Here is a 42,087-nt window from a genome sequence, read left to right as displayed (position 1 = left end):
CGCTCCCACAGGGAACGCATTCCAATGTGGGAGCGAGCTTGCTCGCGAAGAGGCCGGCACAGTCAGCGACAATCTCAATGTCGTTTGATAAATCCGGTCAACGCCACCATTGCTTCTGGCGAACGAAGGCGCTGGGTGAACAATGCGCCCTCCTCCTCAATCACCTTACGAATCAACTCGCGATCCGGCGCTCGCATCAATTGCTTGCTGATACGCACCGCTTCGGCCGGCAGTTCATCGAAACGCAGCGCCATTTCCCGCGCCTTGCTTAGCGCCGCAGCGCCGCTACCCAATGCTTCGGTCGCAATCCCCCACTGCGCCGCCTGTTCACCGCTGAAGCCTTCGCCCAGTAACAACAACTCTGCCGCTTTGGCCTGCCCAAGCAGACGTGGAAGGATCAGGCTGGAGCCGAACTCCGGGCACAAACCCAGGTTGACGAATGGCATACGCAACCGCGCATCGCGGGCCACATAAACCAGATCGCAGTGCAGCAACAATGTGGTGCCAATGCCCACCGCCGCGCCGGCCACCGCGGCGATCACCGGTTTGCGGCACTCAAGCAGGTTGAGCATGAAGTGAAACACCGGGCTGTCGAGGTCACTCGGTGGTTGCTGGATGAAGTCAGCAATGTCGTTGCCGGCCGTGAAGCACTCGGCGCTGCCGGTAATCAGCACGGCGCTGATCGCCGGGTCGCCATCGGCCTGTTTCAGCGCCTCGGCGAGGCGGCTGTACATGGCGCGGGTCAGGGCGTTTTTCTTGTCCGGGCGGTTCAAGCGCAGGGTCAGCAAACCGCGTTCGCGTTCCAGCAGGATGGCTTCGGTCATGATGTGTCTCGCGTCTGAAATATCAGCGCTCAACCACGGGACAGGAACACGTCAGCCAGTAGTTGATTGCGCGGCAATCCGGCCAGGTACAGACGCCGCGCGAAGGCGTCGACGCTGGCCGTCGAGCCGCAGACTAAGGCCAGGGTTTGCCGGGAGACAAGGCGCAGTTGCGCCAAAGCGGCGGCTGACTCGGCCGCCGTCCACAGCTCGACACTGAGGTTTTCCCGCTGCGCAGCCAGTGCCGCCAGGGGTTTGGCCAGATAGTGCTCGCGATCGTCATGAGCCACGTGAATGACACGGATCAGGCCCTGGTGATCCTGGCGCAAGGCTTCGCGCAGCACGCCGAACAAAGGGCCCAGACCGGTGCCAGCGGCCAGCAGCCACACGGGGCGACTGTGCCAGTCGGGATCGTAATGCAAAGCACCGCCGCGCAGTTCACCGAGACGGATCGGATCGCCGATCTGCAATTTTCGTGCGGCATCGCTGAATTCACCAGGCTGGCGGCAATCGAGATGGAATTCGAGAAAGCGGTCTTCTTCCGGCAGACTCGCCAGCGAATACGGCCGCGCAATGTGCCCGATCCACAACACCAGATGTTGCCCGGCGCTGTAGCGCAACGGCCGTTGCGGGGTCAGACGCAAGCGCAGGACGCTGTCGCTGAGCCAGTCCAGCGCTTCGACCACTGCCGGGCGACCATCGGTGATCGGGTCGAAGGTGTGCACCTGCAAGTCTTCGACGACCTGACACTGACACGCCAGGCGCCAGCCTTGCTGACGCTGTTCGGCGCTCAAGGCGTCCGGCCGATTGTCGGCAGGCAGGCCTTGCACGCATTGCACCAGACAGGCATGGCAACTGCCGGCGCGGCAGCTGTAAGGCACCGCGACGCCATTCTGATTGAGGGCATCGAGCAGATTGCAGCCCGCGGCCACTGACCATTGTCGTTCACCGACGCGAAGTTCAGGCATCGACGTTCTCCCACGCGGCCGCACAACGATTGCGCCCGTCACGCTTGGCCCGATACAAGGCCTGATCGGCGCGCTGCAAGGCGTCATCCAGATCATCGCCCAACGCCAACAGCGTCATGCCGGCCGACAGGCTGAGGTTGCGCACATTCAGGCCGACCAGTTCAACGTCAGTAAAGGCAATACGCAGACGTTCACAGCAAGCAGTCAGCCGTTCGGCGTCGCAATCGGGCAACAACACAACGAATTCCTCACCACCATAACGCGCCAGCACATCGCCGTCGCGCAGACACGCCTGGGCAACGCCGGCGAAGGCCTGCAAAACCTGATCGCCAGCGGCATGGCCGTGCAGGTCGTTGATGCGTTTGAAGTGGTCGAGGTCGATCAGCGCCAGACCGTGCACGACATCGTCGTCCATTTCATTCAGCTCTCGCGTGGCCAGACGCAGGAAATGCCGACGATTGAACAAGCCGGTCAATTCATCGGTGGCGACCAGATCTTCCAGTTGGCGCATCATCCCACGCAGAGTGTCCTGATGCGCCTGCAAGGCAAACCGGCGCTGGCGCTGGCGTTGCCGCGAAACCTGGACGAAGCGCGCGTAAAGCACCAGCCACGCCAGCACCATTGCCAGAATGCACACCTGCAAAGCGGCAAGCGCCGGCTCGCGCAAGCGGAAGTGGTAACCGTCCCACAGCGTGATGGCACAGAAACTGAAGAACACCAGCAATGCGCAGCGGATGAACGCCCGTCGACTGAGATGGAACAGGCCGAACAGCAGGATCAGCACGTAGAACACCAGAAAGGCGCCGCGGGCTTCATCCAGATGGGCGATCAGCCAGGTCTGCCAGCCGAGACCGATCAACACCTGCGCTTCGGTCAGGCTGGGATCGGCAAAGCGCAGGTTGCGCCCACTCCAGAACAGTGCGAACAGCACCGACTGGCTGATCACCACCAGCGCACTGCCGACGGTCACAGAAGTCAGGGATTGCTCGTAATGCCCCGTGAAAAACGCCAGCCACAGCAGCAGCAAAGCCAATCCATAGGTGGCCGCAGCGAGGGCAAAGCGTTTGAGCAAAAGACGTTGAATGGCGTTATGGGTCAATCGTTGACTCACCGTGCGATAAGAGGCTGACCGAGTGTCCTACTCTACAGACCGGCTGCCACTTTAGAGGCGTAGTCGATAAATGACCACCGATTTTCGGGCTCGAAATTTGACGTCAAAAGTGTGGCCTGCGTATACCGCCAAAAGCCCCTCACCCTAGCCCTCTCCCAGAGGGAGAGGGGACTGACCGAGTCGATTGTTGGCAATACGCCGACCTGAAATACCGAGCCGGACTCAGATTTGAACAGCATTAACATCGCCCCCCCTTTCCCGAGTCGAACTCAGGTTTGAACAGCATGAAGTTCGGCTCCCTTTCTTGAGTCGAGCACAGGTTTGAACAGCATGAAGATCGGCTCCCTTTCCCCCTCGCCCCCCTGGGGTGAGGGGGGGGAATCTTGAAGTGCAAACCCGCTGTCCGATATTCGCCCACCCATGCGACCAACGAATGACTGCCGGCGCGTGTACGCCCCACCGAGGCGCGTTATACTGCCGCGCCTTTTTAGCGTCGCGCCAGCAGCCCCGGCGTGCCTTGAAAGGTGCCTGCGACCGACCGATGCACCCAAGCCGCAGGCACCTTATTGAATGTTCCCGTCTTTTAGAGGAGCGCGACTCATGACCGTGATCAAGCAAGACGACCTGATTCAGAGCGTTGCCGACGCCCTGCAGTTCATTTCCTATTACCACCCCGTGGATTTCATCCAGGCGATGCACGAAGCCTACCTGCGCGAAGAATCGCCAGCGGCCCGTGACTCGATGGCGCAGATCCTGATCAACTCGCGCATGTGCGCCACCGGCCATCGCCCGATCTGCCAGGACACCGGTATCGTCACCGTGTTCGTGCGCGTCGGCATGGACGTGCGTTGGGATGGCGCCACCATGGGCCTGGACGACATGATCAACGAAGGCGTACGTCGCGCCTACAACCTGCCGGAAAACGTCCTGCGTGCTTCGATCCTCGCCGACCCGGCGGGCGCTCGGAAAAACACCAAGGACAACACCCCGGCCGTGATTCACTACTCCATCGTCCCGGGCAACACCGTGGAAGTGGACGTGGCGGCCAAGGGCGGCGGTTCCGAGAACAAGTCGAAAATGGCCATGCTCAACCCGTCCGACTCGATCGTTGACTGGGTATTGAAGACCGTTCCGACCATGGGCGCCGGCTGGTGCCCACCGGGCATGCTCGGCATCGGCATCGGCGGCACCGCCGAGAAAGCTGCGGTCATGGCCAAGGAAGTGTTGATGGAATCCATCGACATCCACGAACTGAAGGCCCGTGGCCCACAGAACCGCATTGAAGAAATGCGCCTGGAGCTGTTCGAGAAGGTCAACCAACTGGGCATCGGCGCCCAGGGCCTCGGTGGCCTGACCACCGTGCTCGACGTGAAGATCATGGACTACCCGACCCACGCAGCCTCGCTGCCGGTGTGCATGATCCCCAACTGCGCCGCCACCCGTCACGCGCACTTCGTGCTCGACGGCTCCGGCCCGGCATCGCTGGAAGCGCCACCGCTGGACGCCTACCCGGAAATCGTCTGGGAAGCCGGCCCGTCGGCTCGCCGTGTCAACCTCGACACCCTGACCCCGGAAGACGTGCAGAGCTGGAAGCCGGGCGAAACCGTGCTGCTCAACGGCAAAATGCTCACCGGTCGCGACGCCGCGCACAAGCGCATGGTCGAGATGCTCAACAAGGGTGAAACCCTGCCGGTCGATCTGAAAGGTCGCTTCATCTACTACGTCGGCCCGGTTGATCCGGTCGGTGACGAAGTGGTTGGTCCGGCTGGTCCGACCACCGCCACGCGGATGGACAAGTTCACTCGGCAGATCCTTGAGCAAACCGGCCTGTTGGGCATGATCGGTAAATCCGAGCGCGGCCCGACCGCCATTGAAGCGATCAAGGACAACAAAGCCGTGTACCTGATGGCCGTTGGCGGCGCTGCTTATCTGGTGGCTCAGGCGATCAAGAAGTCGAAAGTGCTGGCGTTTGCCGAACTGGGCATGGAAGCGATCTACGAGTTCGAGGTCAAGGACATGCCGGTCACCGTTGCGGTGGACAGCAAAGGTGAGTCGGTGCACATCACCGGCCCTGCGATCTGGCAACAGAAGATCAGCGAAAGCCTGGCGGTAGAAGTGCAGTAAGCGCTTCGCCTCGATGAAAACGGCCGGTTCATCCCATGGATGATCCGGCCGTTTTTTGTTTGTGCAAACCGAACGTGATAAAAACTCCGTCAATGCACACAAAATGATCTTGCGCACCTGTCAGATCTGACAGGTTCATTTCAATGCCTTTCTTGTTAGCGTCAGCCCATTCACGCCCTCCCCGTGCGCAATGGATTCGACCATGCCTGATCAGCAAGAATTGAGCATCACCACCCCCTCCATCGCCAAAAGCGCATCGATCGCCACCATCGGCAAAAGTTGGGGCGCTGTGGGCCCGACCGGAGCCGCCTCGTTCGAGTTGCCGATTCCGACGTCTGCCGGGCGGGGCTGGGATCCTCGGTTCTCGCTGAGTTACAGCAGTCAGAGTGGCAATGGTCCATTCGGCCTTTCCTGGCACCTGGCCGGCGTGGGTCAGATCAATCGCAGAACCAACAAAGGCGTGCCACGTTATACCGATCACGACGAGATCGTCGGTGCCGATGGCGAAGTGTGGATGCCGGAGCTGGATGAAAACGGTGAAATCAAATTCCGTGAAGAAAACACCTACAACGGCGTCGACATCGGCCCGCACAGAGTGGTGCGTTACTGGCCGCATATCGAAAGCGACTTTGCCTTGCGCGAGTGCTGGCAGCGGCAGACCCGGGAAGCCGATCCAGCGGTGTTCTGGCTGATCCATGGCGCCGACGGTTCGCTGCACCTTTACGGCAAGACCGAAGCGACACGCGTCGCCGATCCCGAGGCTCCCGGACACATCGCCACCTGGCTGCTGTGCGAAAGCATGAACGCGCGCGGCGAACACATCTGTTTCGAATATAAGGCCGATGATCAGGATCCCGACCCGCTGCATGACTACCGCTCCCAGCGCTATCTGCGCCGCGTGTGCTACGGCAACTTCACGGCCAGCAGCAATCTGTACAGCTGGACCACGGACAATCCGACCGAACTGGACTGGCACTTTCATCTGCTGTTCGATTACGGCGAACGCAGCACGTCACTGACCGATATTCCGGCATATGACGGTGCCCCCCTCAAACCCTGGATCGTTCGCCCAGACAGCTTTTCAACCCACGGTCAGGGTTTTGAACTGGGCACTCGCAGACTCTGCCAGCAGGCATTGCTGTTTCATCATTTTCCCGAGCAATCGACCGACCAACCGAAACTGGTACGCCGCCTGCTGTTGGAATATCACCAACCGCAAAATATCGCGCAGTGGGCCTACAGCCAGATCAGCGCGGCGCACTATCAGGCATTCGATGCGAGCGGCATTGTCGAAAACACGCCGCCGGTCGAGTTCGACTATGCCCCCTTCGACATCAATAAAACCCCGGCGCGCTTCTTCGAACCCGATGTCCAGCCGAGTATCGAGGACGGTGGTTTTTACCAGTGTGTGGATCTTTATGGCGAAGGTGTGCCGGGTTTCCTCTGCCGTTATGACCAGGCCTGGTACTACCGCGAACCATTGCGTGCGACCAAGGGCACCGATGAAATCGGCTATGGGCCATGGACCGCACTGGAAAAGATTCCGCTCGCCGATCGCAACCGTCCGGTACAGCAACTGCTGACCGATCTGACCGGTGACGGTCGGCTCGACTGGGTCACCGCGCAACCGGGTATCAGTGGTTTTCGCACCCTGACAGAACAACGCGAGTTTGCCGACTTCGTCCCCTTCAGCAAATTTCCGCCGGAGTTTTTCAAAACCCTCTCGACACTCGGCGATTTTAGCGGCGATGGTTTGAGAAGCCTGGCATTGATCGGGCCAAACTCGGTGCGGCTCTATGCCAACGAGCGCGAACAGGGCTTTGCCGCGCCTGAAGAGGTGCTTCACCAACCCGACGACGACCGCTTGCCACTGTTCAGCAATTCGCGCACAGAACTGGTGCTGTTGGGCAACCTGCTGGGTAGCGACATGCCCGAGCTGTGCCGGATACGCCATGACGAAATCCGCTGCTGGCCGAACCTGGGCCACGGCCGGTTTGGCACAGGCCGCAAGATCAGCGCGCTGCCTTTCAGCTACGAGCAATTCGATTCATCCCGCGTACGTCTGGCCGATCTCGACGGCTCCGGTGCCGCATCGCTGATTTATCTGATGTCAGAATCCTTCGAGATCTACCTGAATCGCGGCGGCAATGGTCTGGAGCAAATACCGATCAGCGTGCCGTGGCCCGATGGCGTGCGCTACGATCGCCTCTGTCAGGTGAGTTTCGCCGATCTGCAAGGCCTGGGCTGCGCCAGTCTGATCCTGACGGTGACGCACATGCAGCCGCAGCATTGGCGCTACGATTTCGTTTCGGCCAAGCCGTATCTGTTGACCAGCAGTAACAACAACATGGGTTGCAGTGCCAATGTGGTCTACCGCAGCTCGGCGCAGGAATGGCTGGATGAAAAACGCCGCCTGCCCAGCCTTAGACGTTTTCCGGCTTGCCATCTGCCGTTCCCGGTGGCGGTGGTCAAAAAACAGCAGCAACTGGATGAAATCACCGGCAACTGCCTGACGCAGCGCTTCACCTGGTGCGAGGGTTTTTACGACCGCGTTGAGCGCGAGTTCCGCGGTTTCGGCTTGCTGCAGCAAACCGACAGTGAGAGCGCCAGCAACGATGAGGGAGAAGGCTTCAGCGAGCCGATGCGGGTCTTCACCTGGTTTCATACCGGGCAATCGATGAACCGGTCGCGTGACGACTATTTCAATCACGACGCATATTCGGTGCCACTGGGCGATACGCTGTTCAGCCGATATCACGAGGCGGACGACTGCGAGGAACAGCTGGATTCTTCTGACGCCGACACTCGCTACCAGATCTGCCGAGCGCTGGTCGGCTCGGTCACGCGCATCGAGACCTATGCCGATACTGGTGAGGATGTTCCGCGGATCACCACGCCTTATACGGTCGAAGAAATGCGTTATCGGGTGCGTCTAGTGCGCGAGCAAGGCGCCTATGCCGCCGCAGTCTTGCTGCCGCTGGTGGTGGAAAGGATCAGCTACCAGTACGACGGTTTCGTCGATGACCCCATGTGTCGCAACGATGTGGTCCTGCGCTACAACACTTACGGCCAACCGACGCATTCAATCTCAGTGAGCTACGCCCGGCGGCTCACCGAAACCGATACGCCACCGTTCGACGATCTTGATCAACGGCAGTGGTGGTGCGACGCCCATGACCCGGCACAACGGTCGTTCTACCTCAATGAAAGCCGTTCTGTGTTCATCGATCTGGACAAGGATCCGCAGCATTGGCGTCTTGGTTTGCCCTATCAACAGCGTGGCAATGCACTGGTCTTGCCCAAAGGCACCCTGCCCACCGGGCTTGAAGCCGCGCAAGTGTCCTATGAGTGCCTGAAGGCACATGAGGATTCGGCGCACTGGAACGCTGAACGGGTGCTGACCACGCAGTCTGTACAGCGCTACTTGAGTACCGATGGCCAACGGCTGGACGACGGCGTTGCCGGATTCGAGGCCCTGGTCGGTCCACTGGAAGTGGCACAACTGGACAAGACGGCGCTGGACGCTTACAGCGTGCTGCCTGCGCCTTTCAACGTGCGCGACGAACTGAAGAAGATCGGCTATCTGCCCATGCCGTTTCTGTTCTGGATAAATCCCTTGGGCAGCACGGAGCATGACCTGTGGTCGGCGAATTTCGGCTACGCCGAATACGCCGGCCTCGACGGTTTCTACAAGGTGCGCCGCTATCGCGAGACCCTCAGCCATGGCTTCACTCACGCCGTATACGACGCGTATGCGCTGGCTGTCACCCTCGTGGAACTGCCGGATGGCTGTACCACCTGCATCGAGTACGACTACCACGCGCTGCAACCGCTGAAAATCATCGATGCCAACCTGAACACTCATCAGGCGTTGTATGAACCCTCCAATCAGCCCTTGGCCACCAGTTTTTTTGGCTCAGAGAACAACAGGGAAGCGGGTTTCAGGCCACTGAGCGAATACAGACTTCCGGAGGACCGGAGCCCGGCTACGGCAATTGCCAACCCGACCGATGCCGTGCAAAAAGCCGCGAGTACCCTGCGCAAGGATCTGTTCAGCTGGATGGGGCAGATGGCCAACGACACCCGCGCCGCCCTGGCATGGATCGCTCAGGGTTATCTGCTGCCCAGCGGCCACGTCAGGGCCAGTACACGCCGCCAACTGACCCGGCGCAGCGGCGCCTTGACGCCTGATGAACAGGCACTGCAAGACGCCATCGCAACAGTGCGTCGCGAACCGGTGCACAGTGTGATCCTCAGTGCCGACCGCTACCCTGATGACGAGGTGGATGCGCAGATCCAGATCACCAAAGCCTGCGTCGACGGTTTTGGCCGGGCTCTGCAAACCCAGCAATTGGTCGACCCGGGCAAGGCGTATGCCGTGGACGCCGACGGCTCGCTGATCGTCGAGGATGGCCAGATCAAAGTGGTCGATGCCAACCCGCGCTGGCGCATCAGCGAGCGGGTCGAATACAACAACAAAGGCTTGCCCGTTCGTCAGTACCGCGCGTTTTTCGCCAACACCTATACCTACGTCAACGATCAGTCCCTGCGCACACAGAGTCATCACGATCAGCTTCGCTATGACGTCAAGAGCCGGCAGGTCGGAATGGTCAATGCCAAGGGCGACTTTTCCCGAGAGACGTACCACCCTTGGTATCACACCAGCGAAGACTTCAACGACACCGCCGAGCCGTCATCGCCAACCAAGGCATCGCAGCCATGATTGCCAACGTGCATCGCCGTACACCTGCGCTGGCGGTAAGCGATGCGCGTGGCTTGCCAGTGCGGCAGGTCGGGTACTTGCGCAGTGTGACGGCCGACAGCCCCGTAGCGCTGGTAACCCGTCAGCAGCATGACTACGCCGGCCGTCTGAACGAGCAATGGGATTCGCGCTTGTCGGCACCCTGCCTGACCACGGTTTACAGGCTGGACGGCACGGTATTGAAATCCGACAGCGTCGACGCCGGCTGGCGCCTGACTCTGCCGGGTCTGGCCGGCGAGCCATTGCAACGCTGGGATCAGCGCGACAACCATTGGCGCACGAGCTTCGATGAGCAACTGCGGGTGGTCGCGGTCGAGGAAAATGGCCAACCCGATGTCGATGTTTTCATTTACGCCGATGCCTCGGCCGAAGCCGGGTACAACCGTCGCGGCCAGTTGCAGGAACAGAAAGACCGTTCCGGTTCGTTGCTCACGGACAGCTTTTCCCTGACCGGCCAGCCGCTGCGGGAAACCCGCACGTTCCACGACGGTGAGCCGTTCACCACTCATCATGCGTTCAGCCCGCTCGGCGCGCTGCTCGAGCAGACCGACGCCGGCGGCCATCGGCGACGCTCGCGCTACGGCCTGGCCGGGCACCTTCGGCAGGTACAACTGTTGATCAGCGGCCAGAGCCAATGGCAGCCCGTGTTGCTTGATGCGCAGTACAACGCCGCCGACCAGATCATCGAGCAGCAGGCCGGTAATCTTGTCCTCTGTCGCTGGACGTACGACCCTGCAGACAGTCGTCTGCACACTCAGTCCAGTCGCAAAGACACCGGCACAGTGCTGCAAGACCTCGAATATTTCTACGACCCCGTCGGCAATATCACCCGCATCGAAGACCACGCCTTTCAACCACGTTACTTCGCCAATCAGTTGATCGATGGCCACCGCGACTTTACCTACGACTCGCTCTATCGGTTGACCAGCGCCACCGGCTACGACGACGCCCCGCCGCCGGACATTCCCGGCCTGCCGCAACCGGGCGACCCGAACAATCGCCTCAACTACACCCAAACCTACCAGTACGACAAGGGTGGCAACCTGATCGAACTGTGTCACGTACGCGCCGGCAACAACTCGACCCGGCAAATGTTCATCGATCTGAAGAGCAATCGCGGAGTACGCTGGAAAACCGGCGACGAGCCGCCGGATTTCGAAACTTTGTTCGATCGCCATGGCAATCAACTGACCGTGCAACCGGGCCAACCGCTGCTCTGGAATGCCCGCGATGAGCTGGAAAGCGTGATCCTGGTCCAGCGCGATGGCGGTTCCAATGATGCCGAGTACTACCGTTACAGCCAGGGTATGCGCGTGTTCAAACGTCACGAAACCTTCGCTGCCAACGCCGAACATTTCCACCAGGTGCGCTATCTGCCCGGGCTTGAAATCCGCACCCGCGACAACGGTGAAGAACTGCACGTCATCACGCTCGGCAACGCCCGCTGCCTGCATTGGGCAGCGAAAAAAATCAATGAAATCGCCAATGACCAAATGCGTTACAACCTCGAAGATCATCTCGGTTCCAGCGTGATGGAACTGGATCAAGACGCCGTCATGATCAGCCAGGAAGGCTATTACTCCTTTGGCGAAACCGCGTGGATGGCACCGAACTCGGAAACCACGTACCGCTTCATCCGCTATTCGGGCAAGGAAATGGACGTCAGTGGCTTGTATTACTACGGCGCGCGGTATTACGCGCCGTGGCTGCAACGCTGGATCAGCACCGACGCAGAACAGGCGGATGGTTTGAATTTATATGCATTCGTGGGGAATAACCCGATCGGTTTTATCGATCCGGACGGTAACACGCGGGCAGAAAGCGTGATCATGCTGGATTCGGCGTTTGCTTCTGCCGTAGAGGGGCACTCCGAGGAATTACTATGGCAACTACACAACATCATTAATCAAAATGTCGCACTAAACATGGCGGTGAATCTGGTGGGAGAAACCGTCAGAGGTATTATCGGTTATGAAGGTGGATCTTTGGGCGGCAGCCAATTTGACACCATGTTTCCAGCACTTGAAGTGAAACCGAACGTGTTGAAACCTTCATCGTTGGTCGGTGGCAACATCGGGGGTGATGTCGCCGGGGCCATTCTTGAGCCAGTGGCAAACCATGTCAGACTGCAAGTCGGGCCTTTGATCCCGCAGACCTCGCAAATGTCCGTCAGCGCGATTGATCAAAGCCTGGGGATCGAGGCCCCCGTCAAGGAAATCAATTCATGGAAAGACTTCAAGAGCGAAGTGCTGCATCCGGCACTCAATTCGTTAGTCAACCCATTATTTATAATGAACAGAGTATTCGGGTCAGTGGTGGGGATTATTCCCGGCGCGCTTAATATGGGAAGTCGGGCGCAGGAAGCACAAGACATCAAGAACCGGCTTGACCCGGTGAAAATTGAAAAGATCGAAAAAATGCTCAGCGACTGGAAAGCGGCCATCGAACAACGGTCTGCATGGGCGGAAAACGCTTTTGACGCATTGGGCGTTAACAGTGTTTCGCCTGCCAATGTGCTCCCGAATGTCAATGGCAATACTTCCAGCGAAACGCTGGCCGTCATTACGCGTTCTGGCTTGCAACAGAAAAACCGAGCCGTACTCGCCAACATCGCACAGGCTCAGGCCGGACTTGCACGATACAAAGAGATGGGGACCACTGACAATCTGTACCTAGCAAGACAACGGCATCTTGCATCAAAAAAGCCGGGAAACACCTTGCTCACCAAGTTTAAAAACGGTCACTGAAACCATGCATTCACGCACGCCCTCCCTGACAGTGATTGACGGACGAGGCCTGCCAGTCCGCAAGGTCGCCTACCTGCGAAGCGTGGCAGGCAACACGTCAAGCACCCTGGTGATCTGCCAGGAACACGATTTAGCCGGGCGTCTGATCACGCAACGCGACCCACGCTTGTCCATGGCGAACACGGCAATTGTTTATTCGTTGAATGGCAATGCGGTGCTTATCGACAGCGTGGATAGCGGCTGGCGTGTGGTGCTGCCAGGGCTGGTCGGTGAACCTTTGCGCAGGTGGGATCAGCGCGGCAGCCATTGGCGCACGTGCTTCGATGAACAACTGCGGCTCGTGGCCGTCGAGGAAAATGGCGAGGTCGATGTCGATGTGTTCACCTATTCCGACGCCTCGGCCGAAGCCGGATACAACCGTCGCGGCCAATTGCAGGAACAGAAAGACCGTTCCGGTTCGCTGCTCACGGACAGTTTTTCCCTGACCGGCCAGCCGCTGAGCGAAACCCGCACGTTCCACGACGGCGAGCCGTTCACCACTCACCATGCGTTCAGCCCGCTCGGCGCGCTGCTCGAGCAGACCGACGCCGGCGGCCATCGGCGACGCTCGCGCTACGGCCTGGCCGGGCACCTTCGGCAGGTACAACTGTTGATCAGCGGCCAGAGCCAATGGCTGCCCGTGTTGCTTGATGCGCAGTACAACGCCGCCGACCAGATCATCGAGCAGCAGGCCGGTAATCTTGTCCTCAGTCGCTGGACGTACGACCCTGCAGACAGTCGTCTGCACACTCAGTCCAGTCGCAAAGACACCGGCGCAGTGCTGCAAGACCTCGAATATTTCTACGACCCCGTCGGCAACATTACCCGCATCGAGGACCACGCCTTCCAGCCGGTCTATTTCGCCAACCAACTGGTCGACGGTCACCGTGATTTCAGCTACGACTCGTTGTACCGACTGGTCAGCGCCAGCGGTTACGACGACGGCCCGCTCTCGGACATTCCCGGCCTGCCAACGCCCACCGACCCTAACAACCGCCTCAACTACACCCAGACCTACACTTACGACACCGGCGGCAATCTGGTGAAACTGGTGCATGTACGGGCCGGCGCCAACCGCACCGTGCAGATGCGCATTGATTCAGTCAGCAATCGCGGCGTGCGCTGGAAACCGGATGATCCGGAGCCTGACTTCGAGACACTGTTCGACCGCCACGGCAACCAGCAGAACCTGCAACCGGGACAGGCCATGCAATGGAATGCACGGGATGAACTGCAACGCGTGACGCTGATTGCCCGAGACGGCACTGATGACGACGCCGAACACTACCGTTACAGCCAGGGCGTGCGGGTGTTCAAACGCCATGAAACGTACACCGACAGGACTGTGCACTTTCATCAGGTGCGCTACCTGCCGGGCCTGGAAATCCGCAACAAGGACAACTGCGAAGAACTGCACATTATCTCGGTAGGCAGTGCGCGTTGCCTGCATTGGGCGAAAAAACCACCCGATGAAATCGCCAATGACCAAGTGCGTTACAACCTCGAAGATCATCTCGGCTCCTGCGTGATGGAGCTTGATCAACAGGGCGACCTGATCAGCCAGGAGGGTTACTACCCGTTCGGTGCCACAGCGTGGATGGCCGCACGCCACGCCGTCGAAGTGGGCTATAAATTCACCCGTTACTCAGGAAAGGAAATGGATGTCAGTGGCTTGTACTACTACGGCGAGCGCTACTACTCGCCGTGGTTACAGCGCTGGATAAGCGCCGACCCGAATGGCGATGTCGATGGCCTGAACCTGTACGCCATGGTTGGCAACAATCCACTCCTGTACGTCGACAGGACCGGCGGTAAAAAAGCCGTATTCGAATTGCTTGGCGACTTTCTCGGGATGCTGGACAAGGCTCAGACAGCGGCGAACCAGATACATAATCTGGCGACTGAATTCGACGGGCTTGTTCCGGAAAACGCCGACATCAACGAACTGCGTGCAAGCATGACTTTCGGCACCTTCCTCAAGTCAAAACACGGCATAAAATCGGTCCTCAAGGGGATAGCTGCGGGAGGTACGGTAGTCGGGCTCCTGGGCAGCGTCGTACCGGGTGCCGGGAATGCCATCGGCCTGGCAGTCGGTGCGGTTGTCGGAGCCGTGGCGATGCCTTTGTTACGCTACCACTTCTTCAAGAAAGGTCTGAAGTTGGCGCAAACGCTACACACTCAAGAACTCAAGGATGGCCTGAATACACTCGGCGAGACTGTTTCAAACGGGGTCGAAACAGTAAAGGATCTGGTCAATGGCGGCGCCGCCCTGATCGACGGCATCAAAACCTTCACCAATAATCTCAATGCCTACTCTGAGGATATTCAGCAAAGGTTCTACAAACAGCTGGACTCACTGGATGACGAAAAACAACGTCAAGTCATGAAGCTGGCGAGGACCGGAGTCGACCCGTTCGATGCCATCGACAGGATAAAGGAAACAGCTCAGACAGTACTCGACGCGCGTAGCGAAGCCGAAGAGGTTACCGAACGTCTGCAGCAACTGGAACAATCAATCGCTGAAGAACCGAGACCCAGACCCGTTCCCAAACCGAGGTTGAATCTCCAGCTTCGACGCCAGGCGCGGGAAACCGCTGTCTGAGCAACGTGGTTCGCGCGAACATCGCGCCTCGCCACGTGGGCGCATGCTATCGTGCCCGCCCGTCCTGCCGACCCTTCGCCCAGCATGCTGCCGACTTCCCGTACCTTGCGTCTGTCGTTGTATACCCTGCTGATCATTGCCGGCGCAGCGCTTGCCGCCACGCTTGCGATCCGCCACGCCGAACGCCAGGCGCTGGAGGAAGACGCCGCCCGCGCCAACCAGCAACTGGCGTTGTACGCCAATTCCCTGCACACCCTGATCGACCGCTACCGCGCCCTGCCCGCCGTGCTGGCGCTCGATCCGCAATTGCGTTCGGCGCTGGCCGGGCCGGTCGATGCCGACGAGCAGGCGGCGCTGAATCTCAAGCTGGAAAAGATCAACGGCGCGGCGCAATCCTCGACCCTTGAGTTACTCGACCACACGGGCCTCGCCGTAGCGGCGAGCAACTGGCGCTTGCCGAGCAGTTACGTCGGCCACAATTACGGTTTCCGCCCCTACTTCAGCCAGACCCGCACCCAAGGCACCGGGCGTTTTTACGCGGTGGGCGTGACCAGCGGAATTCCCGGCTATTTCCTCTCGAGCGCGGTGCTCGGCGACAACGACGAGTTCCTTGGCGCGATGGTGGTCAAGCTGGAATTCCCCGAACTGGAACGCGAGTGGAGTCAGGGCAATGACACCCTGCTGGTCAGCGACGCGCGCGGGATCATCTTCATCGCCAACCAGCCCGGCTGGCGCTATCGCGCGCTGCGGCCATTGAGCGCCCGCGATATGGATGAAATCAAAGCCACCCGGCAGTACGACAAGCAATCGCTGCAACCCTTGACTCATTTATCGCTGCGCCGCTTCGATGACAACAGCGACCTGCGCCGCGTCGAAGGCCCGCAAGGCACGGCCGATTATCTGTGGGAATCACTGCCCCTCAGCGCCGAAGGCTGGACCCTGCACCTGCTGCGCCATCCGCAAGTGGCGTTCGAAGACCTGCGCAACGCCGGGCTGGCCGCCGCCGGGGTGTGGCTGGCACTGGTGTTTCTGTTGCTGTTTCTCAACCAGCGCTGGCGCCTGTCGAAAATCCGCCAGCGCAACCGTGAGGAACTGGAACAGTTAGTGGAAGAGCGCACCCGCGATTTGCACACCGCGCAGGACGGTCTGGTGCAATCGGCCAAACTCGCCGCGCTCGGGCAGATGTCCGCCGCGCTGGCCCATGAAATCAATCAGCCGCTGACCGCTCAGCGCATGCAACTGGCGACGCTGCGCCTGCTGCTCGAGCATGGCCGGGTCGACGATGCTTATAAAGCCTTGAAACCGGTAGACGAGATGCTCACGCGGATGGCTGCCCTCACCGGCCACCTCAAGACCTTCGCACGCAAAAGCCCCAGCGGCTTGCGTGAGCGGCTGGATCTGGCGACGGTGGTCGATCAGTCATTGCAGTTACTCGATGCACGGTTGCGTGACGAACAGGTCAGTCTGGTGTTGCACCTGACGCGTCCGGCATGGGTACGCGGCGATGCGATTCGTCTCGAACAGGTGCTGATCAACCTGCTGCGCAACGCCCTCGATGCGATGCAGGGCAAACCGTGCAAGCGTCTGGAGATCCGTCTGGAAGCCGATGAACAACTCTGGCGCCTGAGCGTCAGCGACAATGGCGGCGGGATTGCCGAAGACCATTTGGGCCAGGTGTTCGACCCGTTCTTCACCACCAAACCGGTGGGCGACGGTCTGGGTCTCGGCCTGGCGGTATCCTTCGCCATAGTGCATGAATCCGGCGGGCGCCTGAGCGCCGAAAATGGCGACAGCGGCGCGGTGTTCAGCCTGACTTTGCCGATCGATCTGGAGGCACACATCTGATGCTCAACTCGGTGATGGTGGTTGATGACGAAAGCAGCATTCGCAGTGCTGTCGAGCAGTGGCTGAGCCTGTCGGGGTTCGCGGTGCAGTTGTTCAGCCGCGCCGAAGAATGCCTCGCCGCCCTGCCCGCGCACTTTGCCGGGGTGATCCTCAGCGACGTGCGCATGCCTGGCATGGGCGGTCTGGCGTTATTGGCCGAAGTGCAGAAACGCGACGCTGACCTGCCGGTCATTCTGCTCACCGGTCATGGCGATGTACCGATGGCCGTCGAGGCGATGCGCGACGGTGCTTACGACTTTCTGGAAAAACCGTTCAGCCCGGAAACCCTGCTCGGCAGCTTGCGCCGGGCGCTGGACAAACGCCGGCTGATTCTGGAAAACCGTGCCCTGCACGAACAGGCTGATAACCGCGCCAAGCTCGACGCAACGCTGCTCGGCGTGTCCCGTGGCTTGCAGACCCTGCGTCGGCAAGTGCTGGACCTGGCGGCGTTGCCGGTCAATGTGTTGATCCGTGGCGAAACCGGCAGCGGCAAGGAACTGGTCGCGCGCTGCCTGCATGATTTCGGCCCGCGCGCGGCCAAGCCGTTTGTGGCGCTGAACTGCGCGGCGATTCCTGAGCAGTTGTTCGAGGCGGAGTTGTTCGGTCACGAGAGCGGCGCGTTTACCGGCGCCTCGGGCAAGCGCATCGGCAAGCTGGAATACGCCGATGGCGGCACCTTGTTTCTCGATGAAATCGAAAGCATGCCGCTGGCACAACAGGTGAAACTGTTGCGCGTGTTGCAGGAGCAGAAGCTTGAACGGCTGGGCTCGAACCAGAGCATTCGTGTTGACCTGCGCATTGTCGCAGCGACCAAACCCGACCTGCTCGATGAAGCCCGGGCCGGACGTTTTCGCGAGGACCTGGCGTATCGCCTGAACGTTGCCGAACTGCGCTTGCCGCCCTTGCGCGATCGCCGCGAAGACATCCCGTTGCTGTTCGAAACCTTCGCCCACAATGCCGCTGAACGCTTGGGCCGCACCTTTCCACCCTTGAGTGGCGCGCAATTGAGCCATCTGCTCAGCCACGACTGGCCGGGCAACGTGCGCGAACTGGCCAACGTTGCCGAACGTCAGGTGTTGGGGCTGGATGAGCCGGCACCGGGGATTGATCCGGGGCAATCGCTGGCGGCGCAGCAGGAAGCGTTTGAAGCGCAGTGTTTGCGTGCGGCGCTGACCCGGCACAAGGGCGATGTGAAAGCGGTACTTGAAGAGTTGCAACTGCCGCGCCGCACGTTCAATGAAAAGCTGCAGCGGCATGGGTTGAGTCGGGAGATGTTTTTGGCTGAGTGAGGCTGGGTCGGGATTTTTGGCGTGGCTGAAATCCATCCCCCTCACCCCAGCCCTCTCCCCCAGGGGGCGAGGGGGAAAGGGAGCCGATCTTCATGCTTTTCGAAACCTGAGTTCGACTCGGTATTTCAGGTCGGCGTAACTATCAAAAACACCTCGATCAGTCCCCTCTCCCCCCGGGAGAGGGCTAGGGTGAGGGGCTTTTGATCTCAGCCCCAATAAGCGGAAATCCGCTCACAAGATCAATTCCATCGGCACAAATCCGCTCACCCAATCCCGTCACCCCCTCTAGCCCGGCCCTCACCCCGTTGGCACACCTCCTGCTATAGCCCTCGCAGGCTGCGTTTCGACGCGCTCCACAAAAACAATTAAACGAAGGATCCTTCAATGGATAACTCCAACGCCCTGCCTCTTGGGTCGGCTGCTGCGCCGGCCAAAGAAAGAACCACCGCCAGCCGGATCAAATCGATCTTCAGCGGTTCCGTTGGCAACATGGTCGAGTGGTACGACTGGTACGTGTATGCCGCCTTCTCCCTGTACTTCGCAAAAACCTTCTTCCCCGCCGGTTCCACCACCGCCCAACTGATGAACACCGCCGCGATCTTCGCCGTCGGCTTTCTGATGCGTCCGATTGGCGGCTGGCTGATGGGGATGTACGCCGACAAGGTCGGCCGTAAAAAAGCCTTGATGGCCTCGGTTTACCTGATGTGCTTCGGCTCGCTGCTGATCGCCCTCAGCCCGAACTACGAAACCATCGGCATCGGCGCGCCGATCCTGCTGGTGTTCGCGCGCTTGCTGCAAGGCCTGTCGGTCGGCGGCGAATACGGCACCTCGGCGACCTATCTGTCGGAGATGGCGACCAAGGAACGTCGCGGCTTCTTCTCCAGCTTCCAGTACGTGACCCTGATCTCCGGCCAACTCATCGCGCTGGGCGTCCTGATCGTGCTGCAGAACGTGCTGACCACTGAACAACTGTACGCGTGGGGCTGGCGTATTCCGTTCGCCATCGGCGCGCTGTGTGCGGTCGTGGCGCTGTACCTGCGTCGCGGCATGGAAGAAACCGAGTCGTTCACCAAGAAAGAGAAGTCCAAGGAAAGCGCCATGCGCACCTTGATGCGCCATCCCAAAGAACTGTTGACCGTAGTCGGCCTGACCATGGGCGGCACCCTGGCGTTCTACACCTACACCACCTACATGCAGAAATACCTGGTGAACACCGTCGGCATGAGCATCTCCGACTCGACCACCATTTCTGCCGCCACGCTGTTCCTGTTCATGTGCCTGCAACCGATCATCGGCGGCCTCTCGGACAAGATCGGCCGTCGCCCGATCCTGATCGCCTTCGGTGTACTGGGGACGATCTTCACCGTGCCAATCCTGATGACCCTGCACACCATTCAGACCTGGTGGGGCGCGTTCTTCCTGATCATGGCAGCGCTGATCATCGTCAGCGGCTACACCTCGATCAACGCGGTGGTGAAAGCCGAACTGTTCCCGACCGAGATCCGCGCCCTGGGCGTTGGCCTGCCGTATGCACTGACCGTATCGATCTTCGGCGGCACCGCTGAATACATCGCGCTGTGGTTCAAGAGCATCGGCATGGAAACCGGTTACTACTGGTACGTGACAGCGTGCATCGCGGTGTCGTTGCTGGTGTACATCACCATGAAAGACACCCAGAAGCATTCGCGGATCGTTACTGACTGATCGGGTTTTCACAGCCACTGCAATGGTGGCTGTTCTGGCCCTATCGCGAGCAGGCTCACTCCTACATTTGGAATTTTTTCCCCTGTAGGAGTGAGCCTGCTCGCGATTGGGGTCACCGCGTGATCCAGACCCGCATGAAAAAATCCTCACATCCGCGCACAGCGATTAATCGCTAATTAATACTGCCCCCTCATTCTGCAATCACCTGATCGATGACCTGCGCGACGCTCGCTCCGACGACGAAAGCGAATTCAACGTGCCGCCCTTAACATCAAGTTAATCGATTGTTCTTAGCATTAATTTGCGCTTTTTAATCAATTTATTTGGCGTAGCATTAAACCCATGCAAGACACACCGCCAACGAATCTGGAGTAACCGACATGAAAACCAAACTGATCCTCGCCCTGACCCTGTCCGTACTGGCTGCCAACACTTTCGCTGCCGATGGCTCGGACAAAACCAAATCCGCTGACTTCATCAACGGCGCCAGCGCCGCCATCGAAACCAGCCACACCGGCACTTACGCTGCTGATGGATTTGATAAAACCAACATCGGCAAAGCTGTTGCTGCCGATGGCTTCGATAAAACCCACCTGGGTAAAACCGTCGCGGCTGACGGCTTCGACAAAACCGGCACCGCCGCTGCCATCAGCTAAGTATCAGCAGTCCTCCCACAGCCCGGCCTTGGCCGGGCTTAGTCATTTTGGGGCATGCCCCTTTCATGAGTTCACACCGAACCCTGTGGGAGCGAGCTTGCTCGCGAAGGCGTTGTGTCAGGCGATATCAATGCAACTGACCCGACGCTTTTGCGAGCAAGCTCGCTCCCACAGGGGAATTTCATAGCCTGGAATTCCGGTGTCTGCTGGAAATATGCGTTGCGTGCTTGCACTATTGGCCACCTGACTCTGCACTCTCCAGGACCACCCGCCATGCCCGATGACATCCATTTCTACGAACCCGCCAACGGCCACGGTCTCCCCCACGATCCGTTCAACGCCATCGTCGGCCCACGCCCCATCGGCTGGATTTCCTCGCAGGATGCCAACGGCCGCTTGAACCTGGCGCCGTACAGCTTCTTCAATGCCTTCAACTACATTCCGCCGATCATTGGTTTTTCCAGCGTCGGGCGCAAAGACAGCCTGAACAACATCGAGCAGACCGGCGAGTTCGTCTGGAACCTCGCCACCCGGCCGCTGGCCGAGCAGATGAACCAGAGCTGCGCGATGGTCGCGCCTGAGGTCAACGAGTTTGAATTGGCGGGTTTGACGACAGTGGCGTCAAAGGTGATTTCAGTACCACGGGTCGCAGAAAGTCCGGTGTCCTTTGAATGCAAGGTCACGCAGATCATTCAGTTGCAGCGCGCCGATGGCGAGACGGTGCCGAGCTGGCTGATCCTCGGCGAAGTGGTCGCCGTGCATATCGCCAAGTGGCTGTTGAAGGATGGAATCTACGACACCGCCGCGGCAGAACCGATTCTGCGCGGCGGCGGGCCGGCGGATTATTTCCAGTTGGGGCCTGAGGCCCTGTTCAAGATGTGGCGTCCGGGCGCCAACAAGTAACGCGTTACCAGATCAACTCGGCGTCTTCAGTGACGCCATTGAGGTTATCCAGCTCCTTGATGGCCGCTTCATCAGCGGCAATGGCGCCGGGGAAGATCTGGTCATTCAACAGTTTGTGAAAGCGTGGTGCACCGCCATCGACCAGGGCCTTGACCGCGATTGCCGCGTGATAGCCCTTGTTGCCGCCCAACTCGACGGGGACGACTGCGGAAACTGCTTCGAAGTGTTCGAACTCTTTACGTGCCATGTCACATATCCCGGCTCAGACAAACAAGCCGGACATTAAACCCTCAACCGACGAGTTTGTGTACCGGCGCCGGGCATTGACCGAGGGCTTGCGCCGCCGACACGTCCTTGAACGTGTGGAAGTCGAGGCTGTTGACCACCAGTTCCTGCACCAGCTCGGCGAAGATTTCCATCGATGGGCTGTTGAAATAGTTGGTCATCATTTGCTGGCTGCTCCAGAAGCCGGAGACCAGCCACAACTCGGGATCACACTGCGAATGCTGCAAGGCAAAGCTCAGGCAACCGGGGGCGGCGCGGGACGGCTCGATCAACGCGCTCAGGCGTACACCGAGTTCCGCCGAACGCCCGGCGCGCGCTCGAACGAAGGCCATATGACTGACGGGAATCTGCTTGGACATTTTCAACCCTCCCAGGGAGTCGCGTGGCAGCCGGGGGACGGGCTGCGACAGGATCAAAGGTTAAGGGCCGCACGCCAGCCGCCGTTAGTCGATTTCTGTCGCTGCGTTGCACAATCCTGCGAGACTGCGCAGAAGACCTGTAACAACCTGTAAAACTGCGTCACACGGTTGTCATACGGCGTATCAAGCAACTTTGCCGCCCTACATCCTGCTATGGCTGAGCCCGCCCACAATCCCATGCAGAATCAGGCAAGCATTTCGCAGGATGTGTCTACCGCTGGCGCTTGCACAAACATATGCTCTGCTCCATTCCACCTCCCCTGCCGAGGATGCCGTGCATGACGTCATTCGATCGTTTTCAAGCCGAACCCACCGCTGACATGGAAAAACAGCGCGCGGAACTGGCGGCGATCATCCGCCGCAACACCACCGACGATGGCAGCTACGAGACCGCCATCGGCTCGCTGTTCATGTCGCGTCACACCCGATCCCACGACTTTGCCCCGGTGCTCGCGCAACCGGCGCTGTGCATCATGGCGCAGGGACGTAAGGAAGTGCGGCTGGCCGACGAGTTCTTTAATTACGATCCGCTGAATTATCTGGTGGTGTCGGTTTCGATGCCGTTGAGCGGGCGCGTGGTGAATGTCTCGCCGGAAGAACCGATCCTCGCCGTGCGCCTGGATATCGACCCGACCGAAATCACCGCGCTAATCGCCGACGCCGGCCCGATGGGCGTGCCGACGCGGCCGACCGGGCGGGGTTTGTATGTCGAGCAGATCGACAGTTCGATGCTCGATGCCGTGCTGCGTCTGGCCCGCTTGCTCGATGCACCGAAAGACATCGCCATGCTCGCGCCGCTGATTCGCCGGGAGATTCTTTATCGCCTGTTGCGCAGCCCGCAGGGCCATCGTTTGTATGAAATCGCGATCGCCAACAGCCAGAGCCATCGCATCAGTCAGGCGATCAAATGGTTGAACGGCAACTTCGAACAGCCGCTGCGCATTGATGACCTGGCCAAAGAAGTGAACCTCAGCGTCTCGACCTTGCATCACCGTTTCAAGGCGATGACGGCGATGAGTCCGTTGCAGTATCAGAAGCAGTTGCGCCTGCAAGAGGCGCGGCGGTTGATGTTGGCGGAGGGGCTGGAAGCGTCGGCGGCGGGGTATCGCGTCGGGTATGAAAGTCCGTCGCAGTTCAGCCGTGAGTACAGCCGGCTGTTTGGTGCGCCGCCGTTAAGGGATTTGGCGCGGTTGCGGCTTTCGGTGTGACCGTTAGAAGCCCCTCACCCTAGCCCTCTCCCGGAGGGAGAGGGGACTGATTGGGGGATATTGAAGAAGTACGCTGACCTGAAAGTACTTTGCCGAATCCACAATCGACTCGATATCTCAGGTCGATGGAGAGCGCCAGACACCTCGGTCGGCCCCCTCTCCCTCCGGGCGGTCCGACGTTTCGGGAGGGCTGGGGTGAGGGGCGATTCGGCGTCGGAGCTCGCTCTAAGCCCCCAACACCCGACAAGCCTCCGCCGGCAACGTCACCGACACCGGATGGCCGATCGCCAACCCGATCCCCTGACACGGCGTACTCAACGCGGTAAACGTCACCCCGGAACACTCCACCGTCGTCTCGATGGTCGCGCCGATATCACGCACAAACGTCACCTTGCCGAGCAAGCGATTCCCCGCCGTCGCCTGCGCTGCCGACAGTTGCAGGTCTTCGGGGCGAATCAGCATCTTCACCTTCTGCCCGACGACAATGCTGCTGCAGATAGGCACTTGCAGCGCGTCACCACCCGGCAGGCTGACCTTGCCATCGCCCAGCGCCGTGGCCGGGAAAATATTGCCCGAGCCGATGAAGTCCGCGACAAACTCATTGGCCGGATGCCGATAGATTTCAATCGGCGTACCGACCTGCTGCACCTTGTGTTCGCCCAGCACGACGACGATATCGGCCATGGTCATCGCTTCGCGCTGATCGTGGGTGACCATGATCGTGGTGATGTTCAGGCGCTGCTGCAGTTGGCGGATTTCCACCTGCATCGACTCGCGCAGCTTGGCGTCGAGCGCCGATAGCGGCTCATCGAGCAGGAGGATTTTCGGGTGCGAAGCAATCGCCCGGGCAATTGCCACGCGCTGCCGCTGGCCGCCGGAAAGTTTCGCCACCGGGCGATCGATCATCGCTTGCAGTTGAATCAGCTCCAGCAACTCGACCACGCGCTTGTGTTGATCAGCCTTGCTGACGCCGCGCAACTTCAGCGGGTAGGCGATGTTCTCGCCGACGGTCATGTGCGGGAACAGCGCCAGCGACTGGAACACCATGCCGAAGTTGCGCAGGTGCGCCGGGGTCTGGCCGATGTCCTCGCCGTCCAGGCGAATCTCGCCAGCGCTGAGGGTTTCCAGCCCGGCAATCATCCGCAGCAAAGTGGTTTTGCCGCAGCCGGACGGGCCGAGGAAACACACCAGTTTGCCTTCCGGCAAATGCAGGTTGACGTCTTGTACCGCGCACGCCGAGCCGTAGAATTTCTCGACGTTTTCCAGAATCAGACCAGTCATGTTGCACCTCAAATCAAAAGGAAACGCCGCCCTCGCCCACCAGCTTCTCCAGCGCCCAGATCAGGACGAAGTCGATCAGCACGATCAGCACGGCAAACGAGAACACGGTAGGGTCGAGCGATGACACGGTGCGGCTGTACATCCAGATCGGCACGGTCATGACGTCGATGGTGTAGAGGAAATAGGTCACGGTGAATTCGTTGAACGAGACGATGAACGCCAGCAGCATGCCCGCTAGAATCCCCGACTTCATCAACGGCACCACCACATCGACAATCGCGCGCAGCGGTGAGGCGCCAAGCATCCGCGCCGCTTCCTCGACTTCGCTGCCGATGGAAAGCATCGCTGCGGTGCAGTTCTTCACCACAAACGGCAAGGCCAGAATCACGTGGGCAATCACCAGCCGCGAAGTGGTCAGGTGGAACGGCAGGCTGTCGAACACCAGCAGCAAGGCCAGGCCCAACACCACCATCGGGAACACCAGCGGCAGCGACATCAGTTGCAGCGCCACGGCCTTGCCACGGAATTCGCAGCGGGTCAGCGCATACGCGGCAGGCACCGCAATCAGCGTGGCGAAAACCATCGTCAGGCACGACACCAACAGGCTGGTGGCCATGGCCTGACCGAGGCTGAGCACGTCGCTGGCGTCCGGCGAAACAAAGGTGTGCCAGGCCGCTTTGTACCATTGCAGGCTGTAGCTGCTCGGTGGGAAGTCGAGGTTCGACGCACCGCTGAACGACATGACGATCATGGTCAGGATCGGCAACACCGCCAGCAGCAGGATGAAGCCGGAGAGGATGCCAGCGAACTTGCCGGTTTCGCCGGGCAACAGCGCCATGCGCTTCTTGGTCAGGGCACTCATTGCGAAGCCTCCAGCAGACGCCGACGACGGCCAGTGATGTATTCGGACAAGGCCATGATCGCCAGCGTGGTGACGATCAGCACCACCCCGGCTGCCGACGCGGCAGGCCAGTTCATCAGCGGCGCGATCTGGTCATGTACCATCACCGCCAACATCGGCACGCGTCGGCCACCGAGCAGCAACGGCACCACGAAGCTGCTGGCGTTGTAGGCGAACACCAACGTTGCACCGGTGATGATCCCGGGCAAACTCATCGGCAGAACCACTTGGCGGAACACTTGAAAACGGCTGGCACCGAGGGTCGCAGCCGCTTCCTCATAGGTGCGGGCGACGCCGCGCATGGCGCTGGCAATCGGCAACACCGCGAGTGGAAACGCTGTTTGCACCAGGCCCATCAGGACGCCGTTCTGGTTGTACAGCAACATGATCGGCCGCTTGATCAGACCGAGGCCCATCAGCGCCTGATTGAGCATGCCGCCGGGACCGAGAATCACCAGCCAGCCGTAGCTTTGCAGCAGCAGATTGACCAGCAGTGGCAACAGCACCGCTGCGAGGAAAATCCGCCGCAGAAACGGCGAGGTCAGCCGCGACATGGTGTACGCCACCGGGATCGCCAGCAGCACGGCAATCACCGCGCTGATCAGCGCCAGACGCAAGGTCAGCAGCAAGGATTTCAGGTAGTACGGTTCGAGCAACTGGGCGTAACTGGCCAGGCTGAAACCGCTCCACTCCGCGCCTTTGGTGCCGACGCTCATGCGCAGCACCAGCAGGCTGGCGGCAATCAGCACGCCGAGAAACAGCATCGACGGCGTGAGGAAAAGCCACGCCCGCGCTGTCGGAGAAACGCCGCGCACCGGGCGCACGGCAGCAGCGCCGACCGCTTGGGTCAGGGATTGATGTTCCATAGCAATAATCTCGTCAATGGAAAAACAACTGACGAACACAACTCTCCAAACCACCCCCGCCCCCTTGTAGGAGTGAGCCTGCTCGCGATAGCGGTGTGTCAGCCACCTAATAGGTTGACTGGTATGACGCTATCGCGAGCAGGCTCACTCCTACAGGGGATTTGTGGTGTTCTGAAGGTTTGTGTTCGGCTCAGGAAGAAAAAATTTCCGTATAGCGACGAATCCATTGGTCATGCACGGTGGCCAGGAAGGCGTTGTCGTGCATGATCGCCTTCTCGGCGATCTGCTCCGGCGTCAGAATGAACGGGCTCTTGCGCGCTTCGGCGGAGATGATCGCCTTGGCGTTGACCGGGCCGTTGAAGATGTCCTCGGCCATCTTGCCCTGCACCAGCGGGTCGAGGGAGTGGTCGATGAAGGCGTAGGCCAGGTCGGTGTCGCCCGGCCGATTCTTCGGCATCACCGAGAGCATCAGGTCGGTGTAGAACCCTTCCTTCATGCCGAACGTAGCGCCGAGGCCGTAGTTCGGATCGCGGATCTGCTTGGGAAAAAAAGCCGGGGCATAGAGGCCGCCCATGTCCAGCGAACCGGTGCGGAACAGCTCGGCAATCTGGTTCGGGTTTTCGCCCAACGTCACCACGCGATCCTTGAGTTCGGCGAGTTTCTTGAAGCCCGGTTCGATGTTGTGTTCGTCACCGCCGGCCAGTTTCGCGGCGATGATGATCAGGTCCATCGCCTCGGTCCAGTTCGGCGGAGGCAGGAAAATATTCGGCGCCAGATCGGCATCCCACAACGCGGCATAACTGCTCGGCGCCTCTTTCTGGGTGCGAGTGCTGTAGACCAGACTGTTGCACCACAACAGGTAACCGATGCCGTGGCCATTGGCGCCAGTGCGGTATTTTTCCGGGACGTCGATCAGGTTGGGAATGCGGTTGAGGTCGGGTTTTTCCAGCAGCCCGGCGGCCGCCAGACCTTCGGCGCCGACGCCTGCCAACGTGATGATGTCGTACTGCGGACGATCACCGCCGGCCTTGAGTTTGGCGACCATTTCCGAAGTGCTGCCGGTGCGGTCGGCGATGACCTTGGCGCCAGTCTTGGCTTCGAACGTGGCGGCGATGTTGCGCAGTGCCGCAAGGCCGGTGTCATCCGACCAGGTCAGCAAACGCAGGGTCTTGCCGGCGAAGCGGGTGTCGCTGGCGCTCGCCCGGATGAAGGGCATGCTCAGGGCAGCCGCCGCCACCGAGGCGACGCCGACGGTTTTAATGAATTGACGCCTGTTCAGATCGTGCTCGCCCATGACGGACTCCCTTTGTTCTTTTAAGTATGAGGTTGGTCGCAACCGTTGCATCCGCGCGGCCGGATCCGCTGCAGGCCTTGTTTTCAAAGGCCTGCAGCGCTGCCGACGGGTTCATCCTGAGGTCGTGCAAAACACCTGACTATCGATAAAAACTCATTGAAGCCATGACGCCGACGCATGCCTCGTTGCGAGGCATGCGCTGACCTTTTTCGGGCGTTCAGAGCGCCCGGATCACGTGTTTGATTTCCTGAAACGCGGCCAGGCCCCACGGCCCCAATTCGCGGCCGATGCTGCTCTGCTTGTAACCGCCCCACGCCGCCTGCGGGAAGATCACTTGCGGCGCGTTGAGCCACACCAGCCCCGCCTGCAGGGCGTTGGCGACCCGCTCGGCGGTCTCGGCGTTACGCGTCACCACACTGGCGACCAGGCCGAACTGGCTGTCGTTGGCCAAGGCAATTGCCTCGGCTTCGCTGCTGAAACGGCGCACGCACAGCACCGGGCCGAAAATCTCTTCGCACCACAGCGCACTGTCGAGGGGCACGTCGGTGAACACGGTTGGCTGCAAAAAATATCCGCGCGGCAGATCTGCCGGACGATTGCCGCCGCACACTAGCTTCGCGCCAGCGCTCAGACCCCGGTCGATGTGACCAAGCACGCGCTGGTATTGCGCCTGATTGACCAGTGCGCCCATCTCCACGTCCGGGTCGAACGGATCCGCCACGCGAATCGCCTGCGCACGCTTGTGCAAACGTTCGAGGAATTCATCCGCCAATTCATCGGCAACCAACACACGGCTGGTGGCCGAGCACATCTGCCCGGCATTGAAGAAACCGCCACCGCAAGCCAGCTCGACCGCTAATTGCAGATCAGCATCTTCGAGCACCAGCAGCGAAGATTTGCCGCCCAGTTCCAGGCTCACGCCCTTCACCGTTTCGGCGGCGCGCTGCATCACCTGGACACCGACGGCGTTACTACCGGTGAAGGAAATCTTGGCGATGCGCGAATCCGCCGACAGTGGTGCACCGACCGCCAGACCAGTACCGCAAACGACGTTGAACACGCCGTTGGGCAGGCCGGCTTCGGCGATGATCGCCGCCAGTTCCAGCTCCGGCAGCGGCGTGACTTCCGACGGTTTCAGCACCACGCAGCACCCGGCGGCGAGGGCCGGCGCGAGTTTCCATGCGGTGGTGACCATGGGGAAATTCCACGGCACGATCAGCCCGACCACGCCGCACGGCTCGCGGCGCAAGCGTGCGCTGAAATCATCGCTGGGCAGCGGCACATGGCTGTCCTGTCTGGCGTCGAGGCCTTCAGCGAGTTCGGCGTAGTACTCGAAGGTGGCGATCACATCGTCGACGTCGATGGCCGCTTCGAACTGCGGTTTGCCGTTGTTGCTCGATTGCAGTTTCATCAAGTGATCGCGACCATTGCGCACGCCATTGGCGATGTTGCGCAGAATCGCGCCGCGCTCGGCACCGCTGGTTTGCGACCAGTCCTTGAATGCTTCAGTCGCAGCGCTCACGGCCTGGCTCACCGCGTGCTCGTCACCGCCATTGACCGTGGTCAGCAACGCCTCGGTGGCCGGATTGATCACGCGCAGATGTTCGCGGCCGGCCGACCATTGGCCGTTGATGTAGAGGCCGTCGAGTGTGGTTGGAAAATTGATCACTTGGCCACCGCCTGCATCCACAGGTTCTGGTCGATTTCGATTACGCTCGGGCCTTGGAGATCGGTGGCGGCACGCAGTGCACTGCGCAGTTGTTCCATTGAGTTGATCGCTTCGGCGGCGCAGCCGAGGGCCTTGGCCACGCCAATGAAGTCCGGGGTGTAGATGTCGACGCCGACCGGTTCGATGGCGCGGTTGACCATGTATTTCTTGATCTCTTCGTAGCCCTGGTTATTCCACAGCAGGACGATCACCGGGGTGCGCGCTTCGACGGCGCTGGCCAGTTCCGGCAGGGTGAATTGCAGACCGCCGTCGCCGATCAGGCACACCACTGGTGGCCGTGCGCCTTTGTCGAGTTGTCCACCGAGCCATGCGCCAATCGCTGCCGGCAACGCATAGCCGAGGGTGCCGTAGCCGGTCGATGAGTTGAACCAGCGACGCGTACGCTCCGGATTGAAGGTGAGGTTGCCGGTGTACACCGGTTGGGTGGAGTCGCCGACGAACACCGCGTCGGGCAATTCGTGCAGCACGGTTTCGAGGAAACGGGTTTGCGCCAGCGTCGGTGCATCCCAGGTCGCGGCCAGATCATCACGCAGACGCGCCGCGCGTACCTGGCCCCAATCGTTGCGGCGCTCGGCCAGCGTTTTGTGCGACAAGGCGCTGAGCAATGCCTGCGCGGCATTGCGTGAATCGGCAACCAATGCCACGTGTGGCGGATAGTTACGCACGGTCTGATCGGCGTCGATGTCGATGCGCAGCAGCTTGCCGGGAATCTCGAAACCACCGGCGAAGGTCACGTCGTAATCGGTTTCGGCCAGTTCGGTGCCGATCGCCAGTACCACATCGGCATCGGCGACCAATTCGCGGGTGGCGACCAGACTTTGTGTAGAGCCGATCAGCAGCGGATGCGTCGACGGCAACAGACCTTTGGCGTTGATGGTCAGCGCGACAGGTGCGTCGAGCAGTTCAGCCAGTTCGGTAAGCTCTGCTGCGGCATCGATCGCACCGCCACCGGCGAGAATCAACGGACGTTGGGCACCGGCCAGCAACGCGCTAATACGACTCACGGCAGCGGGCGCGGCACCGGCGCGGTCGATGTTGACCGGGACACTGGCGAGCAGCTCATCGGCCTCTTCCACCAACACATCCAGCGGAATTTCGATGTGCACCGGACGCGGACGCCCGGCCTGGAACAAGGCGAATGCGCGAGCGAGCACGCCGGGCAATTCCGACGCCGACATCAGGGTGTGAGAGAACGCCGCGACGCCAGCGACCAGTGCGCTCTGGTTCGGCAACTCGTGCAGCTTGCCGCGCCCGCCGCCCAACTGATTGCGGCTCTGTACGCTGGAGATCACCAGCATCGGGATCGAGTCGGCGTAAGCCTGGCCCATGGCGGTGGTGATGTTGGTCATGCCCGGGCCGGTAATGATGAAGCACACACCCGGTTTGCCGCTGGTGCGCGCATAACCGTCGGCCATGAAACCGGCGCCCTGTTCATGCCGTGGGGTGACGTGGTTGATGCTCGAACGGGCCAGCCCGCGATACAGCTCCACGGTGTGCACGCCGGGAATGCCGAACACCTGCTCGACCCCATAACCTTCGAGTAACTTGACCAGTACTTCGCCACACGTCGCCATGTCATTGCCCTTTTGTCAGCTAAAAACACAGATCCCTTGTGGGAGCGAGCCTGCTCGCGAAAGCGCTGGATCAGCCAACACCAATGCTGAATGTGAAACAGCCTTCGCGAGCAGGCTCGCTCCCACATGACCTGAACATGGGCTCATTGAACGGTCGGCAGGTAGCGGCAACAATCGATTAAAAGTCATACTAGCCATGTCCTCACGTCATACCTTGGATCCCCATGAAACGACTGCCTCCCCTGCCCGCCCTGCATACGTTTCTGATCACCGCGCAGTGCTGCAACTTCACCCGGGCCGCCGAGCAATTGCACATCACACAAGGCGCGGTGAGCCGGCAGATCGCCGGGCTGGAAGATCATCTGGGGTATGAACTGTTCATCCGACTGGCCCGTGGCCTGGAGTTGACGGCCGAAGGCCGGGAGTGGTTGCCACGGGTGGAGAAGGTCTTCGGACTGATCACTGAGGCCACCGAGCAGATCGGTCTCAAGCGCGAAACCCTGCAACTCAAGGCGCCCAGTTGTGTGATGCGCTGGCTGGTGCCGCGCCTGCTGCAATGGCAAAAGGAACGCCCGGATGTGCCGGTCAAACTGACCACGACGTTGGCCCATGGCGTGGATTTTCAGCGCGAGCAGTTCGACGCGGCGGTGATCTACGGAACGCCGCCGGACAACTCCTCGACCGCGCTGCATCTGTTCGATGAACAACTGACCCCGGTTTGCTCACCGGCACTTTTGAAAGGCCCACCGGAACTGTCTGACCCGGCTGATCTGCAACAGCATCTGTTGCTGCATCCGACCCGCGACACTCAGGACTGGAAGGTCTGGCTGACGGCGGCCGAACTGCAGTTGAATAACGTCAACATGGGCCAGCATTTCGAGACGCTGGATCAGGCGATGTCGATGGCGTCGCATGGGACGGGGGTGGCGATTGGCGACTGGTCGTTGATCGGCGACGACTTGCGTGCCGGACGGCTGGTGATGCCGTTTGAATTGAAGGTGAGGACAGGGCTGGCGTATTACGTGGTGGTGCCTGCGGGAACCGAGCCTTCGCCGCAGTTGGAGGAACTGATGATCTGGCTGGTAGAGCAGGCGCATTTGCGGTGAGGCTATTTCCCCTCACCCTAACCCTCTCCCAGGGGGAGAGGGGACTGATTGGGGGATGCTCTGGAGATACGCCGACGTGAAATTACTGCGTTGAATCCATAATCGACTTGATCACTCAGGTCGATGTCCAACGCCAGACACCTCGGTCGGCTCCCTCTCCCTCTCCCTCCGGGAGAGGGGACTGAATGGGGGATGCTCTAGAAATACGCCGACGTGAAATTACTGCGTTGAATCCATAATCGACTCGATCACTCAGGTCGATGTACAACGCCAGACACCTCGGTCGGCTCCCTCTCCCTCGGGAGAGGGCTGGGGTGAGGGGCAAGGATTCACTCAGTACCCGACAGTAAACCGCTGACGCGAATGCTTCGGCGTTTCCACCTCGTCGATCAGCGCAATCGCGTAATCAGCAAAAGTAATCCAGCTACGCCCTTCAGCACTCACCAGCAAATGATCCTGGCCGACACGAAAACTACCCGTGCGCTCACCTTCGACAAACTCTGCCGACGGCGACAGAAAGGTCCAGTCCAGTTCTTTCTCTTGCCGCAACGCCTCAAGAAATGCCGCACCGGCACTGGCCTCAGCTTTGTACTCCGCCGGAAATCCCGCGCTGTCGATCACTCGCGTATCGTCCGGTAGCAACAACGAACCGGCCCCACCCACCACCAGCAGACGCTTCACACCCGCCTGCTTCACTGGCCCGACAATCGCCGCCGCAGGCACGGTGGCAAAATGCGCGGCGGTGATCACCACATCATGACCGGCCACGGCGTCCTGCAACGCGGCCGAATCCAGCACATCGACTTTCTTGCTGACCACACCGCTACGGGCGCCGATCTTCGAGGTATCGCGGGCAATAGCGGTAACGCTATGGCCGCGACGCAGGGCTTCTTCCAGCAGTTGGCTACCGGCTCGGCCGGTGGCACCAATGATTGCGATCTTGCTCATGACATTCTCCAGTTGGCTTGAGAGTGCTGCGTTTTCAGAATCGGCTTACCACTGCATTTCGCCCTTGGCGACTTTCGCGCTCAGCTCCAGCGAACTTTCTTCGCCGAGTGTCGGGTAGCGCTTTTTCATCGCGGCGATCAGTGCGGCGGAATCTTTGGCCTTGGCGGTTTCCGCGTCGAAAGCCTTAATGTAGTCGGCGGTGAATTTCACGCTGGCCAGCGAGCGGCTGCTGTCACCCAGGTAGTGACCCGGCACCACGGTGTTCGGTTTGAGGGTTTCGATCGAGTGCAACGTTTCCAGCCAGTCGGCGTGGGATTGCGCGCTCTGGGTATCGGCCATCCATACGTGGATGTTTTCGGCGACAACCACACCACCGACCACGGCTTTGAGCGACGGGATCCACACAAAACTGCGATCCGGTTGTTTGCCATCGAGGCCGATGACCTGCAATTTCTGCCCTTCGAGCATCAGGCTGTCACCCTTGAGCACGCCCGGCACGATGGTTTTCGCCGGCACGTCGGCGCCCATTTTCGGGCCCCAGAAGGCCAGTTTGCCGGCGACGGTTTTGTTGATGTGATCAACCGTCGGTTGCGAGGCCAGTACCTTGGCCTCCGGGAATGCCTTGGTCAGGGTATCAAGGCCGAAGTAGTAATCCGGGTCGCCATGGCTGATGTAGATGGTGGTCAGGTGCTTGCCGCTGGCGCGGATCTTTTCCACGACTTGCTCGGCCTGGGATTTGCCGAATTGCGCATCAACGAGGATCGCGTCTTTCTCACCGCTGACCAGCACCGAGGTCACCGGGAAAATCGCGTTTGTCCCTGGGTTGTAGACATCCAGGGTCAGATTGGCAGCCGCTGCATGCGCGGCGAAACCCAGGGAAGCAGTGGCGAGCAGAACGCGTTTGAGTGTGGTGAAGCCGATCATCTGTTGCTCCGGTGTCCGAATGCCGTGTTTGGCGATGGAACAGAGCTTAGTTGCCTGACTCAGTACAAAAAATGCGATGCTTGAACATAGTTTGTTTCTGAAAGCGGGCAAATCATGGATCGTCTCCAAGCAATGCGGGTGTTTGTCACCGTGGTGGACCTGGGCAGCCAGTCGGCCGCAGCCGATCATCTGGACCTTTCGCGGCCGGTGGTTTCACGTTATCTGGCAGAGCTGGAGGACTGGGTCGGCGCACGCCTGATGCACCGCACCACGCGCAAGTTGAGCCTGACCGCCGCCGGCAGTGAGATTCTGCCGCGCTGCCGGCAGATGCTGGAGTTGTCGAGCGACATGCAGGCCGCCGTCAGCGAACCCCACGATGCCCCGCGCGGGCTATTGCGGATCAGCGTCAGCACTTCGTTCGGCCAGGCCCAACTGGCGGATGCGATGGCCGCCTACGTCAAACGCTATCCGGGTGTGAGCATCGATCTGCAAATGCTCGATCGCACGGTGAATCTGGTCGATGAGCGCATCGACCTGGCGATTCGCACCAGCAACGATCTCGACCCCAACCTGATCGCCCGGCGCCTGACCGTTTGTCGTTCGGTGGTGTGTGCCGCGCCGGCTTATCTAAAGGAGCATCCGGAGCCGTTACGGGTCGACGAGTTGAGCCAACACAACTGCCTGACGCACTCGTATTTCGGCAAAAGCCTGTGGCATTTCGAGGAGGATGGCGAACCGGTTTCAGTGCCGGTGCAGGGTAATATCAGCGCCAACGAGGCCAGCACGTTATTGCGCGCGACACTGGCTGGCGCGGGGGTGGCGATGCTGCCGACCTACCAGGCCGGGGTGCATATTAACAGCGGCGAACTGGTCCGCCTGCTGCCCCATGCCGAGCCGCGACAGATGAACATCTACGCGGTGTACGCCTCACGCAAACACATGCCGGCGGCGCTGCGCAGCATGCTGGATTTTCTGGTAGAGCGCTTTCCTGAGCATCCGCAATGGGACGTTGATCTGTAAACCGATCCAATGTGGGAGCGAGCCTGCTCGCTCCCACACTGGCTATCAATGTGCTGAATGGCCGGTTAAATCCTCAAGCACACTCGCTGGCAACTCCCCAGCGCTGACCTATGCTGAAAGTAATACCGCAAGGTATGTCGTTCAGAGGTCTACGCCATGAACATCAAAACAAGAAGGTACATCGCGATTTTCATCACCTGCGCCGCCACGCTGGCGCTGTACGGCACCGCTGCCTGGCGGGTCGAACAGCTGCGACAGCTGCCGCGCGAGTATGCGAGCTGCAACTTCGAGCGCTGCATTCCGCACAATGCCACGCTGAACGCATTGCGCTGATATTCAACTGTAGGAGTGAGCCTGCTCGCGATAGCGGTGTGTCAGTCAAACTTTATTGTATGACACACCGCTATCGCGAGCAGGCTCACTCCTACAGGGGTGCTGTGGTGTCTGTGGATCAGTGTTCGGCTTTCAATCGGTCGCGGAAGGCTTTTGGCGATATCCCCACCCGGCGCCGAAACAGGCGCGTGAAGTTGGTCGGATCGGAAAACCCCAACAACTCCGACATCTCGTAAATCGTCATGCTGGTGTAGGTCAGCAAGCGCTTGGCTTCCAGCAACTGACGCTCGTGCATGATCTGCAACGCCGGTTGCCCCGCCAGTTCACGGCAAGTGCCGTTAAGGTGCGATACCGAAATCCCCAGCCGATGCGCCAGGTCTTCAACCTTCACATGCTGGCGATAAGTTTCCTCGACCAATTGAATAAAGCCATTGAGGTATTCGCGCTGACGTTGCGGCCGCTGACTGGCTTTGTGCCGCACGATCGCCTGCCGGCTGACCCAGACCATGATCACGCTGACCAGCGAATGCATGAGCATTTCCCGCGCCGGTTGATGACCGTTGTATTCGGCCTGCAATGCCGAGAACAGGCTGTTGAGGTAATCACCGTCGGTGCCTGCCGGGTAGTTTTCTGCACTGGCCAGTGCGTGCACCGAATCGCCCAGTTGCGCCTGCAAGTGATTGATCAGCGGTGTGGCGAGGGTAACGATGAACCCTTCGACGTCTTCGGAAAAGCGAAAGCCGTGCACCGATAACGGTGGCAGCACTTGAATCGCCGGGGTTTGGAGTTGCGTGCGCTGCCCTTCGATCTCAAGCTCTGCCTGACCTTTGAAGACGAAGAGCAACTGGCACAAATCAGCATGGCGGTGGGGTTTGATTTCCCACTCATGTTCGCGACTGCGGGAGGAAATGGTTTCACAGTGCAGCAAGTCAGGGGTCGGCCAGTCCAGGCTTTCACCGTAGAGCTTGAACACTGGAATCGAAGGCAGCTCAGGCTTGTTCATCACTTCAATCCAGGCCTCGGGGTTGTGGGCGATAATCGCACCGATTGGCAGAATGTACAGGTATCAGCTCAGTTTTCACCTTCAATTGACAGACCCGCAAGGGAAAAATGCAAGCACTCGATCCATAAAAAATATTCACCGGCGCTTGTCGCGTGAAGCTTGCGAGCCATAAAAACAATGAAAACGCTGAAAACCCAAGTCGCCATTATCGGCGCCGGTCCGTCCGGATTGCTCCTCGGCCAGTTGCTGCACAACGCTGGTATCGACACCCTCATCCTTGAACGCCAGACACCTGATTACGTGCTCGGACGCATTCGCGCCGGGGTACTTGAACAGGGCATGGTAGAGCTGTTGCGTCAGGCTGGCGTGAGTCAGCGCATGGACGCCGAAGGTCTGGTGCATGGCGGTTTCGATCTGGCCCTGGACGGACGTCAGGTGCACATCGATCTGCACGCGCTGACCGGCGGCAAGAGCGTGATGATCTACGGCCAGACCGAAGTCACCCGCGACCTGATGGCCGCTCGTCGGGAGGCTGGTGCGCCGACCATTTACCAGGCGAGGGATGTCGTTCCTCACGGCATGAAAAGCGACGAGGCATTTGTTACCTTCGAAAAGGACGGCGAAACCTTTCGCGTCGATTGCGATTACATCGCCGGCTGCGACGGCTTCCACGGGGTCGCGCGGCAGTCGATTCCGGCCGATAGCCTGAAGGTCTTCGAGCGGGTTTATCCGTTTGGCTGGCTGGGGATTCTGGCCGACACGCCGCCGGTGCATGAGGAGTTGGTCTACGCCCGCCATGAACGTGGCTTCGCCCTGTGCAGCATGCGTTCGGCGACGCGCACCCGCTATTACCTGCAAGTGCCGGCGGATGAAAATGTCGATGACTGGAGCGATCAGCGCTTTTGGGATGAACTGAAAAATCGTCTGCCGGTGGAGCTTGCCGAGAAGCTGGTCACTGGCCCATCGATTGAAAAGAGCATCGCGCCGCTGCGCAGTTTTGTCGTCGAGCCGATGCAGTACGGACGGATGTTTCTCGTCGGCGACGCGGCGCATATCGTCCCGCCCACTGGCGCCAAGGGTTTGAATCTGGCCGCCAGCGACGTCAGCACATTGTTCAATATTCTGCTGAAGGTTTATCGCGACGACCGCACCGATCTGCTGGAGAAATACTCGGAAATCTGCCTGCGCCGCGTGTGGAAAGCCGAGCGCTTTTCCTGGTGGATGACCTCGATGCTGCATCGCTTCGATGACCACGATGCGTTCAGCCAGCGCATCAGCGCTTCGGAACTGGACTACTTTGTCAGTTCAGAAGCAGGGCGAAAAACCATTGCAGAAAATTACGTCGGACTTCCTTATGAGGCTATCGAATAGCCTGCTACCGACTTACACTGGCGAGCATCCCCGCTCGCCTGATGATCTGCGGGACTCTCACTGCCCGCAGGTTTTGCCCGTGACCAATCTCAATCACCCCGAAACGCCCAAACCGGCCATTCGCAGCGTGCTGGTCGCGCTGATGATGGCGATCTTTCTCGGCGCGCTGGACCAAACCATTGTCGCCGTGTCGATGCCGGCCATTTCTGCGCAGTTCAAGGACGTCAGCCTGCTGGCTTGGGTGATTTCCGGGTACATGGTCGCGATGACGGTGGCCGTGCCGATCTACGGCAAGCTCGGCGACTTGTATGGGCGGCGCAAACTGATGCTGTTCGGCATGGGCCTGTTCACCCTCGCCTCACTCTTTTGCGGCATGGCGCAAAGCATGGAGCAACTGGTGCTGGCGCGGATCCTTCAGGGCATCGGCGCCGGCGGGATGATCTCGGTGAGTCAGGCGATCATCGGCGACATCGTGCCGCCGCGCGAACGCGGGCGCTATCAGGGTTACTTCAGCAGCATGTACGCGGTGGCCAGTGTCGCCGGCCCGGTACTCGGCGGTTACATGACCGAATACCTGTCGTGGCGCTGGGTATTTCTGATCAACCTGCCGCTGGGCCTCGGTGCCTGGTGGGTGGCGCGGCGCAATCTGCGTGGCCTGCCGATTCCCCAGCGCAAACCGGTCATCGATTACCTCGGCACGCTGCTGATGATCATCGGCCTCACTGCCCTGCTGCTGGGCATCACTCAGGTTGGCCAGGGTCATTCGTGGCGCAGCAGCGAAGTGATCGCTCTGTTTGCATGTGCGGTGGTGGTGTTGGCGCTGTTTGTCTGGCACGAACGCCGGGCGCGGGAGCCGTTGCTGCCGATGCACCTGTTCGCCAATCGCAACGCCCTGCTGTGCTGGTGCACGATTTTCTTCACCAGTTTCCAGGCGATTTCCTTGATTGTGCTGATGCCGCTGCGCTTTCAAAGCGTTACCGGGGCCGGGGCTGACAGCGCCGCGTTGCACTTGCTGCCGCTGGCGATGGGGCTGCCGATTGGTGCGTTTTTCGCCGGGCGTCGCACGTCGATCACCGGGCGCTACAAACCGCAGATTCTGACCGGTGCGATGCTGATGCCGGTCGCGATTCTCGGCATGGCATTCAGCCCACCGGAGGCGACGCTGATCAGCGCACTGTTCATGTTGCTCTGCGGTATCTCCAGCGGCATGCAGTTCCCGACCTCGTTGGTCGGCACCCAGAATTCGGTGGAACAACGCGACATCGGCGTAGCGACCAGCACCACCAACCTGTTTCGCTCCCTCGGCGGCGCAGTGGGCGTGGCGTTGATGTCGGCGCTGTTGCTGGCGTTGTTACAGGACTCCAGCTTCGCCCATCTGGCAAGCAGTTCACTGATGAGCGAAGGGCATTCGGGCAACGTCCTGCTCGATGGTCTGAACGCCGCGCCGGGGGATGCGCAAAATGCCTTGCGTGCGGAGTTGCTGGTGACGTTCCGGCATCTGTTGTGGGTGAGTGCGGCGGTGTCGTTGCTTGGGTTGGCAGCGGCGATTGCGATGCCGAACAACCTGCTGCGCGGACGCGAGCAGGCTCACTCCTACAGGAAGCCGGTGTTTCACTCAGGGGCTGTAGTAACCGACGGCTACAAGGAAATGCCCGGCCTTCTTCAGGTAGGCATGTTTGTCCTCGACCTTGCCGGTCACCGGGTTTTTCCAGCGGTATTCATACTCACCGTCATCCTGCTTGCCGATCAGCGCCAGAATCGGCTCGCCCACCGGTTTGCCATCCGGATCCTTGATCTTGCCGAAGTCGGTGTTGATCAAGCGCAGGTTGGTGCCGTGGGCAACGTAGCGCTGGGTGTTCAGATCAACCACAAACACATACAAGTCGTCCTGCAAGTAGCCACCCTTGAGTGAGTTGATCGCCGTCAGCGTGGCCTTCTCGTCTTTGCCCAAATCAGTCGCCGCTTTATCGAGCAACGCCTTGGCCTGCTCGGCCGAGGCTCGCGGCAAGTAGTAACCCACCGCCAGAATCCGCTGACCGATGCGCTGGTAATACACATGCTTGCGCTCGACCTTGCCGTCCGACCAGTTCTGCCAACGGTATTCGGCCTGCTGGATGCCGTTGCCTTCCGGCACTTTCAACGCGTCCTTGAAGGTTTTCTGCAAATCCGGGCCGAGCACCTCACTGACGTCACGACCGATCAATGCCGACGAAGGCCCGCCGCTGGCGAGCATCACGCCTTTGGTGTCGACCACGAACACGTAGCGATCCTTGTCGACGAACTCGCCCTGCCGGCTGAACGCGGCGAACGCCTTGTCGCCGTTGTCGTGGTAATAGGCCAGGGCTTTTTCCAGCAAGGCGATGGCGGCCTGACTGTCATCCTTGGCGGTCGTGGCGGCGCTGGCCTGGCCGAAACCGGCCAGTAACATCACGCCGAGCCAAGCCACTTTATGCAAAAAACCCATAGCGCATCCCTCGTTCTTGTTGGTGTTTCAAGAGCGTAGACGGCTTGGGCTGATGCATGGATATTCAGAGGGTTTCTGAACGTTTCGCGGCTTGAGTGGTGAGGCGAGACTCACCACCGTTGAGCAAGTCTTACGGGCGGGAATTGATCTGCTGCTGCAGGTTCTGAATCTGCGCCTGAAGGGTATTGATGTTGCGGGTCATCTGCCCGCGGAAAGCGTCGAACTCGGCGGTATTGCCGCCTTGCGGGGCTGCCGGGCGGTTGTCCTGCTCGCTTTTGAGGACGACGATTTCCTGTTCGAGGCGATCAATCGCCGCGCTCGGGTTGCCCTGCTTCTTCAACGCCGCGATGTCGGCACCGAGGCTTTTGAACTGCGCGTCAAAGGCCTTCAACTGAGCGTCGACCTTGCTGGTGTCGGCCGGTGTGCTTTTCACCGTCGCCAGTTCCGCAGTCAAGGCTTTGACCTGCGCCTGCAACTGGGTATTGGCGTTCTGCTGTTCAGTGGTCTGCGCGGTCATCTGTGCCAGTCGTTTGTCCAGATCACTGGCCTGCCCCGCGACGCCTTGCTGCTGTTTGCTCTGATCGAGCAGCTTGCCTTCGAGCTGTTTGATCTGCAGCTTGAGGGCTTCGCTGTCGCTGGTGACGTTGGACTGGCTGGCCACGACCTTGCCGGAAATGTCCTGCAAGCGCCCCGCCGCTTCTTCACTGATGCGCGCGAAGCTTTCCTGGGTGGCGACCAGTTGCTGCTCCATCAACGAGATTTGCTGGAAACTCCACCAGGCCAGACCGACGAAGGCGAAAAACAGTGCGCCGACCAACGCCCACAACGGGCCGGTGCTGGCCGCCTTGACCTTGACCACGGGCGGCGTGCGCGAATGCACGGAGGTGCGAGCGGTGGTCGGAATGTCATCGTCGTCGAAGGTGTCGGCCCGCAGGCTCGGGACATCATCGAAATCGTCGTGGGCATCATTACGCATGGACATTGAGGCAACCTTTGTGAAACGCGGTGATGGCTAAATGCTGCGAAGTATAACCGCCGCAGCCGCAGGGATTGACCCCCAAGCGGCTACACGGTTCATTGCCGCCCGGCCGAATCGTTTCAACGGATGTCCTGAGCTTTCCACCAGCCGCAGAACTCATCCAGCGCCGACCACAGGCTGACTTTCGGATCGTAGTCGAGATAATGCCGGGCGCGGCTGATGTCGAGGGTGAAATTTTTTTTCATCACCTGCATGCCCAGGCGCGACAGGGTTGGCTCCGGGCGCCCCGGCCAGAGTTTGCAAGCGCCCTCGTTGAGCGCCGCGACGCTGTAGGCCAGACCATACGAACGGTACTTGGTGACCTGCGGCACTTCCATTTTGCGCATCACGTAATTGACCACATCCCAAAGCGGCACCGGCGCGCCGTTGCTGATGTTGTAGGCCTTGCCCAGTGCGGAACCGGCGGCCAGCAAACTGCTGAGCATCGCTTCGTTGAGGTTCTGCACGCTGGTGAAATCGACTTTGTTCAGGCCATTGCCGATGATCGCCAAGCGGCCCTTGCGCTGCATATTAAGCAGGCGCGGGAAGATGCTCATGTCACCGGCGCCGGTGACGAAACGCGGGCGCAGGGCGATGGTTTCCAGGCCGAACTCCTGCGCACCGAAAACCTTTTGCTCAGCCATATATTTGGTCGCGGCGTAGTGATGCTTGAACCGCTTGGGCACTTGCTCTTCGGTCAGGTTGAAATGATCACGGCCATCGAAATAGATCG

Annotated in this window: 31 protein-coding genes and 1 pseudogene (1 of these 32 cut by a window edge); 15 read left to right on the top strand and 17 right to left on the bottom strand. The window is 60.1% G+C overall.

The window, feature by feature from the left end:
* Positions 1–74 precede the first annotated feature (74 nt).
* From AC0ZWN_RS14760 to AC0ZWN_RS14750, 3 genes are read right to left on the bottom strand one after another with little or no spacing between them, the layout of a single operon-like run.
* Positions 75–824, bottom strand: coding sequence for an enoyl-CoA hydratase-related protein (locus tag AC0ZWN_RS14760; protein ID WP_476335535.1), 750 nt, complete (start codon positions 822–824; stop codon positions 75–77).
* Positions 825–853: 29 nt separating this feature from the next.
* Complete coding sequence (locus AC0ZWN_RS14755) at positions 854–1,789, bottom strand: iron-sulfur-binding ferredoxin reductase (RefSeq protein WP_093430519.1); 936 nt, start codon at positions 1,787–1,789, stop codon at positions 854–856.
* Positions 1,782–2,888 carry a GGDEF domain-containing protein gene (locus AC0ZWN_RS14750; RefSeq protein WP_414926984.1) on the bottom strand — a complete coding sequence of 369 codons (1,107 nt, stop codon included), beginning with the start codon at positions 2,886–2,888 and terminating at the stop codon, positions 1,782–1,784. The genes AC0ZWN_RS14755 and AC0ZWN_RS14750 overlap by 8 nt, the downstream gene beginning before the upstream one ends.
* A 612-nt stretch (positions 2,889–3,500) precedes the next feature.
* On the opposite strand from AC0ZWN_RS14750, the gene AC0ZWN_RS14745 reads away from it, so the two are divergent.
* From AC0ZWN_RS14745 to AC0ZWN_RS14705, 9 genes are all read left to right on the top strand, one after another.
* Entirely contained in the window at positions 3,501–5,024 is a 1,524-nt protein-coding gene (locus AC0ZWN_RS14745) for a fumarate hydratase (RefSeq protein WP_007916251.1), read from the top strand.
* A 202-nt stretch (positions 5,025–5,226) separates the two neighbouring features.
* The gene (locus AC0ZWN_RS14740) at positions 5,227–9,747 is read left to right on the top strand and encodes a SpvB/TcaC N-terminal domain-containing protein (RefSeq protein WP_476335534.1); all 4,521 of its coding nucleotides are present in this window, start codon (positions 5,227–5,229) and stop codon (positions 9,745–9,747) included.
* On the top strand, positions 9,744–12,533 hold the full coding sequence (locus AC0ZWN_RS14735) for an RHS repeat-associated core domain-containing protein (RefSeq protein ID WP_476335532.1): 2,790 nt from the start codon (positions 9,744–9,746) through the stop codon (positions 12,531–12,533). Before AC0ZWN_RS14740 ends, AC0ZWN_RS14735 begins: the two co-directional genes overlap by 4 nt.
* Before the next feature lie 4 nt (positions 12,534–12,537).
* The gene (locus AC0ZWN_RS14730) at positions 12,538–15,174 is read left to right on the top strand and encodes an RHS repeat-associated core domain-containing protein (protein WP_476335530.1); all 2,637 of its coding nucleotides are present in this window, start codon (positions 12,538–12,540) and stop codon (positions 15,172–15,174) included.
* Positions 15,175–15,258: 84 nt separating this feature from the next.
* The gene (locus AC0ZWN_RS14725) at positions 15,259–17,019 is read left to right on the top strand and encodes an ATP-binding protein (RefSeq protein WP_476335540.1); all 1,761 of its coding nucleotides are present in this window, start codon (positions 15,259–15,261) and stop codon (positions 17,017–17,019) included.
* Positions 17,019–18,347 carry a sigma-54-dependent transcriptional regulator gene (locus tag AC0ZWN_RS14720; RefSeq protein WP_099757030.1) on the top strand — a complete coding sequence of 443 codons (1,329 nt, stop codon included), beginning with the start codon at positions 17,019–17,021 and terminating at the stop codon, positions 18,345–18,347. Before AC0ZWN_RS14725 ends, AC0ZWN_RS14720 begins: the two co-directional genes overlap by 1 nt.
* Positions 18,348–18,731: 384 nt before the next feature.
* A complete protein-coding gene (locus AC0ZWN_RS14715) occupies positions 18,732–20,051 on the top strand; it encodes an MFS transporter (protein WP_093430526.1) in 1,320 nt (439 codons plus the stop codon).
* Positions 20,052–20,431: 380 nt separating this feature from the next.
* The gene (locus AC0ZWN_RS14710; RefSeq protein WP_476335529.1) at positions 20,432–20,707 is read left to right on the top strand and encodes a hypothetical protein; all 276 of its coding nucleotides are present in this window, start codon (positions 20,432–20,434) and stop codon (positions 20,705–20,707) included.
* Positions 20,708–20,980: 273 nt separating this feature from the next.
* The gene (locus tag AC0ZWN_RS14705; RefSeq protein WP_007912610.1) at positions 20,981–21,610 is read left to right on the top strand and encodes a flavin reductase family protein; all 630 of its coding nucleotides are present in this window, start codon (positions 20,981–20,983) and stop codon (positions 21,608–21,610) included.
* Between the two features lie 4 nt (positions 21,611–21,614).
* Here the strand turns inward: AC0ZWN_RS14705 and AC0ZWN_RS14700 are convergent, their stop codons facing one another.
* Both AC0ZWN_RS14700 and AC0ZWN_RS14695 read right to left on the bottom strand, forming a co-directional pair.
* Positions 21,615–21,857, bottom strand: coding sequence for a hypothetical protein (locus AC0ZWN_RS14700; RefSeq protein ID WP_116255098.1), 243 nt, complete (start codon positions 21,855–21,857; stop codon positions 21,615–21,617).
* 43 nt (positions 21,858–21,900) lie between these two features.
* Positions 21,901–22,254 carry a putative quinol monooxygenase gene (locus AC0ZWN_RS14695; RefSeq protein WP_093430529.1) on the bottom strand — a complete coding sequence of 118 codons (354 nt, stop codon included), beginning with the start codon at positions 22,252–22,254 and terminating at the stop codon, positions 21,901–21,903.
* Between the two features lie 338 nt (positions 22,255–22,592).
* On the opposite strand from AC0ZWN_RS14695, the gene AC0ZWN_RS14690 reads away from it, so the two are divergent.
* Positions 22,593–23,522 carry an AraC family transcriptional regulator gene (locus AC0ZWN_RS14690; RefSeq protein ID WP_093430530.1) on the top strand — a complete coding sequence of 310 codons (930 nt, stop codon included), beginning with the start codon at positions 22,593–22,595 and terminating at the stop codon, positions 23,520–23,522.
* A 225-nt stretch (positions 23,523–23,747) separates the two neighbouring features.
* On the opposite strand, the gene AC0ZWN_RS14685 is transcribed toward AC0ZWN_RS14690, so the two are convergent.
* The 6 genes from AC0ZWN_RS14685 to AC0ZWN_RS14660 all read right to left on the bottom strand — a co-directional run bounded on the left by AC0ZWN_RS14685 (position 23,748) and on the right by AC0ZWN_RS14660 (position 31,167).
* Complete coding sequence (locus AC0ZWN_RS14685) at positions 23,748–24,803, bottom strand: ABC transporter ATP-binding protein (RefSeq protein WP_427118988.1); 1,056 nt, start codon at positions 24,801–24,803, stop codon at positions 23,748–23,750.
* A 13-nt stretch (positions 24,804–24,816) separates the two neighbouring features.
* A complete protein-coding gene (locus tag AC0ZWN_RS14680) occupies positions 24,817–25,665 on the bottom strand; it encodes an ABC transporter permease (RefSeq protein WP_093430532.1) in 849 nt (282 codons plus the stop codon).
* Positions 25,662–26,570: an ABC transporter permease gene (locus AC0ZWN_RS14675; protein WP_476335525.1), complete on the bottom strand. Its 909-nt coding sequence runs from the start codon at positions 26,568–26,570 to the stop codon at positions 25,662–25,664. The genes AC0ZWN_RS14680 and AC0ZWN_RS14675 overlap by 4 nt, the downstream gene beginning before the upstream one ends.
* A gap of 190 nt (positions 26,571–26,760) precedes the next feature.
* A complete protein-coding gene (locus tag AC0ZWN_RS14670) occupies positions 26,761–27,864 on the bottom strand; it encodes an ABC transporter substrate-binding protein (RefSeq protein WP_095048253.1) in 1,104 nt (367 codons plus the stop codon).
* 217 nt (positions 27,865–28,081) lie between these two features.
* Positions 28,082–29,530 (bottom strand): aldehyde dehydrogenase family protein, encoded by a 1,449-nt coding sequence (locus AC0ZWN_RS14665; protein ID WP_476335539.1) that lies wholly within the window; start codon positions 29,528–29,530, stop codon positions 28,082–28,084.
* A complete protein-coding gene (locus AC0ZWN_RS14660; protein ID WP_476335523.1) occupies positions 29,530–31,167 on the bottom strand; it encodes a 5-guanidino-2-oxopentanoate decarboxylase in 1,638 nt (545 codons plus the stop codon). The genes AC0ZWN_RS14665 and AC0ZWN_RS14660 overlap by 1 nt, the downstream gene beginning before the upstream one ends.
* A gap of 224 nt (positions 31,168–31,391) precedes the next feature.
* Here AC0ZWN_RS14660 and AC0ZWN_RS14655 point away from each other — a divergent pair, with 224 nt between their 5' ends.
* Positions 31,392–32,273, top strand: coding sequence for a LysR substrate-binding domain-containing protein (locus AC0ZWN_RS14655; protein WP_476335522.1), 882 nt, complete (start codon positions 31,392–31,394; stop codon positions 32,271–32,273).
* Between the two features lie 333 nt (positions 32,274–32,606).
* On the opposite strand, the gene AC0ZWN_RS14650 is transcribed toward AC0ZWN_RS14655, so the two are convergent.
* Positions 32,607–33,221, bottom strand: a complete 615-nt coding sequence (locus AC0ZWN_RS14650) for an NAD(P)-dependent oxidoreductase (protein WP_460130004.1) — start codon at positions 33,219–33,221, stop codon at positions 32,607–32,609.
* A gap of 45 nt (positions 33,222–33,266) precedes the next feature.
* Complete coding sequence (locus AC0ZWN_RS14645) at positions 33,267–34,145, bottom strand: MBL fold metallo-hydrolase (protein ID WP_093430539.1); 879 nt, start codon at positions 34,143–34,145, stop codon at positions 33,267–33,269.
* Between the two features lie 114 nt (positions 34,146–34,259).
* Between AC0ZWN_RS14645 and AC0ZWN_RS14640 the strand changes: the two genes are divergently transcribed.
* Both AC0ZWN_RS14640 and AC0ZWN_RS14635 read left to right on the top strand, forming a co-directional pair.
* Complete coding sequence (locus AC0ZWN_RS14640) at positions 34,260–35,165, top strand: LysR family transcriptional regulator (RefSeq protein ID WP_476335521.1); 906 nt, start codon at positions 34,260–34,262, stop codon at positions 35,163–35,165.
* Between the two features lie 156 nt (positions 35,166–35,321).
* Positions 35,322–35,498 carry a hypothetical protein gene (locus AC0ZWN_RS14635; RefSeq protein WP_460092079.1) on the top strand — a complete coding sequence of 59 codons (177 nt, stop codon included), beginning with the start codon at positions 35,322–35,324 and terminating at the stop codon, positions 35,496–35,498.
* A 118-nt stretch (positions 35,499–35,616) separates the two neighbouring features.
* On the opposite strand, the gene AC0ZWN_RS14630 is transcribed toward AC0ZWN_RS14635, so the two are convergent.
* A complete protein-coding gene (locus AC0ZWN_RS14630; RefSeq protein WP_476335520.1) occupies positions 35,617–36,501 on the bottom strand; it encodes a helix-turn-helix domain-containing protein in 885 nt (294 codons plus the stop codon).
* A gap of 186 nt (positions 36,502–36,687) precedes the next feature.
* On the opposite strand from AC0ZWN_RS14630, the gene pobA reads away from it, so the two are divergent.
* Together pobA and AC0ZWN_RS14620 are read left to right on the top strand one after the other, a co-directional pair.
* The gene (pobA, locus tag AC0ZWN_RS14625; protein ID WP_476335537.1) at positions 36,688–37,872 is read left to right on the top strand and encodes a 4-hydroxybenzoate 3-monooxygenase; all 1,185 of its coding nucleotides are present in this window, start codon (positions 36,688–36,690) and stop codon (positions 37,870–37,872) included.
* A gap of 79 nt (positions 37,873–37,951) precedes the next feature.
* A pseudogene (locus AC0ZWN_RS14620) lies at positions 37,952–39,454 on the top strand (MDR family MFS transporter); the annotation flags it as partial.
* Positions 39,455–39,487: 33 nt separating this feature from the next.
* Here the strand turns inward: AC0ZWN_RS14620 and AC0ZWN_RS14615 are convergent.
* From AC0ZWN_RS14615 to AC0ZWN_RS14605, 3 genes are all read right to left on the bottom strand, one after another.
* Positions 39,488–40,336: a cache domain-containing protein gene (locus tag AC0ZWN_RS14615; RefSeq protein WP_476335518.1), complete on the bottom strand. Its 849-nt coding sequence runs from the start codon at positions 40,334–40,336 to the stop codon at positions 39,488–39,490.
* Positions 40,337–40,466: 130 nt separating this feature from the next.
* Positions 40,467–41,318, bottom strand: coding sequence for an ATPase (locus AC0ZWN_RS14610; RefSeq protein ID WP_116255103.1), 852 nt, complete (start codon positions 41,316–41,318; stop codon positions 40,467–40,469).
* A 116-nt stretch (positions 41,319–41,434) separates the two neighbouring features.
* Positions 41,435–42,087 carry the 3' portion of an NAD-dependent epimerase/dehydratase family protein gene (locus AC0ZWN_RS14605; RefSeq protein ID WP_095048263.1) on the bottom strand. 340 nt of this gene lie beyond the right edge of the window, so 653 of the gene's 993 nt are visible here — the last part of the coding sequence; its start codon lies off the right edge, out of view; its stop codon occupies positions 41,435–41,437.

The sequence above is a fragment of the Pseudomonas sp. 3B-A001-10F genome, from assembly GCF_056313565.1.
Note: the sequence above shows the minus strand (reverse complement) of the source record. Positions and strands in the feature narration are given on the sequence as shown.

Excerpts from the sequence above, each read along its gene's own strand:
- AC0ZWN_RS14670 (WP_095048253.1), bottom strand. The coding sequence starts at position 27,864 with ATGGGCGAGCACGATCTGAACAGGCGTCAATTCATTAAAACCGTCGGC.
- AC0ZWN_RS14755 (WP_093430519.1), bottom strand. The coding sequence starts at position 1,789 with ATGCCTGAACTTCGCGTCGGTGAACGACAATGGTCAGTGGCCGCGGGC.
- AC0ZWN_RS14630 (WP_476335520.1), bottom strand. The coding sequence starts at position 36,501 with ATGAACAAGCCTGAGCTGCCTTCGATTCCAGTGTTCAAGCTCTACGGT.
- AC0ZWN_RS14645 (WP_093430539.1), bottom strand. The coding sequence starts at position 34,145 with ATGATCGGCTTCACCACACTCAAACGCGTTCTGCTCGCCACTGCTTCC.
- AC0ZWN_RS14615 (WP_476335518.1), bottom strand. The coding sequence starts at position 40,336 with ATGGGTTTTTTGCATAAAGTGGCTTGGCTCGGCGTGATGTTACTGGCC.
- AC0ZWN_RS14745 (WP_007916251.1), top strand. The coding sequence starts at position 3,501 with ATGACCGTGATCAAGCAAGACGACCTGATTCAGAGCGTTGCCGACGCC.
- AC0ZWN_RS14680 (WP_093430532.1), bottom strand. The coding sequence starts at position 25,665 with ATGAGTGCCCTGACCAAGAAGCGCATGGCGCTGTTGCCCGGCGAAACC.
- AC0ZWN_RS14710 (WP_476335529.1), top strand. The coding sequence starts at position 20,432 with ATGAAAACCAAACTGATCCTCGCCCTGACCCTGTCCGTACTGGCTGCC.
- AC0ZWN_RS14725 (WP_476335540.1), top strand. The coding sequence starts at position 15,259 with ATGCTGCCGACTTCCCGTACCTTGCGTCTGTCGTTGTATACCCTGCTG.
- AC0ZWN_RS14655 (WP_476335522.1), top strand. The coding sequence starts at position 31,392 with ATGAAACGACTGCCTCCCCTGCCCGCCCTGCATACGTTTCTGATCACC.
- AC0ZWN_RS14690 (WP_093430530.1), top strand. The coding sequence starts at position 22,593 with ATGACGTCATTCGATCGTTTTCAAGCCGAACCCACCGCTGACATGGAA.
- AC0ZWN_RS14760 (WP_476335535.1), bottom strand. The coding sequence starts at position 824 with ATGACCGAAGCCATCCTGCTGGAACGCGAACGCGGTTTGCTGACCCTG.
- AC0ZWN_RS14675 (WP_476335525.1), bottom strand. The coding sequence starts at position 26,570 with ATGGAACATCAATCCCTGACCCAAGCGGTCGGCGCTGCTGCCGTGCGC.
- AC0ZWN_RS14715 (WP_093430526.1), top strand. The coding sequence starts at position 18,732 with ATGGATAACTCCAACGCCCTGCCTCTTGGGTCGGCTGCTGCGCCGGCC.
- AC0ZWN_RS14640 (WP_476335521.1), top strand. The coding sequence starts at position 34,260 with ATGGATCGTCTCCAAGCAATGCGGGTGTTTGTCACCGTGGTGGACCTG.
- AC0ZWN_RS14700 (WP_116255098.1), bottom strand. The coding sequence starts at position 21,857 with ATGGCACGTAAAGAGTTCGAACACTTCGAAGCAGTTTCCGCAGTCGTC.
- AC0ZWN_RS14695 (WP_093430529.1), bottom strand. The coding sequence starts at position 22,254 with ATGTCCAAGCAGATTCCCGTCAGTCATATGGCCTTCGTTCGAGCGCGC.
- AC0ZWN_RS14730 (WP_476335530.1), top strand. The coding sequence starts at position 12,538 with ATGCATTCACGCACGCCCTCCCTGACAGTGATTGACGGACGAGGCCTG.
- AC0ZWN_RS14720 (WP_099757030.1), top strand. The coding sequence starts at position 17,019 with ATGCTCAACTCGGTGATGGTGGTTGATGACGAAAGCAGCATTCGCAGT.
- AC0ZWN_RS14740 (WP_476335534.1), top strand. The coding sequence starts at position 5,227 with ATGCCTGATCAGCAAGAATTGAGCATCACCACCCCCTCCATCGCCAAA.
- AC0ZWN_RS14610 (WP_116255103.1), bottom strand. The coding sequence starts at position 41,318 with ATGTCCATGCGTAATGATGCCCACGACGATTTCGATGATGTCCCGAGC.
- AC0ZWN_RS14735 (WP_476335532.1), top strand. The coding sequence starts at position 9,744 with ATGATTGCCAACGTGCATCGCCGTACACCTGCGCTGGCGGTAAGCGAT.
- AC0ZWN_RS14660 (WP_476335523.1), bottom strand. The coding sequence starts at position 31,167 with ATGGCGACGTGTGGCGAAGTACTGGTCAAGTTACTCGAAGGTTATGGG.
- AC0ZWN_RS14685 (WP_427118988.1), bottom strand. The coding sequence starts at position 24,803 with ATGACTGGTCTGATTCTGGAAAACGTCGAGAAATTCTACGGCTCGGCG.
- AC0ZWN_RS14635 (WP_460092079.1), top strand. The coding sequence starts at position 35,322 with ATGAACATCAAAACAAGAAGGTACATCGCGATTTTCATCACCTGCGCC.
- AC0ZWN_RS14705 (WP_007912610.1), top strand. The coding sequence starts at position 20,981 with ATGCCCGATGACATCCATTTCTACGAACCCGCCAACGGCCACGGTCTC.
- AC0ZWN_RS14650 (WP_460130004.1), bottom strand. The coding sequence starts at position 33,221 with ATGAGCAAGATCGCAATCATTGGTGCCACCGGCCGAGCCGGTAGCCAA.